Here is a 57,671-nt window from a genome sequence, read left to right on the forward strand (position 1 = left end):
CGCGGCGCGCCCGGCCCCGCCCTTCCCCGCTGTCCGCGGCGGGGGCCGGGGCCCCGGGGGGGGGGCGGGGGCGGGCCCCCCCCCCCCCCCCCCACCCCGCCGATGCCGATGAGGTGGACTGTGCCCAGGTCCTCGGCGGTCAACCCGCCAACCGGCTTCAGCTCCACGGTGCTCACAGCGCCACGCTCCTCAGTGCAGATGAGTTCATCGTCCTGCGACCGCCTGGATCACAAAGTCCAGCAGCGCCTCGTCGCCGTCGCGCCGGCCGTACGCGCTGGCCGAGCGGCCCATCGCGGTAAGCCGCTGTGGGTCGCGGGCGAGCGGGATCACCGTACGCTCGATCCACTCGGGGGTGAGCTCGGCATTGTCCACCAGCAGGCCGCCGCCGGATTCGACGACGGGCAGCGCGTTGCGCTTCTGCTCCTGGTTGCTGTGCGGGTAGGGCACGTAGATCGCCGGCATGCCGATGGCCGTGGTCTCGGCCACCGTGATGGCCCCGCCGCGGCACAGCATCAGGTCCGCGGCGGCGTAGCCGAGTTGCATGTCCGACAGGTACGGCACCACGACGTAGGGCACCGGCAGGTCGGTGGGCACGTCGAACGGGTCGTTGCGCCCGCCCTGCACGTGCAGGACCTGGATGCCGGCGTGCGCCAGCTTCTTGGCCGCCCCGGCGACCGCGAGGTTGATCGTGCGGGCCCCCGAGGAGCCGCCGGAGACGAACAGCACCGGCAGGTCGGGGCGCAGCCCGAAGTGGGCGAGCGCCTGGGGGCGCAGCGCGGCACGGTCCATCCGGGCGATCGCGGTGCGCAGCGGCACACCGACCACCGTGGCCTCGCGCAGCGACTCGGCCGCCTGGGGCTGGCCCGGAAAGCCGACCGCGATGTTCTTGGTGAACCGCATGCCCATCCGGTTGGCCACGCCCGGCGGCACGTTCACCTCGTGGATGACGATGGGCAGCTCACGCCGCCAGGCCGCCAGGTAGGCCGGCACCGACACATACCCGCCGAAGCCCACCACGACGTCGGCCTTGACCTCGTCAATGATCTTGCCGGCGGCGTGCGAGGACTTGTACATGCGGTCCGGGGTGCGCAGCAGGTTGAGGTTGAGCGAGCGCGGCAACTGGAACGCCGGGATCACCCGCAAGTCGTAGCCGGCCGGCGGGATGAGCTCGTTCTCCATGCCCTTGGGGCTGCCCAGGGTGGTGATGCGCACCTCGGGGAAGTGCCGGCGCAGCGCGTCGGCAAAGGCGAGCAGCGGATAGATGTGACCGCCGGTGCCTCCCCCAGCGAGCACGACCGACCGCAGCTGACCCATCACCGTCTCCTTCCGGCCCCCCTGGTAGCGCCCATCTTCTGCGCCGGCGGGCGCAGTGGTCCCGGCCGCCGCACGGGGGGTCGCGGCGGCAGCGGGGCCCAGACTAGCCGGACCCACCGAGCGGGCGGACGGGCGTGCAGGGCCCTGGCGGCGTCCGGTTCCGCCCGCGCGAAGGAGGCGAGAATACCGACTCCGGCCATCGTCACGACGAGGGCACTGCCCCCGGAGGAGATGAACGGCAGCGGCAGGCCCGTGATCGGCAGGATTCCGATGACCCCGCCGATGTTGATGACCGCCTGGGCGACCAGCCAGGTGGTGATCCCGGTGGCGGCGAGCCGGCGGAACGGGTCGTCGACGCGGCGGGCGATCCGGAAGCCGGTGTAGGCCAGTACGGCGAACAGCGCGACGATCACCATGCACCCGACGACGCCCAGTTCCTCGGCCACGACGGCGAAGATGAAGTCGTTGTCGGCGGCGGGCAGCCAGTTCCACTTGAGCGCGCCCTTGCCCAGCCCGACGCCGAACCAGCCGCCCTCGTAGATCGCCGAGCGACCCTGGAGCAACTGGTAGCACAGGTCGGAGCCACACTTGTCCAGCGACTGGAACAGCACAGTGATGCGCGCGAGCCGGTAGTTGGGCTCACCCTCGGCGCCGGAGCCGGCACCGCGTGAGGCGGCCGCGATGAGCAGACCGATGCCGGCCAGGCCGAGCACCCCCAGCGCACCGAAGATCCGCAGCCGGATGCCGGCGGCCCAGAGCAGGCCGATGATCAGCGAGAGCAGCACCAGCATCGTGCCGAGGTCGTTGTAGCCGACCAGCACGAACAGCAGCCCGACGACGGGGAACAGCGGCATGGACAGCTCACGCCAGTAGCCCAGCGAGGCGCCCTTGCGCGCGATGATGTCGGCGCCCCACAGCACCACACCGAGCTTGGCGAACTCGGCGGGCTGCAGGCCGAGCGGGCCGACATAGAGCCAGAGCAGGTCGGCGCGCAGCGGGCCGAGGTAGACGCCCTGCTTGGTCACCGGCAGGACGTGCAAGCTGCCCAGCGCGCCGATCAGGTCGAGCACGCCCAGCAGCACAACTGCGGCGCCGAGAATGTAGACGCCCAGGAAGCGCAGGGTGGTGGCGGGCAGCCGCTGACAGACCCAGAACCCGACCAGGCCGAGGGTGGCGAAGATGAGCTGGTTGCGCACCGCGGTGAAGGCGTTGCCGTCCTCGGCGTACGCCCGGACCGCCGTCGCCGAGAACACCATGGTCAGCCCGATCAGCAGCAGCAGCGCCGAGCTGGCGATCAGCAGGTAGTACGACGACAGCGGGCGCGCGAGCAGCCCGTGCACCGCGGGCAGCATCTGCTGGCTCAGGGTCCTGGGGCGTACCGGCAGCGGCGCGGGCTGCACGGTGGCGGCCGGCGACACGGTCACCGTGGTGCGGGTATCGCTCTTGTCCTCCGCCATGCCCCCATCATGGTGGCGCGACACGCCAGCCCCGGGATGCGAACCTGGCGTGTCGTGAGAGATCTATCCCATGACCGCCAGGAAGTCGGAGTAGAAGAGGCCGAGGCCGATGGCCACGCAGATGCCGGCCACGATCCAGAAGCGGACCACGATGTTGACCTCGCTCCAGCCGGCCAGCTCGAAGTGGTGCTGCAGCGGCGACATCCGGAACACGCGCTTGCCGGTGGTCTTGAACGAGATGATCTGGATGACCACGGACATCGTGATGATGACGAACAGCCCGCCGATGATGATCGACAGCAGCGTGGTGCGGGTCGCCATGGCCAGGCCACCGATCAGGCCGCCCAGACCGAGCGCGCCGGTGTCACCCATGAAGATGCGGGCCGGCGAGGTGTTCCACCACAGGAAGCCGACACATGCCCCGGCCGCGGCCGCCGCGATCAACGCCACTTCCAGCGGGTCACGGACTTCGTAACAGTAGTTGCCGGCGTAGTTGGTGTCACCGCACCAGTGCCGGTACTGCCAGAAGCCGATCAGCGCGTACGCCCCGAGGACCAGGATGGACGCGCCGGTGGCGAGCCCGTCAAGTCCGTCGGTGAGGTTCACGCCGTTGGACATCGACATGATCACGAAAACGAACACGATGACCGAGCCGACCTTGCCGACATCCAGGAAGCTGATGTCCCGGATGAACGAGATGTGCTCGCTCGCCACGGTCTGACCGTTGGTGCTCACGACGTACAGGGCGGCCACGCCGAGTCCGCCGCCGACCACCAGCTGACCGAGCAGCTTGCCCTTCGCGCTCAGGCCCGCGGAGTTGCGTTTGCGCACCTTGAGGAAGTCGTCCAGGAAGCCGACAGCGCCGCAGAACACGAACAACCCGAGCAGCACCAGCGCCGTCATGGTCGGCTTGACCTGGGCGATCTGAGCCTCGGGCAGCGTGGTCAGGGCGACGTGCCCGGCCACATAGGCCAGCACCGTGGCGACGATGAACGCCACCCCGCCCATCGTGGGTGTGCCCTTCTTGCCCTGGTGCGAGGCCGGTCCGACCGAGCGGATCGGCTGGCCGGCCTTCAGCGCGGTGAACACGCGGATCGCGACCGGGGTGCCGAACAACGAGATGATGAACGCGACCGCGGCCGCGACGATAACTGCCCTCACGGGCTGACCTCCCCAGTGGCCACACGCAACGCGTCGGCCACCTCCCACGTCCGGTACCGAGAACCCTTTACCAGCACGACATCTCCCGGGCGCAGATCGCCCGTCACGGCCGCGATCGCCGCTGCCTGGTCGGCGGCGGCAATGGCAGAACCCGTCCATTCCGGTACGTCCGCAGCTCCGTCGAGCACCGCAGCCGCCCCGGCCACCGCGATCAGCCGGTCCACCCCGAGTTCGGCGGCGAGCCGGCCCACCTCGGCGTGCCCGGACACTTCCTGATCGCCCAGCTCGGCCATGTAGCCGAGCACCGCGATCGTGCGTCCCTGCCGGCCCATCGCGGCCAGCGCCCGCAGCGCCGCGGCGGTGGACGACGGGTTCGCGTTGTACGAGTCGTCGATCAGCGTCACCCCGTCGGACCGCTCGACCACGTCCATCCGGCGCTCCGAGCGGATGCCGAGGTCGCCCAGCGCCGCGGCCAGCTCGACGACCGGCAGGCCCGCTTCGAGCGCGACGGCGGCCGCGGCGAGCGTGTTGGACACCTGGTGGCGCCCGGCCACGGCCAGCCGCACCGGGGCGTTGCCGGAGCTGGTGACCAGGGTGAACGCCGGGCGCCCGCGAGAATCCAAGGTCACGTGCTCGGCTCGTACCGTGGCATTGGGATCTTCCCCGAACGTCACCACCCGCGCGCTCGTGCGGGGCGCCATGCCGGCCACCAGCGGGTCATCCGCGTTGAGCACCGCCACACCCTCGGCCGGCAAGCTCTCCACCAGCTCGCCCTTGGCCTGCGCGGTGCCCTGCATGGACCCGAACTCGCCGATGTGCGCGGCACCGATGTTGAGCACCAGAGCAATGCGCGGCGCAGCGATCCCGGCCAGATAAGCGATATGCCCGATCCCCCGCGCCCCCATTTCGAGCACCAGGTAGCGGGTGTCAGCGGTGGCCTTGAGCACCGTGCAGGGAAAGCCCAGCTCGTTGTTGGGCGAGCCGGGCGGCGCCACCGTGTCCCCCAGCCGCGCGAGCAGCTGACCGATGTAGTCCTTGGTGGTGGTCTTGCCGGACGAACCGGTCAAGCCGACCACGGTCAGCTGCGGCAGCCGCTGCACCAGCGCGTGCGCGAGCTTGCCCAGCGCGTCGAGCTGATCCTTGACCACCACGCCCGGCTGACCGGTGTCCCGGGTGCCCAGCACGGCGGCGGCACCGGCGGCGATCGCCTTCGCCGCGTACCCGTGCCCGTCCACCTTCTCGCCCTCGAACGCCACGAACAGCCCGCCGGGCATGGGGGCCCGCGAGTCGTACTCCACCGGGCCGCTCACGATCGTGGTGCCGTCGCCGGCGACGCTGCCGCCGGTGATCGCGGCGATTTCGTCCAGAGTCATCGGAATCATGCGGCACCACCCGGGCGCGCGGCCAGCGCGGCGGCCAGCTCGATCCGGTCGTCGAACGGCAGCACCTCGCCGTTCACCTCCTGGCCCCGCTCGTGTCCCTTGCCGAGGACCGCGACGACGTCGCCGGGGCCGGCCAGTCGTACCGCCTCGTCGATGGCGGCCCGGCGGCCCGCCACTTCCATGATCTTCGCAGGTGCGTTGGCCTGCTCAGCCCCTGCCCGCACGGCGGCGCGTACGGCGGCCGGGTCCTCGGTGCGCGGGTTGTCATCGGTGACCACCACCAGATCGGAACCGCGCGCGGCGGCCGCCCCCATCAGCGGGCGCTTCCCGGTGTCCCGGTCGCCGCCGGCGCCGATGACGCACAGCACCTGCCCGCCGCGAGCCGTGGCCAGATCCCGCAACGCGGTCAGCGCGGCGACGATCGCGTCCGGCTTGTGCGCGTAGTCGACGACGCCGAGCACGTCACCCGGCGCGTCCACCCGCTCCAGGCGGCCCGGAACTCCCTTGCAAGCCGCGATGCCATCCGCGGCCACCTGAGCGTCGATGCCCGCCGCGACCAGGCTCGCCAGGGCCAGCAGCGCGTTCGCCACATTGTGCCGCCCGGGCATCTCCACCCCGGCGGGGATGCTCCGGCCCCGATGATGCGCCTGGAACGTCTGGCCTTCGCCGCTCTCCGCGATCGCGGCGGCGTACCAGGTGGCGCTGCTGTCGCCGTTCGCCGAGTAGCTGATCGTGGCCGGCTTGAACAGCGGCTTGAGCGCGGGCTCATCGGCGTTGAGCACCTCGAACTCGCAGCGGCCGTCGAACAGCCGCGCCTTGGCCGCGAAGTAGTCGTCGACGTCGGCGTGGAAGTCGAGGTGGTCCTGGCCGAAGTTGGTGTAGCCGCCGACGGTGAAGCGCACCCCGCCGACCCGGCCCATCACCAGGGCGTGGCTGGACACCTCCATGACCACGGCGGTGACCCCGCGTTCGAGGGCGGCGGCGAGGATGGCGTGCAGGTCGGTGGCCTCCGGCGTGGTGCGCGCGCTGTGCACCACCAGGTCGCCGATGCGGGTCTCGACCGTGCCGATCAGCCCGGTGGTCAGCCCGGCCGCTCGCAGCCCCGATTCGACCAGGTACGCGGTGGACGTCTTGCCCGCCGTACCGGTGAGGCCGATGACGGTGAGCCGCTCGGAGGGGTTGCCGTAGATCGCCGAGGCGGCCACGCCGAGCACCGCGCGCGGGTCGGGCACGACCAGCACCGGCAGGCCCGAGCCGGCCGCGAGGTCACGCCCGGCCGCATCGGTGAGCACCGCTACGGCACCGGCTTGCGCGGCGGCCGCGGTGAACTCGGCGCCGTGACGCCGGGCACCCGGCAACGCGGCGTAGAGATCACCGGGGCGCACCTCGCCGCTGGCGTGGGTGACCCCGGTGACGCTCGACTCGGAGCCGCTCGTCTCGGCCTCGACCAGCACGGCGAGGTCGGTCAGCCGGTACGGCCGGACGGTCTGGGGACGGGGAATGCCGGACACGGCGTCAGACCCTACCCGGTGCCATCCATACCGCTGGCAACGCCATACGGCGCACTAATCCTTCCAGTCGAACTTCGGCGCCGGGGTACCGGACGGTGGCACATAGTATTGGCGCAGCGCGGAGGCCATCATCTTGCTGAAGGCCGGAGCCGCCACGTCACCACCGGTGCCGTTGGGTACGTCGGCGAACACGCCCACCACGAACCGGGGGTTCTCGGCCGGTGCCATGCCGATGAACGAGCCCGCGTTGTGGGAGGTGTACTGCCCGTCGACCAGCATCTTGCCGGTGCCGGTCTTGCCGGACACCCGGTAGCCCTCCACCTTGGCCTTGGTGCCGGTCGCGCCCTTGGCGTCGACGACCGCTTCCATCATTGTCCGCAGCTCGGTGGCCACCTGCGGGCTGAGCACCCGGTGCGTCTCCGGCGCGGCGGGCGGTGTCGACTTGCCCGTCCTGCCGGAGATCGTGGCCTTGATCAGGTGGGGCTGGATGTACACGCCGTCGTTGGCGATCGCCGCGTAGCCAGCCGCCATCTGCAACAGGGTGGCGTCGACGCTGTGGCCGATCGGGACCGCGCCGTACGCCGAGCCGCTCCACTGCGACGGCTCGAGCAGCTTGCCCGGTGCCTCACCCGGCATCCCCTCGTTCGTGGCCCGGCCCAGCCCGAACTTCTGCTGGTACTCGTACAACTTCTCCTTGCCCAGCTTCTGCGCGATCCGGATCGTGCCGATGTTCGAGGAGTACGCCAGCACCTGCGCGACGGTGAGCTTGGTTCCGTTGGCGAAGCCGTGGGTGTCGCTGAACGGCCGGTCGCCCAGCATCAGCCCCTTGCCCACCGTGACCACGCTGTCCGGCGTGATCACGCCTTCCTGCAGGGCCGCGCCGATCGTGAACGCCTTGTGCGTGGACCCTGGGTCGGTGATGATGCTCGACACCGCGTCGTCCCGCTCGTTCGGCTTGGAATCAAACGCCTTCTGCGCGTTGTACGTCGGGTAGCTCGCCTGCGCCAGCACCTCACCGGTCTTGACGTCCAGCACGATCGCCCCGGCCACCGTTGCGTTCACCTCCTGCATGTACGAGGTCAGGTACTTCTGGACCTCGAACTGCAGGTACGTGTCGATGGTGAGCTCGATCGACGAACCCGGCGCGGCCTTGGTCTCGCGGTTGTAGCCGCCGGGGATCTCCTTGGCGAGGTCGCCCTGGCCGGTCTCGTATACCCGCTTGCCGTCGGTGCCGCGCAGCACGTCGTCGTAGCGTGCCTCAACGCCCTCCAGCCCGGTGCGGTCCTCGCCGGTGAAGCCGATGAGGTTCGCAGCCAGGTCGGCGCCGGGCACATCGCGGCGTTCGTCGCGGCGCGACCCGATGCCCGTGAGGTTCAGCTTCTTGATGGTGTCGGCAGTGGAGGGTTCCACGCCGCGCGCCAGGTATTCGAAGTGCGACTCACCGCCGCCGGGGCGCTTCTTCTTCGCCAGCAGTTGCATGAGGTTGGACTGCGGCACCCCGAGCAGCGGCGACAGTTGCGCCGCGACCTGCTGCGGGTTGTCGACCATCTCGGGGTCGGCGTAGATGTAGCGCGCTTCCACGCTGTGCGCGAGCACGGAGCCGTTGCGGTCCAGGATGCTGCCGCGCGGGGCGGGCAGCACGATCTCGGTGAGCCGCTTGTTGCGCTGCTCCAGCAGGCTCGCCGCCTGCGCAGGTGAGTCCATGACCTGCAGGGCCACCAGCCGTACGCCGATTGTCACGAACAGCGTGAGCGCGAGCACGGTGCCCAGCCGCAGCCGCCGGGTGCTGTTCGCCAGCTTCGGCGCCTCGGGCGGGATGACCGGCCGGCGAACCCGGGTATCGGGCTGCCTGCGGCGCGGATCACGGGCCGGCGCCGCGGTGCGACCTTGCGCTGCCTGACGAGCTGTCACCGGTTGACGAGCCGGCATGGCCTTGCGAACCGGCGCATCCCCGCGGTTTGGCGCCGCGCTGCGACGCGGGTTGGCCGTGGTGCGGATGCGGGCAGCGCCAGCGGTTGCGCGGGTGCGTGCCGGCTCGCGGCGCTCCTCGCTCTTGGCCCGGCGGCCGTCGTCGCTTTTTGCCCGGCGGCCGTCGTCGCGGCGTGCCGTGTCCTCCCGGCTGCGACCGCGGCGGTCGTCGCTCCGGCCGCGCCCGTCGTCGCGTCCCCGGCGCCCGTCGGCCGAACCACGCCGATCGTCGTCGCGTCCTTTGCTGCCGTCACCTGCACGGCGGCGGTCGTCGTCGCGGCCCCGGCGCTGCGGTGGCGGGTCGGAGTCGTCGGCATCGCGGCGGCGATCCTCGTCGCGGTGCAGGTCCTCGTCGCGGCGGCGGTCGCGCACCGGGCGGCCGCCGTCGAGCACCTGCAGGGCCGGGCGGAACGGGTCGCCGGTGCGCCCGGCCCGCGGGGACCGGGTGCGCTGGTCGCTCTCGCGGACCGTGCGCCCACGCGGGGTGTACGCCCGCGCGTCGCCGATCCCGCCGAAACCCCGCTCGCCGCCCCCGGGGTGCTGGTCCTCGAGTGACGCGCCGCGCCGGGGCTCTCCCCGGCGCGGCGGCTCGTCGTTACGCGGCGTCACCGCGTTACTGCCCTGCGGCTTCGCCGGTGCCCGGACCCGCGGTCTTGGCCGCGTCGGCCGCCTTCGCGGCGTCGACGGGGTCCTGCGCCGTGACCGAGGTCTGCCCGCTACCCGGTGCCGGCACCCCGATGATCTTGCCGTCGGGCAGCCGGATGTAGGCCGGCGAGTCCGCCTTGACCAGGCCGAGCGCCCGGGCCGCGGCGTCCAGGTTGCCCGGCATGTTGCGGGCCGCGATCTCGTTCTCCAGCGACTGCTGCCTGGCGTCCAGCGACGCCTGCTCTTTCTGCAGCGTGTCCAGGCGGAACGAGTTCTCGGCCGTCTTGGTGTTCACCAGCAGGATGCCCAGCACCCCGACCACCACGACACCCGAGACCAGCGCGATGAACGGCGCCCGCGGCGCGTTGATCGGTGCCGGCGGCGCGACCCGCAGATGCGGTGCCGCAACGGTGCTGCGCGGGTGATCGGCGCGCGGCTCGGTGTCGGGCTTCAGCGCTGCTGTCCCCCGTACCGGAAAATGCCGCGCAGCGCTGGTGCTCTTGCGGGTGTTGCTCTTGTCCCCCTGGCTCGCGATCCGGCCCCCCGACCGCGCTGCCGTTGTCATGCGCTCGTTCAATGCCCCTCCCCCTTCTTTCGTGCCCCCGGGCGCGTACGCCCTCGTCCCCCCTGGGCCGACAGCCGAGGCCGTTCGCGTTCGGCCTGCCCTGCCTGCCCGTGTACGTCGATCCGTTCTGCCGCCCGCAACTTCACCGATGCCGCCCGCGGGTTGTCGGCCACTTCCTGCTCCGTCGGCGGCTCTGACCCCCGGGTCAGCAGCCGCAGACTCGGACCGGTCCCGGGCAGCTCGACCGGCAGGTCGATCGGCCCGGTGCTGCGCGCCCTCTCGGCCAGGGCGCGCTTGACGATCCGGTCCTCCAATGAGTGGTACGACATGACGACAAGCCGCCCCGTCGGGGCGAGCAAGTCCAAAGCAGACGGCAATGCGGACTCAAGTGCGGCGAGTTCCGCATTTACCTCAATACGTAGCGCTTGAAACGTTCTTTTGGCGGGATTTCCACCCGTTCGGCGCGCGGCGGCCGGAATAGCGTCCCGCACCAGGTCCGCCAGCTTCGCCGACGAGACGATCCGCGCCTTCGCCCGCTCCCGCACGATCGCCGAAACGACCCGGGTGGCGAACTTCTCCTCGCCGTACACCCGCAGGATCCGGACCAGCTCGCCCGGTTCGTAGCCGTTCACCACGTCCTCGGCGGTCACCCCGGCGGACTGGTTCATCCGCATGTCGAGCGGGGCGTCCTTGGAATACGCGAAGCCGCGGTCCGCCTCGTCGAGCTGCAACGAGGACACACCCAGGTCCATCAGTCCACCGTGGAACTGCGCCAGCCCGAGCTCGGCAAGCACCTCCGGCAGCTCGTCGAAGACCGCGTGCACCAGGTGCATGCGCCCCTCGAACCGCTGCAGCCGGTGCCGGGCGTGCGCCAGCGCTTCCGGGTCACGATCAAGGCCCACCAGCGTGATGCCGGGGTTGCGCTCCAGCACCGCCTCGGCGTGACCACCCAGGCCGAGCGTGAAGTCGACGTGCACCGCGCCGGGCCGGTCAAGGGCGGGAGTGAGCAGCTCGAGACAGCGCTCGAGCAGCACTGGCACGTGTGTGCCGCGCAGCTCCCCCATGTCGACCCCCATCGCCCCAGCTTCTCCTTGCGTGCACCACCCGGCAGCCATGCCCGGTTGTCGTCCGATCGTCATCCGTACCGCCAGATCCCCATCCGCTCATGCCCGTTGCCGTTCGGGCTTGCCCTCGGCAGAGGACACACGCCTGGCACCGGGGAAGAGGCGCCAGGAGCGGGAGCGGGTGGAGATCTCGCGTTACGGCGGCGGCGACGCCCGGCCGGTTCCACGGCCGGCGGATGCCACGCCTACAGACCGCCGGGCAGCACCCCCTCCTCGATGTCGGCGAAGTCGTCCTCGCTCGCCGAGAGGTATTGCTCCCAGGACTGCTTGTCCCAGATCTCCACCCGCGTGCTCGCCCCGATCACCACGAGTTCGCGGTCGAGAGCCGCATACTCGCGCAGGTGACCCGGGATCGTGACCCGGCCCTGCTTGTCCGGGATCTCGTCGTGCGCACTGGCGAAGAACACCCGGCTGTAGGCGCGGGCCGCCTTGTTCGTGACCGGCGTATCGCGAAGCTGCCCGGCGATGCGCTGGAACTCCGGCATCGGAAACACGTACAGGCACCGTTCCTGCCCCTTGGTGATCACGACACCTCCCGCCAGCTCGTCCCGGAACTTCGCCGGAAGGATCAACCGGCCCTTGTCGTCCAGGCGCGGGGTGTGAGTGCCGAGGAACATCGGCCCAACCCCCCTGCCCATCGGCGGTTCGCGGTCCGCCTCGTTCGCTCGGGCCAGCAGGTCCGTCCCGGCCTGCCACTGTCCTCCACCTTACTCCACTTCACTCCACTCGCAACCGGAATCGGGCCGTCCGCGAACTTCCTTCGGAGACGAATGCGCACGTCAAACGGGGTGGGGTGGAAGTGGAGGGGTTTACCGCTCCGACCATGGTCCACTTTCCGACAAGGCGCCCAAGCGGGCACGAAACTCCGCGCAAAAAGGGCGTTACCCGCACTGGGTAACGCCTCGGGGAGGGAAGTGGAGGGATTGGTGGAGGGATTTCCGCCCCGCCCTTTTGCCGGCTGGGCGGCTTCACGGCCGGTCTTGCTGGATACGACAGCGGGGCACGACCCGTGCCGGGTCGCGCCCCACTGAACTGTCGCTGGAGTTACCGTCAGGCGGCGAGGCGCCGTACGACGTAGTTGTTGCTCCAGATCTTGTGCTTGCCGACCCGGGCACCCGAGTGGGGCGAGTCGTAGATGTAGCCGCCACCGGCGTAGATGCCGGCGTGGTAGCCGTACGAGCCCGATCGGAAGACGATCAGGTCGCCGACCTTCTTGTTGCTCTTGCTGACCGACTTGCCGTACTTCTGCTGCGAGTTCGCCTTGTGCGGCAGGCTCTTGCCGACCGCCTTCTTGTAGACGTACTTGGTGAAGCCCGAGCAGTCGAAGCGCGAGGGACCCGAGGCGCCGTACTTGTACAGCGCGCCCTTGTGCTTCACGGCCTCGTTCAGGATCTTCGCCCCGGCCGCGACCTTCGGCTTGTTGACCGTGATCTTGATGCCCGCGCTCGTGCCGTAGCCGAATGTGCCCCAGCCCGTGTACTGCGTGCGGAACCAGGTGGTGATGCCCGGCTTGGCGGTGAGCGCCACCGTGCCGTTGGCGGTCACGGACTTGGCCGTCCAGGTGGTCCACTTGCCGTTGCGCAGGGCCTGGAGGCGGACGGACCCCTTGGTGACGACCTTACCGGTCCTGGGGTTGATAACCTTCGCCGTCACCTTCACCGACTTGCCCTTGGTGATGGTGCGGGTGGCCGAGTTGGTGATCTTGGGCGTGACCTTTGCCACTGCCGCCGCCTTGACCACCGGAACGGTGGATGCGGAGGCTGCCGGCGTCGCGATCAGCTGACCGGCGCAGAGGCAGAGACCCAAGGACAGTGCGACTGATCCGGTACCGACGGACATGCGGCGGCCCCGGCTCGAACTGCGTTCGTGCACGGTAGAGATATCCCTCCGGCACGCCTGCGAGGTTAGCTGTCGGGTTCGGGCGGGAAGGTTGCCCGGTCGTCAAACAACGACTTCACCCCGAGGTCCACGGATCTTGCGACCCGCGGGACCAGAAATGGGTCCCCCGTCCCTGCCCCCGTATGCCTTTATGGTCGTTCGCGTTCCTGGTGGTCGTCTCGAACGGAGCGGGGCAGGGCTCGGCGTGATCCGTTCGGTACGAGCGGTGGGCGGACGCTCACCGGCCAGACCTTGCTACCTGAAATTTCGTCCGAGCGCAGCACCGCTCTTCGTGACTCTGCGTATTTGGCACAAAAACCAGTGTCCGGTTTGTTATTGACCGGTGACATTTGCCGCCACTCATTGCAATTGTGCGGCTACAAAGCGTCTAAGGTTACGGGTGAATCAGAACACATAAAAAGCCGGCGTCGAGCCGTTCCCGTACCACCTCGGATCGCTGCATTGCCATTTCAAACGCCCCAACAGGCTGATGTTCGTCAACCTTTCGGCCGACCATCGACAACCGTCTCGCCGTTATTCACAGCGCCCCCCGGCGCCACTCGACGTAGTGTCCGTTTCCGGTACCCTCGTCGCCGTGACGGACGGGAAAATGCCCCTGCGGGCCAAGGTCGCGAGCTCCGTCTCGCGCACGGCAGCCGCGATCTCCCGCGCGGCGGGGCGCGGCGACGGCTCGGTGATCGGCGGCTGGATCGGCCTGAAGATCGACCCTGACCTGCTGCGCAACCTGGCCTCCGGGCGGGCCATCGCGCTGGTGTCGGGCACCAACGGCAAGACAACCACCACGCGCTTCACCGCCGCCGCCCTCGGCGTGCTGGGGCCGGTCGCCACCAACTCCTTCGGCGCCAACATGCCCACGGGGCACACCTCGGCGCTGGCCAAGGCGGGCACCACCCCGTTCGCCGTGCTGGAGGTGGACGAGCACTACCTGCCCCGAGTCATCGACGAGACGACGCCGCGGGTGGTCGCACTGCTCAACCTCTCCCGCGACCAACTCGACCGGGCGAAGGAGGTGTCGATGATGGCCCAGATGTGGCGCACTGCCCTCGCCGGGCACCCCGACGTGCACGTCGTGGCCAACGCCGACGACCCGATGGTGGTCTGGGCCGCGACCGGCTCCGCCCAGGTCAGCTGGTTCAGCGCCGGGCAGCGCTGGACCGACGACTCCTGGGTCTGCCCGGAGTGCGGCTCCCCGATCAACCGGGCCCAGGGCGACTGGTGGTGCACCGGCTGCACGCTGCGCCGCCCGCAGGCCCAGTGGACCGTCGAGGAAGAAGGCGTGCTCGACCCCAAGGGCGACTGGCACCTGGTCAAGCTGCAGCTACCCGGTCAGGTCAACCTCGGCAACGCGGCGACCGCCCTGGCCGTGGCCGCGGAATTCGGCGTACGCCCCATCGAAGCGGTGTCCCGCCTGGCCGGGGTCGCCTCGGTGGCCGGCCGCTACGCCCAGGTCGACCGCGACGGGCGCAACATCCGGCTGCTGCTGGCCAAGAACCCGGCCAGCTGGCTCGAGGCCTTCGACATGGCCGAGCAGGCGCCGACGCTGCTGTCCATCAACGCCCGCGACCCCGACGGCTTCGACACCTCCTGGCTCTACGACGTCGACTTCGCCCCGCTGCGCGGCCGGCCGGTGCTCATCACTGGCGACCGCGCGTACGACCTCGCCGTACGCCTCGAAGTGAACGATGTGGCGTTCCGGCACGTGCTTACCTTCGACGAGGCCGTCCAGCTCACCCCGCCGGGCCGCCTCGAAGTGATTGCCAACTACACGGCGTTCCAGGACATCCGAGCGGAGCTGGACCGTGTCAACTGATCTTCCCCGCAGCGGAAAACCGAGGTCAACCCATGAGTGAGAGCACTCTGCGCATCGTCTGGATCTACCCGGACCTGCTGTCGACCTACGGCGACCGGGGCAACCTGCTCATCCTGGCCCGCCGGGCCGCCCAGCGCGGCATCCCGGTGGAGACCTACTCGGTGCGCTCCGACCAGGCCATGCCCTCGACCGCCGACATCTACCTGATCGGCGGCGGCGAGGACGGCCCCCAGGCCCTCGCGGCCCAGCGGCTGATCACCGACGGCGGCCTGCACCGCGCGGTCAACCAGGGCGCCGCCGTGCTCGCCGTGTGCGCCGGCTACCAGCTCTTCGGCAGCTCGTTCTTCGCCAAGGGCACCCAGTGCCGCGGCCTTGGCCTGCTCGACATCACCTCCGACCGCGGCGAGACCCGCGCCGTGGGTGAGGTCCGGGGCGACGTCGACCCGCGACTGGGCCTGCCCCCGCTGACCGGCTTCGAGAACCACGGCGGGCGCACCCACCTCCGCCCGGGCGTCGCACCGCTGGCCCGGGTCACAGCCGGAATCGGGAATGACGGGCAGACCGAGGGCGCTTGGTTCGGCAAGGTGCTCGGCACCTACGCCCACGGCCCCGCACTGGCTCGCAACCCAGCTATAGCCGATCTGCTACTGCGCTGGGCGATCGGCGCGGATAGTCTTGCACCCCTGGACGACACATGGGCCGAGCGGCTCCGAGGCGAAAGACTCGCAGCAGCAAGCGCCGTATGACCCGGTTCCCCGACCAGAAGGCGGTACGACTGCATGACTGACACCCTGATCGCCCCGCGGGGCATCACCACCCCCGCCACGGACCCTCAGGCCAGCCAGCAGCTCCCCGACCCGGCCCCCGCCACCTCGATGAGCCGGCGCCGCCGGCTCACCCGTTTCGGTGTCCTCGGCCTGATCGTCGCCGCCCTGGGCGTGGCTGCCGCAGTTCTCCCGCTGCAGTCGATCGCCGACTCGATCGTCGCCCTGGGCCCGGTCGCCGCCGTGGCGGTAGCCGTGGTCGGCGGCCTGCTCCTCTCGGTGCTGGTCCCGCGCACGGCCATCACCCTGGCCTGCGGCGCCCTCCTCGGCCCGGCCACCGGAGCGGCAACCGCCCTCGCGGCCGCCGTCATCGCCGCCGTCGCCACCTACTACGCGGGCCGCTGGGCCGGCCGGGGTGCCCTGGGCAGCAAGAACGGCAGCCGCATGGAACGCCTCGACGGCTGGCTCAACCGCCGCGGCCTGTCGGCGGTCCTGCTGGTCCGCTTCCTCCCGCTGGCCCCCTTCGGCCTGATCGGCTACGCCTACGGCACGACCTCGGTGTGCCGCAAGCGCTACCTGCTGGGCACGACGCTCGCCTCGATTCCGTCAGCTGTCTCCTACGCGGTGATCGGCGCGGCAGTGGCGGCGCCGGGCTCGCTCAACCCGGTGACGCTGGCGCCGGCGGCCATCGGCATCGGCCTCACCACGGCGATCGTGCTGCGCTGGCGCATCGCCGCCCGCCGCAACGCTGCCGCCGCTGCCGCGGGCTGAGGTCACGCTGCCTGAAGCCAGGCGCCCGATGGGTGCCTGGCATTTGGCGTTCCCTGCCATCACCTTCGCCGAACCGGTTCCAGGATGGCATCACCGCCGACCGCATCGCCTTCGTCGACGGAGAAGGGCCCGGTCCGAGCGGACCGGGCCCTTCTCGTTGAACAGCTCAGACCACCACGCTGACCAGGCGGCCCTTCACAACGATGACCTTGCGCGGCTCCCGGCCGGCCAGCACCTCGGCCACCGCGTCCAGCGCCGCCGCCCGTACGGCATCCTCAGCGGTATCCGGCGCCACCTCGACCCGGCCGCGAACCTTGCCGTTGATCTGCACCGGATAGGTGATCGACTCGGCGGCCAGCTGGGCCGGGTCGGCCGCCGGGAAGTCCGCGTAGGCCAGCGTGCCGGCGTGGCCCAGCTTGCCCCACAGCTCCTCGGCCAGGTGCGGCGCAAACGGCGACATCATCAGCACCAGCGGCTCGACCGCCTCGCGCGACGCCGTCGGCAGTGGGGTCAGCGTATTCGTCAGCTCGATCAGCTTGGCGATGGCCGTGTTGAAGCGCAGCTCCTCCATGTCAGCGCGCACGCCGTCGATCGCCCGGTGCAACGCGCGGCGCGACTTGGCGTCGAGCGGCTCGTCGGTGACCCGCAGCTCGCCGCTGTCCTCGTTGACCACCAGGCGCCAGACCCGCTGCAGGAAGCGCTGCGAGCCGACCGCCGCCCGGGTCTCCCACGGGCGGGAGGCATCCAGCGGGCCCATCGCCATCTCGTAGACCCGGAACGTGTCGGCGCCGTACTCGTGCGCCATCTCGTCGGGCGTCACCACGTTCTTCAGCGACTTGCCCATCTTGCCGTACTCGCGCACGACCTCCTGCTCGCCCAGGAAGTATCTGCCGTCGCGCTCGACCACGTCGCTGGCCTGCACCGGGAACCCGCGGGCGTCCTTGAACGCGTACGCCTGGATGTAGCCCTGGTTGAACAGCTTGCGGAACGGCTCGAACGAGCTCACGTGACCCAGGTCGAACAGCACCTTGTGCCAGAAGCGCGCGTACAGCAGGTGCAGCACCGCGTGCTCGACGCCGCCGACGTACAGGTCGACGCCGCCCGGGTCGCCGGCGCTGCGCGGGCCCATCCAGTAGGCCTCGTTCTCGGGGTCGACGAACGCCTTGTCGTTGTGCGGGTCCAGGTAGCGCAGCTCGTACCAGCAGGAACCGGCCCACTGCGGCATCGTGTTGGTCTCACGGGTGTACGTCTTCGGCCCGTCGCCCAGGTCCAGCTCGACCTGCACCCAGTCCTTCTTGCGCGACAGCGGCGTCTCGGGTTCGCTGCCGGCGTCGTCGGGGTCGAAGGTGCGCGGGGAAAAGTCGTCGACCTCGGGCAGTTCGACCGGCAGCATCGACTCGGGCAGCGCGACGGGCAGGCCGGTCTCGTCGTACACGATCGGGAACGGCTCACCCCAGTAGCGCTGGCGGCTGAACAGCCAGTCGCGCAGCCGGTACGTGGTGGCCCCGCGGCCGTGGCCCTGCTCCTCCAGCCAGCCGATCATGGAGGTCTTGGCGTCGACCACGCTCAGGCCGTCCAGGAAGCCCGAGTTCACCGCTACGCCATCGCCGGTGTAGACGCCCTCGTGGCCCTCGGGAGCGGTGATCGTACGCAGAATGGGCAGGTCGAAGGTCTGCGCGAAGTCCCAGTCCCGCTCGTCGTGGGCGGGCACCGCCATGATCGCGCCGGTGCCGTAGCCGGCCAGCACGTAGTCGGCGATGAACACCGGTACCTGCTCGCCGTTCACCGGGTTGGTCGCGTACGCGCCGGTGAACACGCCGGTCTTGACCTTGGACTCGGCGGTGCGCTCCTCCTCGGTCTTGGCCGCGGCCTGCGCCCGGTAGGCGGCGACGGCGGCTTCCGGGATGGCATGCCCCCCGGTCCACGCGTCCTTCGTGCCCTCGGGCCAGGCTGCGGGAACGATCGAGGAGACCAGGGCGTGCTCGGGCGCCAGCACCATGTAGGTCGCGCCGAACAGCGTGTCGGGCCGGGTGGTGAACACCTCGATGGTGTCGCCGCCGTCCATCGGGAAGCCCACGTGCGCGCCCCGCGAACGGCCGATCCAGTTGCGCTGCATCAGCTTGACCGGCTCGGGCCAGTCCAGCGCGTCCAGGTCGTCGACCAGCCGGTCGCCGTACTCGGTGATGCGCATCATCCACTGCTTCAGCGAGCGCTGGAACACCGGGAAGTTGCCGCGCTCGCTGCGCCCGTCCGGCGTGACCTCCTCGTTGGCCAGCACCGTGCCCAGCCCCGGGCACCAGTTGACCGGCGCCTCGCTGACGTAGGCCAGCCGGTAGCCGTTGACGACCTCACGCCGCTCGACCGCGTCCAACTCGCCCCACGCCTTGCCGCCGGGCACAGCGCGGGTGCCGGCCTCGAACCCGGCGATCAGGTCGGCGATCGGGCGGGCCTTGCGCTGCTCACGGTCGAACCACGAGTTGAAGACCTGCAGGAAGATCCACTGGGTCCAGCGGTAGTAGTCCGGGTCGGTGGTGGAGAACGAGCGCCTTTCGTCGTACGCCAGACCCAGCTTGCGCAGTTGCAGCCGGTAACGCTCGACGTTCTTGGCGGTCGTGGTGCGCGGGTGCGTGCCGGTCTGGACCGCATACTGCTCGGCGGGCAGGCCGAACGCGTCGAAGCCCATCGGGTGCAGCACGTTGAAGCCGGTCATCCGCTTGTACCGGGTGTAGCAGTCGGTGCCGATGTAGCCGAGCGGGTGCCCGACGTGCAGGCCTTCCCCGGAGGGATAGGGGAACATGTCCTGCACGTGCAGCTTCGGGGCGTTCGCCCGCGGGTGGGCGGGATCGGCCAGCTCACCGGTCGGGTTCGGCGCCTGGAAGGTGCCGTGCTGCGACCAGAATTCCTGCCAGCGCGGCTCGATCTCGTTGGCCATCGCCGCCGTGTAGCGGAACGCCGGGACGTCCGCCGCTGCCTCGGACTCGCTCATCGTCACCATCTCGTCTAGTTCAGGGTGGTCTGGGCACAAAAAAGCCCCCTGCCATGAGGGGGCGCCGCGCTGGTCCTTTGACCGCGCGGCTAGCTAAGAAGCAGGACACAGACCATGCGCAAATGATAGCGGTACGTCCGAAGAACCGGCGACCGGTATCCTGTCCGCCCATTCGTGACCGGACCGATACTCACAGTCCGTTGACCCGGTGTCGTAAGCATGATTCGTGCGGGACTCGGCGACTTGCTGTGATCGGGCTAACCTGTGGAGACGGGCGGCGGCGCCGGAGGCCCACGGACACCCCGGCCGCCCGCGAACCTTCGGTTCCCTTTCGGCGTAGTCACGTAGGAAGGTGCTTGAACGACATGGAGGAGGCCCGTGACAACCCCCACCTGGGACGCGCCCGGCGGAGCATTGCCCAACGATGACTTCCGCGCCGCGACCGACGCGATCATCGGCAACATCGAGCAGGTGATCGAGGGCAAGAGCGCAACCGTGCGGCTGGCGCTGGCCGTCCTGCTCGCCGAGGGTCACCTGCTGATCGAGGACGTGCCCGGCGTCGGCAAGACCAAACTTGCCAAGGCCCTAGCGCGCTCGATCGACTGCTCCGTGCGCCGCATCCAGTTCACGCCCGACCTGCTGCCCAGCGATGTGACCGGCGTCAGCGTCTACAACCAGGAGACGCGCGACTTCGAGTTCAAGCCCGGCGCGGTGTTCGCCAACCTGGTGGTCGGCGACGAGATCAACCGAGCCTCGCCGAAGACCCAGTCGGCGCTGCTGGAGTGCATGGAAGAGCGTCAAGTCACCGTCGACGGCACCACGTACGAGCTGCAGTCGCCCTTCATGGTCATCGCGACCCAGAACCCCATCGAGATGGAGGGGACCTATCCGCTGCCCGAGGCGCAGCGCGACCGGTTCACCGCGCGCATCGCGATGGGCTACCCGGACCCCCGCGCCGAGCTGGCGATGCTCAACGGCCACGGCGCCATCGACCCGCTGGCCAGCTTGCGGGCGGTCGCCGACGCCGCGCTCGTACGCCGGCTGATCGCCACGGTCCGCGAGGTGCACGCCGCCGACGCCGTCCAGCAGTATGCAATCGCGCTGGTCAACGCCACCCGCGAGGCCCCCGAGATCCGCCTCGGCGCCTCGCCCCGCTCCACGCTGCAGTTGCTGCGCACCGCGAAAGCGATCGCCGCGCTGGAGGGCCGCGACTATGTGCTGCCCGACGACCTGCAGGCGCTCGCCGTACCGGTGATGGCCCACCGGATCATCCCGACCGCTGACGCGCAGCTCAACCGGCGCACCACCGACACCATCATCTCGGAGATCGTGCACCGGCTCCCGCTGCCGCACGACCGCGCCCGCAACCCCTATGACACCCGCGCCAACGGCGACGGCCGGGCGCAATACGAGTCGCGAGGCCGCTGACATGCGCGAGGCTCTGCGGGGGCTGACCACCCGGGGCCGGTCCTTCCTGGCCGCCGCGATGGCCGCCGCCCTGTCGGCGTTCATCCTCGGCGAGAAGGACCTGCTGCGCGTCGCCATCCTGCTGGCGGCGCTACCCCTGCTGGCCGCCGCGTACGTCGGGCGCAGCCGGTACAAGCTGGCCTGCACCCGCTCGCTGGAGCCGGGCCGCGCCCCGGTCGGCTCCAGCGCCCGGGTCATCCTGCGCCTGCAGAACATGTCCCGGCTGCCCACCGGCACCCTGCTGCTCGAGGACCGGTTGCCGTACGCGCTGGGCAGCCGGCCGCGCGTGGTGCTGGAGCGGCTGGGCGCGCACATGGCCAGCTCGGTGGCGTACACCGTGCGCGCCGACGTGCGCGGCCGTTATCCGGTAGGTCCGCTGGTCATCCGGCTGACCGACCCGTTCGGGCTGTGCGAGCTGACCCGGTCCTTCCCCAGCGTCGACAGCCTCACGGTCATCCCGCAGGTCGTCGCGCTGCCGGCGGTCCGGCTCGCCGGGGAGTACGCGGGCACCGGGGACAGCCGGGCGCGATCGGTGGCCGTGCATGGCGAGGACGACGCGGCGACCCGCGAATACCGGCGCGGCGACGACCTGCGCCGGGTGCACTGGCGCTCCACGGCTCGCACGGGTGAGCTGATGGTCCGGCGCGAGGAGCAGCCTTGGGAATCGCGCGCTACGGTCGTCCTCGATACTCGCCTCTACGCCCATCAGGGTGAGGGGCCGACAGCAAGCTTCGAATGGGCGGTCTCCGCGGCGGCGAGCATCGCGGTCCATCTGCGGCAGGCCGGCTACAAGCTGCGGCTGGTCACGGGCACGGGCATCGACCTCGACGCCATCGAAGCCGGCGGGGAGGGCACCGTGCTCGACACCCTCGCGGACGTCAAGCTGACCCAGACCGGCGACATCTCGACGCTGGTTGACAGCGTGCGCCGCCGCTCCGACGGCGGCCTGGTGATCGGGTTGTTCGGCTCGCTCACGGTGGCTGAGGCAGAGGTGCTGACCGGGCTGCGCAGCAACGGCGCTACCTGCATCGGCTTGCCCATCAACAGCTCGACCTGGGTGAACCTGACGCCCGCGGACCGTCAGGAAGCCGACCGGCAGCACGCGGCGACGTCGCTGGCCCTGGTGCGCAGCGGCTGGCGGTCTCTGCCGGTGGCCCACGGCGACTCGCTGGCTGCGCTGTGGCCGGCGGCCGCCCGGGGATCGCAGGGTTTCGCCTACCGCGCGGCCATGGCCGAGACCGTGGCAGGCATGTGAACATGACGGGAGTTTCGCTGTGACGGGCCGACGACGACTGGGGCTGGTGGCTGCGGCCGCCACGCTGCTGGCTGCGGCACCGCTGTCGGCCATCTTCAGCACCTGGACCTGGCTGCTGCAGTGCATCCTGACCGTGGGCCTGGTGGCGGGTGCGGCCGTGATCGCGCGCACGTTGCGGTTCCCGACCTGGGCGCAGGCCACTGGCATGGTGGTCGTGCTGCTGCTCACGCTGACCTGGATGTTCCCCAGCCACTCGGAACTGCTGGGCCTGATCCCGACTCCCGACACGTTCGGCCACTTCGCCGAGCTGTTCACCCAGGCCGGCACCGACACCCGCTCGTACGGCGTGCCGGTGCCCGACCGCGACGGCCTGCTGTTCATCGCCGCGCTGGGCATCGGCGCGGTTGCCATCGCGGTGGACCTGCTCACCGTGGTGGCCCGCCGCCCGGCCCTTGCCGGTCTGCCCATGCTGGCCATCTACTCGGTGCCGGTGGCGGTCTACATCGACAGCGTCCCGGTTCTGCCGTTCATCATCGGCGCGACCGGCTTCCTCTGGCTGCTGGTCGCCGACAACGTCGACCGGGTGCGCCGCTTCGGCCGCCGCTTCACCGGCGACGGCCGCGACGTCGATGTCTGGGAGCCCTCCCCGCTGGCTGCCGCCGGTCGCCGGCTGGCCGTCATCGGCGTGGCCGCGGCCGTGGTGCTGCCGCTGATCGTGCCCGGGCTCAACACCGGCCTGCTCAACCAGCTCACCCAGGGTGGCAGCGGCGTGGGCGGCGGCGGCGCAGGCGGCGGCGGCAACGGGCGCATCAACCTGTTCGCCGCGCTCTCCGGCCAGCTCACCCAGACCACGACCAAGAACTACCTCAAGGTCAGCACCAACGAGCCCGACCCGTTCTACCTGCGCTTCGGCATCGCCGACGTGCTCACCACCGACGGCTTCGCCAACCGCACGCCGACCGGCAGCCCGGTGTCACGTGGCTTGGACGACCCGCGCCAGAACCCCTCGTCGTTCGGCGGGCAGTACCAGCAGTACCACGCCGAGGTCGAAGTCACCGATGACTATGCGCAGTCGCTGGCTCCGGTCTACACGTCGACCATCAAGATGGACGGGCTCGACGGGGCGTGGTCGTACGACCGCAACGCCCAGGCGGTGTTCTCCACCCGCACCACCACCCGCGGGCAGAAGTACTCCTTCGATTACGTGCGCGCCAAGTTCACCCCGGCCGAGCTGCGCGAGGCCCAGCAACTGCCCGCCGACGACCCGTACGTCACCCAGTTCACCTCGGTGCCGCGCGACCGCAACGTCGAGCAGCTGGTCACCAAGCTGACCCAGGACAAGGACACGCCGTACGACAAGATGATGGCCCTGTACCGCTACTTCTCCAAAGAGAACGGCTTCCAGTACAGCGTCACCACCACCAGCACGGACAGCAGCGCCTCGGCCGTCGCGGCCTTCCTGGAGAACAAGCGCGGCTACTGCCAGCAGTACGCCGGCGCGCTCGCCTGGATGGCCCGCACCGCCGGTCTGCCGGCCCGGGTGGCGTTCGGCTTCACCCGGGGCAACACCCGCGACGGCAACGCGTACGTGCTGACCAACCGCAACGCCCACGCCTGGACCGAGGTCTACTTCGACGGCTACGGCTGGATCCCGTTCGACGCCACCCCGGCCGCCGACGTGGTCGGCTCGTCCCGCTCGGCGTGGGCCCCGGACAACGATCGCGCCGAGGAACCCACCGCCAGCTCATCGGCGACGGCGGCCCCCGGCGCCGCCAGCTCCACCGACCCCAGCGCCGCCGCCCGCCCCGACCGCGACGTCAACTCGGGCCTGAGCGACTCGGCCACCACCACGGCCGACTCGGGCTCGTCGTCCACGGCGCTGCTGATCGCCGCCTTCGTGGCCCTGTTCCTCGCCCTGCTGCTGGTCCCGGCCCTGCGCCGGGTCCTGGTCCGCAAGCGCCGGCACTCCGCCTCGATGCCGGTCACGGCCACCCGTCCGGCCTCACCGCCGGGGTCACCCGAGGTCACCGTGACCACCGAGTCGACCCAGGCCCGCGAGGACGCCCACGCCGCCTGGGACGAGCTGGTCGACACCATGCTCGACTACCGGGTCCCGATCGACCCGACCGAAACACCCCGCCACACCGCCCTGCGCCTGATCCGTGAGGCCGACCTGACCGCCGGCTCGGCCACCAGCGCCACTCTGCTGGGCCACGCCGAGGAACGCGCCCGCTACGCCCGCCAGCCTCTGCGCGGCGACGGCCTGCCGGAGGCCCTCACCCAGGTCCGCAAGGGCCTCTCGGCCACGGCCACCCGCCGCACCCGCCTGGAAGCGCTGCTCCTGCCGCCCTCGGTGATGCTGCGCTGGCGCCTGGCGCTGGGCGAAACCTCCACCCGCTGGATGAGCACCATGAGCCGCGTGCGCGACTCGCTGGTGCGGTTCAGCCCCCGGCGCCTGCTGGCCAACCGGGCCCGCTGACCGATCGGGGTGCCCGCCGCCGGTGGGCGCCCCGATGCTCGGTTGATGGAGCCTGCCGCCGGATGGCAAGATCGTGCCCCGTGATCGTTGATGGGGACGCTGTGATTGATCCGGATCTCGGGACTCGCTCGTGAGGGCGGTCATCGTGGCGGCGGCGGTCGCGTTCGTCGTCTCGCTGTTCGGCACTCCGGTGGCGATCCGGGTGTTCACCGCGCTCAAGGCCGGGCAGCCGATCCGTTCTCTGGGGCTCGCCTCGAACGAGGGCAAGAGGGGCACCCCGGCGATGGGCGGCGTCGTGTTCATCGTGGCGACGCTGGTCGCCTACGTCGCCGGACACCTCGCGCTGACCACGCTGCCCGAGCGGCAGATCGCGCAGGAACAGCCGACCATGACAGCCCTCGTCCTGCTCGGTCTGTTCGTCTTATGCGGTGCGGTCGGCTTCATCGACGATTTCATCAAGGTCCGCCGGCGCAACTCCGACGGCCTGTCCGCCAAGGGCAAACTGCTCGGCCAGACGATCATCGGCATCGGGATCGGCATCACCGCCCTCTACCTGGCAAGCTCCAACGGGCAGACCGTGGCCAGCGAGCACATCTCGTTCATCCGCGACATCAGCTGGCTGAACGTCGGCAAAATCGGCTCGGTGATGGTGTTCGTCTTCGTGATCACGGCGATGTCGAACGGCGTGAACCTCACCGACGGCCTCGACGGCCTGGCCACCGGCGCATCGACCCTGGTGCTCGGCGCCTACGCGCTGATCGGCTACTGGCAGTACCGGCACTGGTGCGCCGACGACACGTACGCCCGCGCGAACGACTACTGCTATCAGGTCCGCGATCCCCTCGAAATCGCCATGATCGCGGCCGCGGCGGCCGCCGCGTGTGTGGGCTTCCTGTGGTGGAACACGTCCCCGGCGCGGATCTTCATGGGCGACGTGGGCGCGCTGGGGCTCGGCGCGTTGATCGGCGGGCTCGCGGTGGCAACCCGCACCACGCTGTTGTCGATCGTGATCGGCGGGCTTTTCTTCATCATCACCGTGACCTGGGTGATCCAGATCGTCTCGTTCCGGACCACGGGCAAACGGGTCTTCCGGATGGTGCCGTTGCACCACCACTTCGAGCTGGCCGGGTGGAGCGAGGTCAACATCGTCATCAGGTTCTGGATGGTGGCCGGCGTCTGCGTCGTGGCCGGCCTGGGCCTGTTCTACTCAGATTTCCTGGCAGCCGTCGGCTAGCACGACATGACGCGCCGGGCTGAGCCGAGCCGAGCCGCGAGGCGCCACGCAGGGCCGCGACGTAACGTGACGGGCCGGACCGCGACGTAACGTGACGCGCAGGGCCGGGCTGCAACGCGCAGGGCCGCGACGTGGCGCGGGAAGCGGGCCGTCGGGCCGGCAGCCGGAAAAGCCGCCGGGGCACGCCGGCAGCCGGATATGGCGAAGGCGGCCGGTGGCCGCCAGTTCGTCAGGGGTGGAGCGTCAAGCTGCGCGCGACCGTGAGCCGCGCGCCGCCAGATCTAACGGTGGCCCTCGGGGCGCTGGCGCCAGCGGTCCTCGAGCCGGTCGACCAGTCCACCGCGGCGGGCCTGGCGGGTGCGGCGGGAGGCGGTGCCGCCGACCACGTGCAGGTCGGGGGCCTGGCCCTTGCGGCGGCTTTGCAGGCCGAGGGCGCAGGCGGCCAGCATGACCACGAAGCCGGCCACGCCGAGCAGCGTATTCTGGCTCACCGCGCCGAAGATCATCACCGCGAGCCCCAGGATGCCCACGAAGGCCGCGACGACGAGGCGGCGGCGGGCATGGAATCGCGGATCACTGTTGCGCACAGCCGAGGCGAACTTGGGGTCCTCGGCAAGCGACTGCTCGATCTGATCGAACAGCCGCTGTTCGTGCTCCGAGAGCGGCACGGCATTCCTCCCCGGGCGCATGTCCGGCCCCCCGGCGGTGGTGCCGGGCGAGCCGATGGTGCGAGGCAACCGACCGGCTGCCTTGCCGACAAGTCTACGAGGGGGCAGGCGGGTCGGAAAGCGGGACGACCGTCGAGTGCGGGTGATTTTCGGTTCCATCTGAGGCGCTTTGTCGCAAAAGACGGAAGGACCCCTCCCGCGAGCAGCCGAAGAGGCCCCAACCCGCAGCACCCGCGCAGCCAAGGACGCCCCGCAATCTCGCAGACCACAGCAGCCAGGGCGCTCCTCGATCTCCAAAACCCAAGCGCCTACCGCGACGCAATCGAAGGCCCAGCAGACCCGGAAGAACCAGAACCCCCGGACTCCCCGGCCGGCCCAGGCCGCAACAAGCTGGCCGGCCCAACAATGGCCCGCCCGAACCGCGCCGCCACCGCATCCGCGGCAGCCTCAGCCTCGCGCCATCCCCGCTCCGGCTCCCCCAACGTCAGTTGCCGCGGCGCGTTCTCCGCCGACCCGAGGTTCTCCACCCGGACACCGACCAGCCGGATCGGCTCGCCCGGTGCGAGGGCCTGGAACAGCGCCCACGACGTCTCGAAGATCTCCCGGGCCACATCGGTGGTTGTCGGCATCGTGCGGGAGCGGCTGACCGTGCGGAAGTCGGCCATCCGCACCTTGATCGACACCGTGCGGCCGACCACGCCGGCCGCGCGCAGCCGGGCTCCTGCCTTGTCGGCGAGGGCGAGCAGGCTGCGCCGGATGGTGGCCGGGTCGGTGACGTCGGTTTCATAGGTCATCTCGGCGCCGATCGACTTCTCCTCGCGTTCGGGCACCACCCGGCGCGGGTCGCGACCCCAGGACAGCTCGTGCAGGTGCGCGGCAGCAGCCTCACCCAGCGACGCCCGCAGCATCCGCACCGGCGCGCGGGCCAGGTCGCCGACGGTGGCCAGGCCGAGCCGGTGCAGGTGCTGGGCGGCCTTCTCCCCCACGCCCCACAGCGCGTCGACCGGCAGCGGGTGCAGGAAGTCAAGCACCTGATCGGCCGGCACCACGATCATGCCGTCGGGTTTGGCGCGGGTGGAACCCAGCTTGGCCACGAACTTGGTCGACGCAACGCCCACCGAGCAGGTCAGCCGCTGGTTCTCATAGACCCGTTCGCGGATCGTGCGGGCGATCACCGCGGGCCGGCCGAGCAGCCGCTGCGCACCGGCCACGTCGAGGAAGGCCTCGTCCAATGACAGCGGCTCGACCAGCGGGGTCATGTCGCGGAAGATTCCCATGACCGCCCGGGAAGCCGCCGAATACTCGGAGAAGTCGGGCGGCAGGAAAACGGCGTGCGGGCACAACGCGCGGGCTCGGCTGGAGGGCATCGCGCTGCGGACGCCGTACCGTCGCGCCTCGTAACTGGCCGAACTCACCACCCCGCGCGGGCCCACTCCGCCGACCACGACGGGTTTGCCCCTCAGCTCCGGGCGCCGGCGCACCTCCACGGAGGCGAAGAATGCGTCCATGTCGACGTGCAGGATCGTGCATCCCGCGTCGTCGGCCTCCGGCCCGAACCGCGGGTCGAACCCCCGCCCAATCGCCTGACTTCGTCCCACGCCGGGAACACTAGTTCGAGGGTCTGACAAAACTGAGCAGCGGAACCGTCATTTCGACAGCGGTCAGCGAACCGTGATAGGCCACCAGCCGTCCCGCGCTCGCCGGTTCGCAGGCCGAGGCCAGCACGACGGTGTGGTCCAGGCAGGCCACTACGACATCGCCGATGCGCGAGCGGTGCGCGTCGGCAACCTGGCCGTACAGCCCCTCTTCGATCGCTTGGTCACGGCCGAGGACCAAGGCCGAGGAGCCCAATTTCTCCCGGTACGTACTCAGCACATCGTCCACCGCCCCCGCCTCGGTGTACAGGTACCGCACCCGCGGCTCGCCGGCCACCCCGATGAGCCCGGCGGACAACTCCGCGTCGAGCGACAGGTCCAGCCGCCCCTCGGCGGGGGTGTTGAGCTGCCCGTGATCGGCGGTGACCAGCAGCGCGGCCCGTGGTGGCAGCCCGTTGACAAGCCGGTCGAGCAGCGTGCCAACCGTCGTGGCGGCCGCTTCCCAGTCCGGCGAGCCGACTCCGGTGCCGTGCCCATGGTGGTCGAGATCGGCGAAGTATCCGTACACGATGCCGGGGCCCTTCAGCGCCGTCAGCATGCCCTCGGCCAGTGCGCCGGGATCAGCCGCGCCGACGAAGGACGCACCGCGGTAGCAGGCCACGGTCAGCCCGCTGCCCTGGAACGACGGCTGAGTGACCTGGGTGGCCGGCACCCCGGCGGCCACGGCGGTTTCGAACCGGGTCGGCATGGGCTGCCACAGCGCCGGGTCCGGGTCCTTGCCCCAGTGGATGTGGTTGAGCACGCCGCCGCCGGGCTTGCGCACGGTGAAGCCGAGAATGCCGTGCTGCCCGGGCGGCCGGCCGGTGCCCAGCGTGGCCAGGCTGACCGGCGTCGTTGAGGGAAAACCCGAGGTCAAGGTCCGTGCGTCGAGTTCCGCCACGATCGGCGCAAGCCGGGCGACTGCCTCCTTCTGGTACACCCCCAGCCCGTCGATCAGCAGCACCGCGACCCGGTCCACATCGCCCAGCGTGGCCCCCAGGGCAAGCACGTCCTCGGCCCCGGGCACGCCGAGCACCGCCGACACGCTCGGCATCAGGTCGGCCAGGCTGTTCTCGCCGTACGCGGGCCGGACGATGTCGAGGTAGCCGCTCACGGGTGCCGCGCGAACAGGTGCAACTGGGAGGCAATGTCGCGGAACGGCGGCCGGGCGGCCAGCGCGAGCTCCAGCTCCAGCATGGCCCGCGCGTCGCCCTCGACCACCGCGGCGGGCAGCAGATCGGCCAGCACGCGTACGCCGTGGATCTCCTCGACGGTGAACCCGGCCGTGCCGAGCAGCGCCGCCGCGGTGTCCGCGTCGTAGCGCCGGCGCAGGGTGTCTCGCTGACCGGCGCGCCCGTCAGCATCATTGAGCAGCGCGGACGCGGCGCCGAGGTGGCCGTTGAACGCGCGTCCCAGCACCGCCGCAGCACGGCTGGCCACGAGCAGGCTGATCGCTCCCCCGGGCCGCAGCGCGGTGCCGATCGCGGCGACCACCTCGGCCGGGTCGTCGACGACTTCGAGAACGGCGTGGCACAGCACGATGTCGGCGGTGCCCGGCTCGACCAGGCCGGCGAGCGCGTCGCCGTCGCCCTGCACGGCCCGGATCCGGTCGGCGACCCCGGCGTCGGCGGCGCGGCGGGTCAGCGCGGCGAGCGCGTCCGGGCTGGCGTCGACCACGGTGACGGTGTGGCCGAGTTCGGCCAGCGGCACGGCGAACCCGCCGGTGCCACCGCCGACGTCCAGCACGGTCAGCTCGGTGCCGGGGTGCCGGTCGAGTTCGCGGCGCAGCACCGCCCAGACGGCGGCCGTGCGCACGGTGACGGGCGGTCGGGGGGTACGCGTCGATGCGGTGTCCACAACCGCAGCGTATCGGCCGTGCACACGCGAGGGGCGGGGAGCCGGAGCTCCCCGCCCGTCAGCGGTATTCCATGATCGAAAAATTCGGGTTACTTGATGGCGTACGCCCGGATGGCCGTCTCGGTGACCGAGCCGGCAGCCGTGCCGGCCGTGGCCCGCAGCGACACGAACCCCGCCTTGGCCGGGTGCCGGATGACCACGCTGCGGTCGGCGCCCGAGCCCCGGACCGGCACCCGCGTCCACGTGGCGCCGTCGTCGAACGACACCTCGGCGCGCACCGACCGGATGCGCGCGGCTCCACCCTGCTGGTCCACGTGCACCGGCACGGTGAGGCTGCGCCCGGCCCGAGCCGCGTTGTGCTCGTCCAGCGCCGGGTCGAACCGGACCGTGCTCAGCGTCAGCAGCGTCGGCTTCTCCTCGCCGGTGTGCCCGGAACGGAACGTCCAGGTGCCGCTGACCTCGGTCGACAGCGTGTGCGGGGCGCCCCGCGAGGCGCTCAGCTCGACGCGGTAGCCGGCCGCTTCGGCCGGCACCGTGAACGAGCCACCCTCGGCATCCTGCTCGCCGACCAGGGTGCCGTTGCGGTAGAGCGCCACGTGCGCCTTGTCCAGCGTCGAGTAGCCCTCCCGGCCGGGTCCCTCACCGTGCGTCGCCACCCCGAAGAACAGCTCGTCGCCCTGACGGAAGCCGAACCCGTACGGTTCCTGCACATCGGCCACGCTGGGGGCGAACACCGCTTTGTTCCACGTTTGACGGTACGTGCGCCGGGCGCGGAACGTGGCCGGGGCCTCGTACGACACGCTCAGCACGGTCGGCCAGCCGTCCTCGTCGGGCTCCCCGTTCTGCTGGAACTCCGAGCTGAACTGCGCGCCGCCGTCGGTGTTGACGTACTCGGTGCGCTGGAACGGCAGGTCGAACGGGATGAACGAGGACCAGTAGCCGCTGTCGCCGTGCCGCGCCGAGTTGGCCTTGGCTCCCAGGGCGCCGCTGGCCTCGGTGTTGTACCGGGCTCGGATGGTGGCCAGGTTGCGCGCCCTCACCGACTTCTGCAGACCGGTGAACATGGTCCGGTCGAAGAACCAGCCGAGGTCGTACACGTAGGGGCTGTTGCGGAATTGATTTTCGGCATTGCGCTGGGCGAACTGGACACTGAGCCCGCTGGAGAACAGCGGCGAACCGGCGCGGTCACCGATCTGGGCCGTGTAGATCCCGGCCGGGCCGTCGCTGATCAAGCCCGAGACGTAGCTGAAGTTGTCGCCCACCCAGCCCCCGTCGACGGCCAGGAACGTGCTCGCCGCACCGGCCGTCGGCACGGTGACCGAAATCGGCTTGGCCACGCGGGCGTCGAACCGGATCGTGCGGGCGCTGTCGAGCACCACCTGCGGATCGATGAGCTGGGTGGCCTCGTTCTGCTGGCCGAAGACGGTGGCGAAGATGCCGTACTCAGCCTTGGGTACGCGCTGCTTGCCGGTCAGCCCGCTGAGGTCGATGCTCTCTCCGGTGGCCAGGTTGACCAGGGAGGCAAAGCCGTCGGTGGCCGGGCTGCCGTCGCGGTTGACGGCCTCGAAGCTGATGTCATAGCTCTCCGGCTCGCGGACCACCGCAACCGGCGTCTCCACCTTCAAGCCGCCGGGGCCGGTAGCCGTGAGGTAGCCCCCGAGGTGACCGTCCGCAACGTTCGCGCTGGTGTCGGAGGTGACGGTGGTGGTCGCGGTGCCGTTGGCGGGCACGGTCAGCGTGGTGGCGGCGACGCTGAAGACCGCGGCGGGTGCGGAGAGGCTGAGCGTCAGCGTGACCGCCTCGGGCCCGTTGTTGCGGTAGGTCACCGTCTTGGTCTCAGGCTGGTCGTCGCCGTGCGGCCACAACCCGCCCTCGAAGCTGAGGGTGCCCTCGTCCACCGCGACCTGCTGGTTGATCGCGCGGGCCACGTCGACCCGGCCGGCCCCCTGGGAGTAGACGTCGAGGCCCTCGGTGGGCTTCGCCGCTCCCATGAGGACGGTCTTACGCTGCCGGGCCGTCCAGCCCGGGTGTTCCTGAGCGAGGATCGCCGCCGCGCCGGCCACATGCGGGGTAGCCATGGACGTACCGGAAAGAGTGGAGTAACCCGGCAGCGGAGCCGGATCGCCGATCACGTCATGAGCGGCCTTGGCCGCGACGATCTCCACGCCCGGCGCGGTGATCTCGGGCTTGATGGCGTTGTCGCCGACGCGCGGGCCCCGGCTGGAGAACTCGGCGAGCTGGTCCTCGCGGTCGACCGCGCCCACGGCCAGCGCGGCGTCGGCGGTGGCCGGCGAGCTGACCGGCGCGAACGTGCCGTCGTTGCCGGCCGCGATGACGAACAGGGTGCCGTACTGCGCGGTGAGCTCGTTGACGGCGGCCTCGAGCGGGTCGATGCCCTCGGAGTCCATGCCGCCCAGGCTCAGGTTGACCACCGAGGCGCGCTGAGCGGCCCAGGCCATGCCGGCCAGAATGGCGGAATCATCACAGAACTCGGTGCCGCACACCTTGCCGATGACAAGCTTCGCGCCGGGCGCCACACCGCGGTAGCGACCGCCGGAGGCAGCGCCGGTGCCGGCGATGGTGGACGCGACGTGCGTACCGTGCCCGACCACGTCGTCCGTGGATGCGGTGCCGGTGAAGTTCTGCGACTCGGCGATCTGCCCGGCCAGATCCGGGTGGGTGGCGTCGATGCCGGTGTCGAGCACGGCAACCTTGACGCCGGTGCCGTCGAACCCGGCCGCCCACGCCGCCGGAGCACCGATCTGCGGAACGCTCTTGTCGAGGCTGACCTTACGCTTGCCGTCGAGCCAGATCTTGTCGGCGGTGGCGTTCGTCAGCGACTGCCACAGCGCCGAGCGACCCTGCTCATCCGCCCGGACCGCCCGGCCTTTGATGACCGGCAGCTCGCGCGTGACACTCACGCCCGGCGCGGCCTGACGGCTGTTCTTCCGGTACGAGACCAGCAGCGGCAAACTTGCTGTGTAACCATCCTTGACCAGCGAACCCACGTCAAAAAGCCGCTTGTCGAGCCGCCCGGCCCGCAGCAACGGCAACGCGTCGGCCGGAATGACAGTCTGGCCCCGCCGCGTCTTCTGGGTGATGAACCGCATGCCGGCCCGCCCCGGTCCGGTCTGGACGGACGTGCCACCGTCGCTGCGCAGCGTGACCCGGTCACCGGTGATGAGGGTGATCTGCTTGCCCGCGGCTTGGCCCGTGGCGTTTTGGTGTGTGGCGCTGCGGCTGGCTGCGTTCGGCTCGCTCGGCACCGCGGCGGCCGCGCCGGCCGGGATTCCGACCGCGGCGGCGGCCGCGACCGTGACGATTCCCCGAAGTATTCGCATGCGTCCTCCCCGTGGCCAGGTCGATCCTGACCGCAAAGATAGACGCTTGCGATTCTGTAAGGTTTCCGCCCTACTTCTGACGGAGATCCGACATTTAGATCATTCTCTAAAACCATCGGTACCCCCGTGCCGGCGCGCATCAAGCAGGCCCTGCCGTACGTCTGTGACCAGGCAATCTTCGTGCCCTGCCAGCGCCCCTCACCAGCGTCTGACACGCCGTCACCAATTGGCACTTGTCCGAACTATATGACCAGCTAGCGGAAGTCGCGGGAAGCCGGAGTAACCGGTGCGGTGAGAGTCTCCAGCCGATCGGCCACCAGGTTGAGCACCCCCTCGGCAGAATTTTCCAGTCTGCCCCGCACGAGCAGAGCCGAGCTGGTCCGCGCCACCCGCCGATACCGCTGCCACAGCCCCGGTGAGCAGGTGACGTTGAGCATCCCGGTCTCGTCCTCGAGGTTGACGAACGTGACCCCGCCAGCGGTCGCCGGACGCTGCCGGTGGGTGACGATGCCGCCCACGTAGATGCGGGTGCCCGCTGCCACCCGTCCGAGCCGGTTGATCGGCAGGGCACCCCGGCGGTCCAGGTCCGCGCGCAGGAACTGAGCCGGGTGCGCGTCCGGCGAGAGCCCGGTCGCCCACACGTCTGCGACCAGTTTGTCCACTTCGCCCAGGCCAGGCAGTGCCGGTGCGTTCGTACCGGTAATGGTGCCCGGCAGCCGGCCCGGTTTGTCCTGCGCCGCCGCGCCTGCCGCCCACAGCGCTTCGCGGCGGGTGAGCCCGAAACCCGCGAACGCATCGGCGGTGGCGAGCGCCTCCAGGTGCGCGGTCGAGCATCCGGCGCGCCGGGCCAGATCGGCCATGTCCCGGTACGGCCCGTGCTCGCGGCGCTCCTGCTCGATCGTCGTAGCCAGGTCCTCGCCGAGGGTGCGCACGCTGGCCAGCCCCATCCGGACCGCCGGACCGCCCAGCCCCCATGCGTGCGGCGGCTCGCCCGGCGCCGAGCCCCACCGGGTCGTCGGCGTGGATTCGAGCACCGCCGCCGCGTCGCTGAGGTTGATGTCCGGGCGGCGTACCTCCACCCCGTGCCGGCGCGCGTCGTCGACCAGCGATTGCGGCGAGTAGAAACCCATTGGCTGCGCGTTGAGCAGAGCCGCGCAGAACGGTGCCGGGTGGTAGCGCTTGAGCCACGCGCTCGCGTACACCAGATAGGCGAAACTCATGGCGTGGCTTTCCGGAAAGCCGTAGTTGGCGAACGCTGACAACTTCTGGAAAAGCTCGTCGGCCAACTCGCCGGTGATGCCGCGTTCGGCCATTCCCTCGTACAACCGGCTTCTGATCCGGTCCATTTTCTCGGCAGATCTTTTGGAACCCATGGCCCGGCGCAGCTGGTCGGCCTCGGCCGGGTCGAAACCGGCGACGTCGATGGCGAGCTGCATGAGCTGTTCCTGGAACAATGGCACGCCAAGCGTTTTGGCCAGCGCGTTCGCCATCAGCGGATGTGGCACCGTGGGTTCTTCGAGACCGTTCTTGCGCCGGATGTACGGGTGCACCGAACCGCCCTGAATGGGTCCGGGACGGATCAGCGCCACCTCGACGACCAGGTCGTAGAACTTGTCTGGTTTCAGGCGCGGCAGCGTAGCCATTTGCGCGCGGCTCTCCACCTGGAAAACGCCAACGGAATCGGCGCGGCGCAACATGGCATAGACCTCGTCGTCGTCCAGGCGCATGGTGCCGATATCAAGATCCAGTTCGATCATGTCGTACGCGTAATGCAGCGCCGACAGCATCCCGAGCCCCAGCAGGTCGAATTTCACCAGCTCGATAGCGGCGCAATCGTCCTTGTCCCACTGCAGCACCGTGCGCCCGGCCATGCGTCCCCATTCGACCGGGCAGACCTCGATGATCGGCCGGTCGCAGATCACCATGCCGCCGGAATGGATGCCCAGGTGCCGGGGAAAGCCCTGCACCTGGTTGGCGAACTCGACAACGTGCTCGGGGATGTCCTCCACGTCCAGGGTGGCGATGCTGCCCCACCGGTCGATCTGTTTGCTCCAGGCGTCCTGCTGCCCGGGCGAGAACCCGAAAGCCTTGGCCATGTCGCGCACCGCCGAGCGAGGCCGGTACGAGATGACGTTGGCCACCTGCGCGGCGTGCTCCCGGCCGTGCTTCTCGTAGACGTATTGAATGACTTCCTCGCGCCGATCCGATTCGATGTCCACGTCGATGTCGGGCGGCCCGTCCCGCTCGGGGGCCAGGAACCGCTCGAACAGCAGGTCGTATTCGACGGCGTCCACATTGGTGATGTGCAGCGAGTAGCAAACCGCCGAATTGGCCGCCGAGCCCCGCCCCTGGCAGTAGATCTTCTTCTGCCTGCAGAAGCGCACGATGTCGTAGACCACGAGGAAGTACCCGGGAAAGTCAAGCTCCTCGATCATACGCAATTCGTGCTCGATCTGCTCGTACGCCTTCGGATGCGCCTGCGGCGGCCCGTACCTTTCCTGCGCGCCGCGCATCGTCAGTTCCCGCAGCCAGCTCATCTCGGTGTGCCCCGGTTCGGGAATGGGGAAATCGGGCAACCGCGGTGCCACCAGGTTGAGGTCGAACGCCAGGTCGTCACCGAACATCGCGGCGTTCTCCACCGCCCCGGGATACGCGGCGAACAACCGTTTCATCTCGGCCCCGCTGCGCAGGTGAGCCGTGCCGGCCGCGGGCAGCCAGCCATCCATGTCGTCCAGCCCGCGCCGGGCCCGCACAGCGGCGAGCGCAGTGGCCAACCGGCGCCGCCCCGGGGTCGCATAGTGCACGTTGCCGGTGGCCACCACTTCGAGACGCCGGCTGCGGGCGAGTTCGTGGAGCACATCGTTGCGATCGTCGTCGCAGGGATCGCCATGCGCGGTCAACTCGACAACCACGTTGCCCCGCCCGAACAACGCCACCAGCCGGTCCAGTTCCCGCGCCGCCCCGATCACGCCCTCGCCGGCCAGCGCCGCCGGCACGCTGCCCTTGCGGCAACCCGTGAGAACCAGAACGTGGTCGCGCAGAACGTCGGCGATTTCCTCCAGGTCCCCGTACACCGGCTTGCCTTTTTCCTTGCCGTCCAACTGCCCGCGCGAAATCGTCCGGGCCAACCGGGCATACCCTTCGGGCCCGTGTGCGAGCGCAAGCAAATGGCGGCCCTCGGGGTCGGCCGTCCCGTTCTGCGGTTTGGCGAGATCCAAGGAGAGCTCGGCGCCGAAAATGGTGGGCAGCGACAACTCCTGGGCGGCCTGGGAGAACCGGACCACCCCGTAGAACCCGTCATGATCGGTCACGGCGAGCGCGGTCAACCCCAGCCGGGCTGCCTCCTCGGCCAATTCCTCGGGGTGGCTGGCACCGTCGAGAAAGCTGAAGTTGCTGTGACAGTGCAGTTCGGCGTACCGGTCGGTGCTGGTCCGGCGAATCAAAGCCGGAGCCGCATATCGTTCCCGCTTGCGACTCCACGCCGGCGCATCCCCGCCATCCCCCGCCAGCGGATCGACAACCTGAAGATGCTGTCGCGTCTTGCCGGTCAGCGCATTTTCCAGCTCACCCCACGAGACCTTCGGATTGTGAAAGCTCACTGGTAGCCGTCCTCAGTCATAGATCGCCTCAACCGACCAATGCCCGCCGGCCAGAGCGAGGAGAAAGGCCCGCCCATCGGCCACAGCCATCTGAGACCGCGCCCGCCGCCGCGCTTCCCCGGGCGCCCACCACCGTTCATCAACCGGCCAGGGCCCCGCCCAGCCCACAATGTCCAAAGGCTCCTCGAACAACAGAACCGAGGGTTTCCCACTCAATTCGAGCCGAGCGCTGACCCCCACCGGCTGCCCCGCACCATCAAGCACCACAGCCGCCTCAGCCCGCGGCAAAACCAAAGCCGGCGCCGGCGCCGGCTTTGGTTTTGCCGCGGGCTGAGGCGGCTGTGGTGCTTGATGGTGCGGGGCAGCCGGTGGGGGTCAGCGCTCGGCTCGAATTGAGTGGGAAACCCTCGGTTCTGTTGTTCGAGGAGCCTTTGGACATTGTGGGCTGGGCGGGGCCCTGGCCGGTTGATGAACGGTGGTGGGCGCCCGGGGAAGCGCGGCGGCGGGCGCGGTCGCAGATGGCTGTGGCCGATGGGCGGGCCTTTCTCCTCGCTCTGGCCGGCGGGCATTGGTCGGTTGAGGCGATCTATGACTGAGGACGGCTACCAGTGAGCTTTCACAATCCGAAGGTCTCGTGGGGTGAGCTGGAAAATGCGCTGACCGGCAAGACGCGACAGCATCTTCAGGTTGTCGATCCGCTGGCGGGGGATGGCGGGGATGCGCCGGCGTGGAGTCGCAAGCGGGAACGATATGCGGCTCCGGCTTTGATTCGCCGGACCAGCACCGACCGGTACGCCGAACTGCACTGTCACAGCAACTTCAGCTTTCTCGACGGTGCCAGCCACCCCGAGGAATTGGCCGAGGAGGCAGCCCGGCTGGGGTTGACCGCGCTCGCCGTGACCGATCATGACGGGTTCTACGGGGTGGTCCGGTTCTCCCAGGCCGCCCAGGAGTTGTCGCTGCCCACCATTTTCGGCGCCGAGCTCTCCTTGGATCTCGCCAAACCGCAGAACGGGACGGCCGACCCCGAGGGCCGCCATTTGCTTGCGCTCGCACACGGGCCCGAAGGGTATGCCCGGTTGGCCCGGACGATTTCGCGCGGGCAGTTGGACGGCAAGGAAAAAGGCAAGCCGGTGTACGGGGACCTGGAGGAAATCGCCGACGTTCTGCGCGACCACGTTCTGGTTCTCACGGGTTGCCGCAAGGGCAGCGTGCCGGCGGCGCTGGCCGGCGAGGGCGTGATCGGGGCGGCGCGGGAACTGGACCGGCTGGTGGCGTTGTTCGGGCGGGGCAACGTGGTTGTCGAGTTGACCGCGCATGGCGATCCCTGCGACGACGATCGCAACGATGTGCTCCACGAACTCGCCCGCAGCCGGCGTCTCGAAGTGGTGGCCACCGGCAACGTGCACTATGCGACCCCGGGGCGGCGCCGGTTGGCCACTGCGCTCGCCGCTGTGCGGGCCCGGCGCGGGCTGGACGACATGGATGGCTGGCTGCCCGCGGCCGGCACGGCTCACCTGCGCAGCGGGGCCGAGATGAAACGGTTGTTCGCCGCGTATCCCGGGGCGGTGGAGAACGCCGCGATGTTCGGTGACGACCTGGCGTTCGACCTCAACCTGGTGGCACCGCGGTTGCCCGATTTCCCCATTCCCGAACCGGGGCACACCGAGATGAGCTGGCTGCGGGAACTGACGATGCGCGGCGCGCAGGAAAGGTACGGGCCGCCGCAGGCGCATCCGAAGGCGTACGAGCAGATCGAGCACGAATTGCGTATGATCGAGGAGCTTGACTTTCCCGGGTACTTCCTCGTGGTCTACGACATCGTGCGCTTCTGCAGGCAGAAGAAGATCTACTGCCAGGGGCGGGGCTCGGCGGCCAATTCGGCGGTTTGCTACTCGCTGCACATCACCAATGTGGACGCCGTCGAATACGACCTGCTGTTCGAGCGGTTCCTGGCCCCCGAGCGGGACGGGCCGCCCGACATCGACGTGGACATCGAATCGGATCGGCGCGAGGAAGTCATTCAATACGTCTACGAGAAGCACGGCCGGGAGCACGCCGCGCAGGTGGCCAACGTCATCTCGTACCGGCCTCGCTCGGCGGTGCGCGACATGGCCAAGGCTTTCGGGTTCTCGCCCGGGCAGCAGGACGCCTGGAGCAAACAGATCGACCGGTGGGGCAGCATCGCCACCCTGGACGTGGAGGACATCCCCGAGCACGTTGTCGAGTTCGCCAACCAGGTGCAGGGCTTTCCCCGGCACCTGGGCATCCATTCCGGCGGCATGGTGATCTGCGACCGGCCGATCATCGAGGTCTGCCCGGTCGAATGGGGACGCATGGCCGGGCGCACGGTGCTGCAGTGGGACAAGGACGATTGCGCCGCTATCGAGCTGGTGAAATTCGACCTGCTGGGGCTCGGGATGCTGTCGGCGCTGCATTACGCGTACGACATGATCGAACTGGATCTTGATATCGGCACCATGCGCCTGGACGACGACGAGGTCTATGCCATGTTGCGCCGCGCCGATTCCGTTGGCGTTTTCCAGGTGGAGAGCCGCGCGCAAATGGCTACGCTGCCGCGCCTGAAACCAGACAAGTTCTACGACCTGGTCGTCGAGGTGGCGCTGATCCGTCCCGGACCCATTCAGGGCGGTTCGGTGCACCCGTACATCCGGCGCAAGAACGGTCTCGAAGAACCCACGGTGCCACATCCGCTGATGGCGAACGCGCTGGCCAAAACGCTTGGCGTGCCATTGTTCCAGGAACAGCTCATGCAGCTCGCCATCGACGTCGCCGGTTTCGACCCGGCCGAGGCCGACCAGCTGCGCCGGGCCATGGGTTCCAAAAGATCTGCCGAGAAAATGGACCGGATCAGAAGCCGGTTGTACGAGGGAATGGCCGAACGCGGCATCACCGGCGAGTTGGCCGACGAGCTTTTCCAGAAGTTGTCAGCGTTCGCCAACTACGGCTTTCCGGAAAGCCACGCCATGAGTTTCGCCTATCTGGTGTACGCGAGCGCGTGGCTCAAGCGCTACCACCCGGCACCGTTCTGCGCGGCTCTGCTCAACGCGCAGCCAATGGGTTTCTACTCGCCGCAATCGCTGGTCGACGACGCGCGCCGGCACGGGGTGGAGGTACGCCGCCCGGACATCAACCTCAGCGACGCGGCGGCGGTGCTCGAATCCACGCCGACGACCCGGTGGGGCTCGGCGCCGGGCGAGCCGCCGCACGCATGGGGGCTGGGCGGTCCGGCGGTCCGGATGGGGCTGGCCAGCGTGCGCACCCTCGGCGAGGACCTGGCTACGACGATCGAGCAGGAGCGCCGCGAGCACGGGCCGTACCGGGACATGGCCGATCTGGCCCGGCGCGCCGGATGCTCGACCGCGCACCTGGAGGCGCTCGCCACCGCCGATGCGTTCGCGGGTTTCGGGCTCACCCGCCGCGAAGCGCTGTGGGCGGCAGGCGCGGCGGCGCAGGACAAACCGGGCCGGCTGCCGGGCACCATTACCGGTACGAACGCACCGGCACTGCCTGGCCTGGGCGAAGTGGACAAACTGGTCGCAGACGTGTGGGCGACCGGGCTCTCGCCGGACGCGCACCCGGCTCAGTTCCTGCGCGCGGACCTGGACCGCCGGGGTGCCCTGCCGATCAACCGGCTCGGACGGGTGGCAGCGGGCACCCGCATCTACGTGGGCGGCATCGTCACCCACCGGCAGCGTCCGGCGACCGCTGGCGGGGTCACGTTCGTCAACCTCGAGGACGAGACCGGGATGCTCAACGTCACCTGCTCACCGGGGCTGTGGCAGCGGTATCGGCGGGTGGCGCGGACCAGCTCGGCTCTGCTCGTGCGGGGCAGACTGGAAAATTCTGCCGAGGGGGTGCTCAACCTGGTGGCCGATCGGCTGGAGACTCTCACCGCACCGGTTACTCCGGCTTCCCGCGACTTCCGCTAGCTGGTCATATAGTTCGGACAAGTGCCAATTGGTGACGGCGTGTCAGACGCTGGTGAGGGGCGCTGGCAGGGCACGAAGATTGCCTGGTCACAGACGTACGGCAGGGCCTGCTTGATGCGCGCCGGCACGGGGGTACCGATGGTTTTAGAGAATGATCTAAATGTCGGATCTCCGTCAGAAGTAGGGCGGAAACCTTACAGAATCGCAAGCGTCTATCTTTGCGGTCAGGATCGACCTGGCCACGGGGAGGACGCATGCGAATACTTCGGGGAATCGTCACGGTCGCGGCCGCCGCCGCGGTCGGAATCCCGGCCGGCGCGGCCGCCGCGGTGCCGAGCGAGCCGAACGCAGCCAGCCGCAGCGCCACACACCAAAACGCCACGGGCCAAGCCGCGGGCAAGCAGATCACCCTCATCACCGGTGACCGGGTCACGCTGCGCAGCGACGGTGGCACGTCCGTCCAGACCGGACCGGGGCGGGCCGGCATGCGGTTCATCACCCAGAAGACGCGGCGGGGCCAGACTGTCATTCCGGCCGACGCGTTGCCGTTGCTGCGGGCCGGGCGGCTCGACAAGCGGCTTTTTGACGTGGGTTCGCTGGTCAAGGATGGTTACACAGCAAGTTTGCCGCTGCTGGTCTCGTACCGGAAGAACAGCCGTCAGGCCGCGCCGGGCGTGAGTGTCACGCGCGAGCTGCCGGTCATCAAAGGCCGGGCGGTCCGGGCGGATGAGCAGGGTCGCTCGGCGCTGTGGCAGTCGCTGACGAACGCCACCGCCGACAAGATCTGGCTCGACGGCAAGCGTAAGGTCAGCCTCGACAAGAGCGTTCCGCAGATCGGTGCTCCGGCGGCGTGGGCGGCCGGGTTCGACGGCACCGGCGTCAAGGTTGCCGTGCTCGACACCGGCATCGACGCCACCCACCCGGATCTGGCCGGGCAGATCGCCGAGTCGCAGAACTTCACCGGCACCGCATCCACGGACGACGTGGTCGGGCACGGTACGCACGTCGCGTCCACCATCGCCGGCACCGGCGCTGCCTCCGGCGGTCGCTACCGCGGTGTGGCGCCCGGCGCGAAGCTTGTCATCGGCAAGGTGTGCGGCACCGAGTTCTGTGATGATTCCGCCATTCTGGCCGGCATGGCCTGGGCCGCTCAGCGCGCCTCGGTGGTCAACCTGAGCCTGGGCGGCATGGACTCCGAGGGCATCGACCCGCTCGAGGCCGCCGTCAACGAGCTCACCGCGCAGTACGGCACCCTGTTCGTCATCGCGGCCGGCAACGACGGCACGTTCGCGCCGGTCAGCTCGCCGGCCACCGCCGACGCCGCGCTGGCCGTGGGCGCGGTCGACCGCGAGGACCAGCTCGCCGAGTTCTCCAGCCGGGGCCCGCGCGTCGGCGACAACGCCATCAAGCCCGAGATCACCGCGCCGGGCGTGGAGATCGTCGCGGCCAAGGCCGCTCATGACGTGATCGGCGATCCGGCTCCGCTGCCGGGTTACTCCACTCTTTCCGGTACGTCCATGGCTACCCCGCATGTGGCCGGCGCGGCGGCGATCCTCGCTCAGGAACACCCGGGCTGGACGGCCCGGCAGCGTAAGACCGTCCTCATGGGAGCGGCGAAGCCCACCGAGGGCCTCGACGTCTACTCCCAGGGGGCCGGCCGGGTCGACGTGGCCCGCGCGATCAACCAGCAGGTCGCGGTGGACGAGGGCACCCTCAGCTTCGAGGGCGGGTTGTGGCCGCACGGCGACGACCAGCCTGAGACCAAGACGGTGACCTACCGCAACAACGGGCCCGAGGCGGTCACGCTGACGCTCAGCCTCTCCGCACCCGCCGCGGTCTTCAGCGTCGCCGCCACCACGCTGACCGTGCCCGCCAACGGCACCGCGACCACCACCGTCACCTCCGACACCAGCGCGAACGTTGCGGACGGTCACCTCGGGGGCTACCTCACGGCTACCGGCCCCGGCGGCTTGAAGGTGGAGACGCCGGTTGCGGTGGTCCGCGAGCCGGAGAGCTATGACATCAGCTTCGAGGCCGTCAACCGCGACGGCAGCCCGGCCACCGACGGCTTTGCCTCCCTGGTCAACCTGGCCACCGGAGAGAGCATCGACCTCAGCGGGCTGACCGGCAAGCAGCGCGTACCCAAGGCTGAGTACGGCATCTTCGCCACCGTCTTCGGCCAGCAGAACGAGGCCACCCAGCTCATCGATCCGCAGGTGGTGCTCGACAGCGCCCGCACGATCCGGTTCGACGCCCGCGTGGCCAAGCCGATTTCGGTCACCGTGCCGACGGCCGGTGCGGCGAGCACGTTCCTGGCCGTCGACGGGGGCTGGGTGGGCGACAACTTCAGCTACGTCTCGGGCTTGATCAGCGACGGCCCGGCCGGGATCTACACGGCCCAGATCGGTGACCGCGCCGGTTCGCCGCTGTTCTCCAGCGGGCTCAGTGTCCAGTTCGCCCAGCGCAATGCCGAAAATCAATTCCGCAACAGCCCCTACGTGTACGACCTCGGCTGGTTCTTCGACCGGACCATGTTCACCGGTCTGCAGAAGTCGGTGAGGGCGCGCAACCTGGCCACCATCCGAGCCCGGTACAACACCGAGGCCAGCGGCGCCCTGGGAGCCAAGGCCAACTCGGCGCGGCACGGCGACAGCGGCTACTGGTCCTCGTTCATCCCGTTCGACCTGCCGTTCCAGCGCACCGAGTACGTCAACACCGACGGCGGCGCGCAGTTCAGCTCGGAGTTCCAGCAGAACGGGGAGCCCGACGAGGACGGCTGGCCGACCGTGCTGAGCGTGTCGTACGAGGCCCCGGCCACGTTCCGCGCCCGGCGCACGTACCGTCAAACGTGGAACAAAGCGGTGTTCGCCCCCAGCGTGGCCGATGTGCAGGAACCGTACGGGTTCGGCTTCCGTCAGGGCGACGAGCTGTTCTTCGGGGTGGCGACGCACGGTGAGGGACCCGGCCGGGAGGGCTACTCGACGCTGGACAAGGCGCACGTGGCGCTCTACCGCAACGGCACCCTGGTCGGCGAGCAGGATGCCGAGGGTGGCTCGTTCACGGTGCCGGCCGAAGCGGCCGGCTACCGCGTCGAGCTGAGCGCCTCGCGGGGCGCCCCGCACACGCTGTCGACCGAGGTCAGCGGCACCTGGACGTTCCGTTCCGGGCACACCGGCGAGGAGAAGCCGACGCTGCTGACGCTGAGCACGGTCCGGTTCGACCCGGCGCTGGACGAGCACAACGCGGCTCGGGCCGGGCGCAGCCTCACCGTGCCGGTGCACGTGGACCAGCAGGGTGGAGCCGCGCGCATCCGGTCGGTGCGCGCCGAGGTGTCGTTCGACGACGGCGCCACGTGGACGCGGGTGCCGGTCCGGGGCTCGGGCGCCGACCGCAGCGTGGTCATCCGGCACCCGGCCAAGGCGGGGTTCGTGTCGCTGCGGGCCACGGCCGGCACGGCTGCCGGCTCGGTCACCGAGACGGCCATCCGGGCGTACGCCATCAAGTAACCCGAATTTTTCGATCATGGAATACCGCTGACGGGCGGGGAGCTCCGGCTCCCCGCCCCTCGCGTGTGCACGGCCGATACGCTGCGGTTGTGGACACCGCATCGACGCGTACCCCCCGACCGCCCGTCACCGTGCGCACGGCCGCCGTCTGGGCGGTGCTGCGCCGCGAACTCGACCGGCACCCCGGCACCGAGCTGACCGTGCTGGACGTCGGCGGTGGCACCGGCGGGGTCGCCGTGCCGCTGGCCGAACTCGGCCACACCGTCACCGTGGTCGACGCCAGCCCGGACGCGCTCGCCGCGCTGACCCGCCGCGCCGCCGACGCCGGGGTCGCCGACCGGATCCGGGCCGTGCAGGGCGACGGCGACGCGCTCGCCGGCCTGGTCGAGCCGGGCACCGCCGACATCGTGCTGTGCCACGCCGTTCTCGAAGTCGTCGACGACCCGGCCGAGGTGGTCGCCGCGATCGGCACCGCGCTGCGGCCCGGGGGAGCGATCAGCCTGCTCGTGGCCAGCCGTGCTGCGGCGGTGCTGGGACGCGCGTTCAACGGCCACCTCGGCGCCGCGTCCGCGCTGCTCAATGATGCTGACGGGCGCGCCGGTCAGCGAGACACCCTGCGCCGGCGCTACGACGCGGACACCGCGGCGGCGCTGCTCGGCACGGCCGGGTTCACCGTCGAGGAGATCCACGGCGTACGCGTGCTGGCCGATCTGCTGCCCGCCGCGGTGGTCGAGGGCGACGCGCGGGCCATGCTGGAGCTGGAGCTCGCGCTGGCCGCCCGGCCGCCGTTCCGCGACATTGCCTCCCAGTTGCACCTGTTCGCGCGGCACCCGTGAGCGGCTACCTCGACATCGTCCGGCCCGCGTACGGCGAGAACAGCCTGGCCGACCTGATGCCGAGCGTGTCGGCGGTGCTCGGCGTGCCCGGGGCCGAGGACGTGCTTGCCCTGGGGGCCACGCTGGGCGATGTGGACCGGGTCGCGGTGCTGCTGATCGACGGGCTGGGGGTGTACCAGAAGGAGGCAGTCGCCCGGCTTGCGCCGATCGTGGCGGAACTCGACGCACGGACCTTGACCTCGGGTTTTCCCTCAACGACGCCGGTCAGCCTGGCCACGCTGGGCACCGGCCGGCCGCCCGGGCAGCACGGCATTCTCGGCTTCACCGTGCGCAAGCCCGGCGGCGGCGTGCTCAACCACATCCACTGGGGCAAGGACCCGGACCCGGCGCTGTGGCAGCCCATGCCGACCCGGTTCGAAACCGCCGTGGCCGCCGGGGTGCCGGCCACCCAGGTCACTCAGCCGTCGTTCCAGGGCAGCGGGCTGACCGTGGCCTGCTACCGCGGTGCGTCCTTCGTCGGCGCGGCTGATCCCGGCGCACTGGCCGAGGGCATGCTGACGGCGCTGAAGGGCCCCGGCATCGTGTACGGATACTTCGCCGATCTCGACCACCATGGGCACGGCACCGGAGTCGGCTCGCCGGACTGGGAAGCGGCCGCCACGACGGTTGGCACGCTGCTCGACCGGCTTGTCAACGGGCTGCCACCACGGGCCGCGCTGCTGGTCACCGCCGATCACGGGCAGCTCAACATCCCCGCCGAGGGGCGGCTGGACCTGTCGCTCGACGCGGAGTTGTCCGCCGGGCTCATCGGGGTGGCCGGCGAGCCGCGGGTGCGGTACCTGTACACCGAGGCGGGGGCGGTGGACGATGTGCTGAGTACGTACCGGGAGAAATTGGGCTCCTCGGCCTTGGTCCTCGGCCGTGACCAAGCGATCGAAGAGGGGCTGTACGGCCAGGTTGCCGACGCGCACCGCTCGCGCATCGGCGATGTCGTAGTGGCCTGCCTGGACCACACCGTCGTGCTGGCCTCGGCCTGCGAACCGGCGAGCGCGGGACGGCTGGTGGCCTATCACGGTTCGCTGACCGCTGTCGAAATGACGGTTCCGCTGCTCAGTTTTGTCAGACCCTCGAACTAGTGTTCCCGGCGTGGGACGAAGTCAGGCGATTGGGCGGGGGTTCGACCCGCGGTTCGGGCCGGAGGCCGACGACGCGGGATGCACGATCCTGCACGTCGACATGGACGCATTCTTCGCCTCCGTGGAGGTGCGCCGGCGCCCGGAGCTGAGGGGCAAACCCGTCGTGGTCGGCGGAGTGGGCCCGCGCGGGGTGGTGAGTTCGGCCAGTTACGAGGCGCGACGGTACGGCGTCCGCAGCGCGATGCCCTCCAGCCGAGCCCGCGCGTTGTGCCCGCACGCCGTTTTCCTGCCGCCCGACTTCTCCGAGTATTCGGCGGCTTCCCGGGCGGTCATGGGAATCTTCCGCGACATGACCCCGCTGGTCGAGCCGCTGTCATTGGACGAGGCCTTCCTCGACGTGGCCGGTGCGCAGCGGCTGCTCGGCCGGCCCGCGGTGATCGCCCGCACGATCCGCGAACGGGTCTATGAGAACCAGCGGCTGACCTGCTCGGTGGGCGTTGCGTCGACCAAGTTCGTGGCCAAGCTGGGTTCCACCCGCGCCAAACCCGACGGCATGATCGTGGTGCCGGCCGATCAGGTGCTTGACTTCCTGCACCCGCTGCCGGTCGACGCGCTGTGGGGCGTGGGGGAGAAGGCCGCCCAGCACCTGCACCGGCTCGGCCTGGCCACCGTCGGCGACCTGGCCCGCGCGCCGGTGCGGATGCTGCGGGCGTCGCTGGGTGAGGCTGCTGCCGCGCACCTGCACGAGCTGTCCTGGGGTCGCGACCCGCGCCGGGTGGTGCCCGAACGCGAGGAGAAGTCGATCGGCGCCGAGATGACCTATGAAACCGACGTCACCGACCCGGCCACCATCCGGCGCAGCCTGCTCGCCCTCGCCGACAAGGCAGGAGCCCGGCTGCGCGCGGCCGGCGTGGTCGGCCGCACGGTGTCGATCAAGGTGCGGATGGCCGACTTCCGCACGGTCAGCCGCTCCCGCACGATGCCGACAACCACCGATGTGGCCCGGGAGATCTTCGAGACGTCGTGGGCGCTGTTCCAGGCCCTCGCACCGGGCGAGCCGATCCGGCTGGTCGGTGTCCGGGTGGAGAACCTCGGGTCGGCGGAGAACGCGCCGCGGCAACTGACGTTGGGGGAGCCGGAGCGGGGATGGCGCGAGGCTGAGGCTGCCGCGGATGCGGTGGCGGCGCGGTTCGGGCGGGCCATTGTTGGGCCGGCCAGCTTGTTGCGGCCTGGGCCGGCCGGGGAGTCCGGGGGTTCTGGTTCTTCCGGGTCTGCTGGGCCTTCGATTGCGTCGCGGTAGGCGCTTGGGTTTTGGAGATCGAGGAGCGCCCTGGCTGCTGTGGTCTGCGAGATTGCGGGGCGTCCTTGGCTGCGCGGGTGCTGCGGGTTGGGGCCTCTTCGGCTGCTCGCGGGAGGGGTCCTTCCGTCTTTTGCGACAAAGCGCCTCAGATGGAACCGAAAATCACCCGCACTCGACGGTCGTCCCGCTTTCCGACCCGCCTGCCCCCTCGTAGACTTGTCGGCAAGGCAGCCGGTCGGTTGCCTCGCACCATCGGCTCGCCCGGCACCACCGCCGGGGGGCCGGACATGCGCCCGGGGAGGAATGCCGTGCCGCTCTCGGAGCACGAACAGCGGCTGTTCGATCAGATCGAGCAGTCGCTTGCCGAGGACCCCAAGTTCGCCTCGGCTGTGCGCAACAGTGATCCGCGATTCCATGCCCGCCGCCGCCTCGTCGTCGCGGCCTTCGTGGGCATCCTGGGGCTCGCGGTGATGATCTTCGGCGCGGTGAGCCAGAATACGCTGCTCGGCGTGGCCGGCTTCGTGGTCATGCTGGCCGCCTGCGCCCTCGGCCTGCAAAGCCGCCGCAAGGGCCAGGCCCCCGACCTGCACGTGGTCGGCGGCACCGCCTCCCGCCGCACCCGCCAGGCCCGCCGCGGTGGACTGGTCGACCGGCTCGAGGACCGCTGGCGCCAGCGCCCCGAGGGCCACCGTTAGATCTGGCGGCGCGCGGCTCACGGTCGCGCGCAGCTTGACGCTCCACCCCTGACGAACTGGCGGCCACCGGCCGCCTTCGCCATATCCGGCTGCCGGCGTGCCCCGGCGGCTTTTCCGGCTGCCGGCCCGACGGCCCGCTTCCCGCGCCACGTCGCGGCCCTGCGCGTTGCAGCCCGGCCCTGCGCGTCACGTTACGTCGCGGTCCGGCCCGTCACGTTACGTCGCGGCCCTGCGTGGCGCCTCGCGGCTCGGCTCGGCTCAGCCCGGCGCGTCATGTCGTGCTAGCCGACGGCTGCCAGGAAATCTGAGTAGAACAGGCCCAGGCCGGCCACGACGCAGACGCCGGCCACCATCCAGAACCTGATGACGATGTTGACCTCGCTCCACCCGGCCAGCTCGAAGTGGTGGTGCAACGGCACCATCCGGAAGACCCGTTTGCCCGTGGTCCGGAACGAGACGATCTGGATCACCCAGGTCACGGTGATGATGAAGAAAAGCCCGCCGATCACGATCGACAACAGCGTGGTGCGGGTTGCCACCGCGAGCCCGCCGATCAACGCGCCGAGCCCCAGCGCGCCCACGTCGCCCATGAAGATCCGCGCCGGGGACGTGTTCCACCACAGGAAGCCCACACACGCGGCGGCCGCCGCGGCCGCGATCATGGCGATTTCGAGGGGATCGCGGACCTGATAGCAGTAGTCGTTCGCGCGGGCGTACGTGTCGTCGGCGCACCAGTGCCGGTACTGCCAGTAGCCGATCAGCGCGTAGGCGCCGAGCACCAGGGTCGATGCGCCGGTGGCCAGGCCGTCGAGGCCGTCGGTGAGGTTCACGCCGTTCGACATCGCCGTGATCACGAAGACGAACACCATCACCGAGCCGATTTTGCCGACGTTCAGCCAGCTGATGTCGCGGATGAACGAGATGTGCTCGCTGGCCACGGTCTGCCCGTTGGAGCTTGCCAGGTAGAGGGCGGTGATGCCGATCCCGATGCCGATGATCGTCTGGCCGAGCAGTTTGCCCTTGGCGGACAGGCCGTCGGAGTTGCGCCGGCGGACCTTGATGAAATCGTCGATGAAGCCGACCGCACCGCATAAGACGAACAGACCGAGCAGGACGAGGGCTGTCATGGTCGGCTGTTCCTGCGCGATCTGCCGCTCGGGCAGCGTGGTCAGCGCGAGGTGTCCGGCGACGTAGGCGACCAGCGTCGCCACGATGAACACGACGCCGCCCATCGCCGGGGTGCCCCTCTTGCCCTCGTTCGAGGCGAGCCCCAGAGAACGGATCGGCTGCCCGGCCTTGAGCGCGGTGAACACCCGGATCGCCACCGGAGTGCCGAACAGCGAGACGACGAACGCGACCGCCGCCGCCACGATGACCGCCCTCACGAGCGAGTCCCGAGATCCGGATCAATCACAGCGTCCCCATCAACGATCACGGGGCACGATCTTGCCATCCGGCGGCAGGCTCCATCAACCGAGCATCGGGGCGCCCACCGGCGGCGGGCACCCCGATCGGTCAGCGGGCCCGGTTGGCCAGCAGGCGCCGGGGGCTGAACCGCACCAGCGAGTCGCGCACGCGGCTCATGGTGCTCATCCAGCGGGTGGAGGTTTCGCCCAGCGCCAGGCGCCAGCGCAGCATCACCGAGGGCGGCAGGAGCAGCGCTTCCAGGCGGGTGCGGCGGGTGGCCGTGGCCGAGAGGCCCTTGCGGACCTGGGTGAGGGCCTCCGGCAGGCCGTCGCCGCGCAGAGGCTGGCGGGCGTAGCGGGCGCGTTCCTCGGCGTGGCCCAGCAGAGTGGCGCTGGTGGCCGAGCCGGCGGTCAGGTCGGCCTCACGGATCAGGCGCAGGGCGGTGTGGCGGGGTGTTTCGGTCGGGTCGATCGGGACCCGGTAGTCGAGCATGGTGTCGACCAGCTCGTCCCAGGCGGCGTGGGCGTCCTCGCGGGCCTGGGTCGACTCGGTGGTCACGGTGACCTCGGGTGACCCCGGCGGTGAGGCCGGACGGGTGGCCGTGACCGGCATCGAGGCGGAGTGCCGGCGCTTGCGGACCAGGACCCGGCGCAGGGCCGGGACCAGCAGCAGGGCGAGGAACAGGGCCACGAAGGCGGCGATCAGCAGCGCCGTGGACGACGAGCCCGAGTCGGCCGTGGTGGTGGCCGAGTCGCTCAGGCCCGAGTTGACGTCGCGGTCGGGGCGGGCGGCGGCGCTGGGGTCGGTGGAGCTGGCGGCGCCGGGGGCCGCCGTCGCCGATGAGCTGGCGGTGGGTTCCTCGGCGCGATCGTTGTCCGGGGCCCACGCCGAGCGGGACGAGCCGACCACGTCGGCGGCCGGGGTGGCGTCGAACGGGATCCAGCCGTAGCCGTCGAAGTAGACCTCGGTCCAGGCGTGGGCGTTGCGGTTGGTCAGCACGTACGCGTTGCCGTCGCGGGTGTTGCCCCGGGTGAAGCCGAACGCCACCCGGGCCGGCAGACCGGCGGTGCGGGCCATCCAGGCGAGCGCGCCGGCGTACTGCTGGCAGTAGCCGCGCTTGTTCTCCAGGAAGGCCGCGACGGCCGAGGCGCTGCTGTCCGTGCTGGTGGTGGTGACGCTGTACTGGAAGCCGTTCTCTTTGGAGAAGTAGCGGTACAGGGCCATCATCTTGTCGTACGGCGTGTCCTTGTCCTGGGTCAGCTTGGTGACCAGCTGCTCGACGTTGCGGTCGCGCGGCACCGAGGTGAACTGGGTGACGTACGGGTCGTCGGCGGGCAGTTGCTGGGCCTCGCGCAGCTCGGCCGGGGTGAACTTGGCGCGCACGTAATCGAAGGAGTACTTCTGCCCGCGGGTGGTGGTGCGGGTGGAGAACACCGCCTGGGCGTTGCGGTCGTACGACCACGCCCCGTCGAGCCCGTCCATCTTGATGGTCGACGTGTAGACCGGAGCCAGCGACTGCGCATAGTCATCGGTGACTTCGACCTCGGCGTGGTACTGCTGGTACTGCCCGCCGAACGACGAGGGGTTCTGGCGCGGGTCGTCCAAGCCACGTGACACCGGGCTGCCGGTCGGCGTGCGGTTGGCGAAGCCGTCGGTGGTGAGCACGTCGGCGATGCCGAAGCGCAGGTAGAACGGGTCGGGCTCGTTGGTGCTGACCTTGAGGTAGTTCTTGGTCGTGGTCTGGGTGAGCTGGCCGGAGAGCGCGGCGAACAGGTTGATGCGCCCGTTGCCGCCGCCGCCTGCGCCGCCGCCGCCCACGCCGCTGCCACCCTGGGTGAGCTGGTTGAGCAGGCCGGTGTTGAGCCCGGGCACGATCAGCGGCAGCACCACGGCCGCGGCCACGCCGATGACGGCCAGCCGGCGACCGGCGGCAGCCAGCGGGGAGGGCTCCCAGACATCGACGTCGCGGCCGTCGCCGGTGAAGCGGCGGCCGAAGCGGCGCACCCGGTCGACGTTGTCGGCGACCAGCAGCCAGAGGAAGCCGGTCGCGCCGATGATGAACGGCAGAACCGGGACGCTGTCGATGTAGACCGCCACCGGCACCGAGTAGATGGCCAGCATGGGCAGACCGGCAAGGGCCGGGCGGCGGGCCACCACGGTGAGCAGGTCCACCGCGATGGCAACCGCGCCGATGCCCAGCGCGGCGATGAACAGCAGGCCGTCGCGGTCGGGCACCGGCACGCCGTACGAGCGGGTGTCGGTGCCGGCCTGGGTGAACAGCTCGGCGAAGTGGCCGAACGTGTCGGGAGTCGGGATCAGGCCCAGCAGTTCCGAGTGGCTGGGGAACATCCAGGTCAGCGTGAGCAGCAGCACGACCACCATGCCAGTGGCCTGCGCCCAGGTCGGGAACCGCAACGTGCGCGCGATCACGGCCGCACCCGCCACCAGGCCCACGGTCAGGATGCACTGCAGCAGCCAGGTCCAGGTGCTGAAGATGGCCGACAGCGGTGCCGCAGCCAGCAGCGTGGCGGCCGCAGCCACCAGCCCCAGTCGTCGTCGGCCCGTCACAGCGAAACTCCCGTCATGTTCACATGCCTGCCACGGTCTCGGCCATGGCCGCGCGGTAGGCGAAACCCTGCGATCCCCGGGCGGCCGCCGGCCACAGCGCAGCCAGCGAGTCGCCGTGGGCCACCGGCAGAGACCGCCAGCCGCTGCGCACCAGGGCCAGCGACGTCGCCGCGTGCTGCCGGTCGGCTTCCTGACGGTCCGCGGGCGTCAGGTTCACCCAGGTCGAGCTGTTGATGGGCAAGCCGATGCAGGTAGCGCCGTTGCTGCGCAGCCCGGTCAGCACCTCTGCCTCAGCCACCGTGAGCGAGCCGAACAACCCGATCACCAGGCCGCCGTCGGAGCGGCGGCGCACGCTGTCAACCAGCGTCGAGATGTCGCCGGTCTGGGTCAGCTTGACGTCCGCGAGGGTGTCGAGCACGGTGCCCTCCCCGCCGGCTTCGATGGCGTCGAGGTCGATGCCCGTGCCCGTGACCAGCCGCAGCTTGTAGCCGGCCTGCCGCAGATGGACCGCGATGCTCGCCGCCGCGGAGACCGCCCATTCGAAGCTTGCTGTCGGCCCCTCACCCTGATGGGCGTAGAGGCGAGTATCGAGGACGACCGTAGCGCGCGATTCCCAAGGCTGCTCCTCGCGCCGGACCATCAGCTCACCCGTGCGAGCCGTGGAGCGCCAGTGCACCCGGCGCAGGTCGTCGCCGCGCCGGTATTCGCGGGTCGCCGCGTCGTCCTCGCCATGCACGGCCACCGATCGCGCCCGGCTGTCCCCGGTGCCCGCGTACTCCCCGGCGAGCCGGACCGCCGGCAGCGCGACGACCTGCGGGATGACCGTGAGGCTGTCGACGCTGGGGAAGGACCGGGTCAGCTCGCACAGCCCGAACGGGTCGGTCAGCCGGATGACCAGCGGACCTACCGGATAACGGCCGCGCACGTCGGCGCGCACGGTGTACGCCACCGAGCTGGCCATGTGCGCGCCCAGCCGCTCCAGCACCACGCGCGGCCGGCTGCCCAGCGCGTACGGCAACCGGTCCTCGAGCAGCAGGGTGCCGGTGGGCAGCCGGGACATGTTCTGCAGGCGCAGGATGACCCGGGCGCTGGAGCCGACCGGGGCGCGGCCCGGCTCCAGCGAGCGGGTGCAGGCCAGCTTGTACCGGCTGCGCCCGACGTACGCGGCGGCCAGCAGGGGTAGCGCCGCCAGCAGGATGGCGACGCGCAGCAGGTCCTTCTCGCCGAGGATGAACGCCGACAGGGCGGCGGCCATCGCGGCGGCCAGGAAGGACCGGCCCCGGGTGGTCAGCCCCCGCAGAGCCTCGCGCATGTCAGCGGCCTCGCGACTCGTATTGCGCCCGGCCGTCGCCGTTGGCGCGGGTGTCATAGGGGTTGCGGGCGCGGTCGTGCGGCAGCGGGAGCCGGTGCACGATCTCCGAGATGATGGTGTCGGTGGTGCGCCGGTTGAGCTGCGCGTCAGCGGTCGGGATGATCCGGTGGGCCATCACCGGTACGGCGAGCGCCTGCAGGTCGTCGGGCAGCACATAGTCGCGGCCCTCCAGCGCGGCGATCGCTTTCGCGGTGCGCAGCAACTGCAGCGTGGAGCGGGGCGAGGCGCCGAGGCGGATCTCGGGGGCCTCGCGGGTGGCGTTGACCAGCGCGATTGCATACTGCTGGACGGCGTCGGCGGCGTGCACCTCGCGGACCGTGGCGATCAGCCGGCGTACGAGCGCGGCGTCGGCGACCGCCCGCAAGCTGGCCAGCGGGTCGATGGCGCCGTGGCCGTTGAGCATCGCCAGCTCGGCGCGGGGGTCCGGGTAGCCCATCGCGATGCGCGCGGTGAACCGGTCGCGCTGCGCCTCGGGCAGCGGATAGGTCCCCTCCATCTCGATGGGGTTCTGGGTCGCGATGACCATGAAGGGCGACTGCAGCTCGTACGTGGTGCCGTCGACGGTGACTTGACGCTCTTCCATGCACTCCAGCAGCGCCGACTGGGTCTTCGGCGAGGCTCGGTTGATCTCGTCGCCGACCACCAGGTTGGCGAACACCGCGCCGGGCTTGAACTCGAAGTCGCGCGTCTCCTGGTTGTAGACGCTGACGCCGGTCACATCGCTGGGCAGCAGGTCGGGCGTGAACTGGATGCGGCGCACGGAGCAGTCGATCGAGCGCGCTAGGGCCTTGGCAAGTTTGGTCTTGCCGACGCCGGGCACGTCCTCGATCAGCAGGTGACCCTCGGCGAGCAGGACGGCCAGCGCCAGCCGCACGGTTGCGCTCTTGCCCTCGATCACCTGCTCGATGTTGCCGATGATCGCGTCGGTCGCGGCGCGGAAGTCATCGTTGGGCAATGCTCCGCCGGGCGCGTCCCAGGTGGGGGTTGTCACGGGCCTCCTCCATGTCGTTCAAGCACCTTCCTACGTGACTACGCCGAAAGGGAACCGAAGGTTCGCGGGCGGCCGGGGTGTCCGTGGGCCTCCGGCGCCGCCGCCCGTCTCCACAGGTTAGCCCGATCACAGCAAGTCGCCGAGTCCCGCACGAATCATGCTTACGACACCGGGTCAACGGACTGTGAGTATCGGTCCGGTCACGAATGGGCGGACAGGATACCGGTCGCCGGTTCTTCGGACGTACCGCTATCATTTGCGCATGGTCTGTGTCCTGCTTCTTAGCTAGCCGCGCGGTCAAAGGACCAGCGCGGCGCCCCCTCATGGCAGGGGGCTTTTTTGTGCCCAGACCACCCTGAACTAGACGAGATGGTGACGATGAGCGAGTCCGAGGCAGCGGCGGACGTCCCGGCGTTCCGCTACACGGCGGCGATGGCCAACGAGATCGAGCCGCGCTGGCAGGAATTCTGGTCGCAGCACGGCACCTTCCAGGCGCCGAACCCGACCGGTGAGCTGGCCGATCCCGCCCACCCGCGGGCGAACGCCCCGAAGCTGCACGTGCAGGACATGTTCCCCTATCCCTCCGGGGAAGGCCTGCACGTCGGGCACCCGCTCGGCTACATCGGCACCGACTGCTACACCCGGTACAAGCGGATGACCGGCTTCAACGTGCTGCACCCGATGGGCTTCGACGCGTTCGGCCTGCCCGCCGAGCAGTATGCGGTCCAGACCGGCACGCACCCGCGCACCACGACCGCCAAGAACGTCGAGCGTTACCGGCTGCAACTGCGCAAGCTGGGTCTGGCGTACGACGAAAGGCGCTCGTTCTCCACCACCGACCCGGACTACTACCGCTGGACCCAGTGGATCTTCCTGCAGGTCTTCAACTCGTGGTTCGACCGTGAGCAGCGCAAGGCCCGCCCGATCGCCGACCTGATCGCCGGGTTCGAGGCCGGCACCCGCGCTGTGCCCGGCGGCAAGGCGTGGGGCGAGTTGGACGCGGTCGAGCGGCGTGAGGTCGTCAACGGCTACCGGCTGGCCTACGTCAGCGAGGCGCCGGTCAACTGGTGCCCGGGGCTGGGCACGGTGCTGGCCAACGAGGAGGTCACGCCGGACGGGCGCAGCGAGCGCGGCAACTTCCCGGTGTTCCAGCGCTCGCTGAAGCAGTGGATGATGCGCATCACCGAGTACGGCGACCGGCTGGTCGACGACCTGGACGCGCTGGACTGGCCCGAGCCGGTCAAGCTGATGCAGCGCAACTGGATCGGCCGTTCGCGGGGCGCGCACGTGGGCTTCCCGATGGACGGCGGCGACACCATCGAGGTGTTCACCACCCGGCCCGACACGCTGTTCGGCGCGACCTACATGGTGCTGGCGCCCGAGCACGCCCTGGTCTCCTCGATCGTTCCCGCAGCCTGGCCCGAGGGCACGAAGGACGCGTGGACCGGGGGGCATGCCATCCCGGAAGCCGCCGTCGCCGCCTACCGGGCGCAGGCCGCGGCCAAGACCGAGGAGGAGCGCACCGCCGAGTCCAAGGTCAAGACCGGCGTGTTCACCGGCGCGTACGCGACCAACCCGGTGAACGGCGAGCAGGTACCGGTGTTCATCGCCGACTACGTGCTGGCCGGCTACGGCACCGGCGCGATCATGGCGGTGCCCGCCCACGACGAGCGGGACTGGGACTTCGCGCAGACCTTCGACCTGCCCATTCTGCGTACGATCACCGCTCCCGAGGGCCACGAGGGCGTCTACACCGGCGATGGCGTAGCGGTGAACTCGGGCTTCCTGGACGGCCTGAGCGTGGTCGACGCCAAGACCTCCATGATCGGCTGGCTGGAGGAGCAGGGCCACGGCCGCGGGGCCACCACGTACCGGCTGCGCGACTGGCTGTTCAGCCGCCAGCGCTACTGGGGTGAGCCGTTCCCGATCGTGTACGACGAGACCGGCCTGCCCGTCGCGCTGCCCGAGTCGATGCTGCCGGTCGAACTGCCCGAGGTCGACGACTTTTCCCCGCGCACCTTCGACCCCGACGACGCCGGCAGCGAACCCGAGACGCCGCTGTCGCGCAAGAAGGACTGGGTGCAGGTCGAGCTGGACCTGGGCGACGGGCCGAAGACGTACACCCGTGAGACCAACACGATGCCGCAGTGGGCCGGTTCCTGCTGGTACGAGCTGCGCTACCTGGACCCGCACAACGACAAGGCGTTCGTCGACCCCGAGAACGAGGCCTACTGGATGGGCCCGCGCAGCGCCGGCGACCCGGGCGGCGTCGACCTGTACGTCGGCGGCGTCGAGCACGCGGTGCTGCACCTGCTGTACGCGCGCTTCTGGCACAAGGTGCTGTTCGACCTGGGTCACGTGAGCTCGTTCGAGCCGTTCCGCAAGCTGTTCAACCAGGGCTACATCCAGGCGTACGCGTTCAAGGACGCCCGCGGGTTCCCGGTGCAGGCCAGCGACGTGGTCGAGCGCGACGGCAGATACTTCCTGGGCGAGCAGGAGGTCGTGCGCGAGTACGGCAAGATGGGCAAGTCGCTGAAGAACGTGGTGACGCCCGACGAGATGGCGCACGAGTACGGCGCCGACACGTTCCGGGTCTACGAGATGGCGATGGGCCCGCTGGATGCCTCCCGCCCGTGGGAGACCCGGGCGGCGGTCGGCTCGCAGCGCTTCCTGCAGCGGGTCTGGCGCCTGGTGGTCAACGAGGACAGCGGCGAGCTGCGGGTCACCGACGAGCCGCTCGACGCCAAGTCGCGCCGCGCGTTGCACCGGGCGATCGACGGCGTGCGCGCTGACATGGAGGAGCTGCGCTTCAACACGGCCATCGCCAAGCTGATCGAGCTGACGAATACGCTGACCCCACTGCCGACGGCGTCGCGCGAGGCGGTCGAGCCGCTGGTGCTGATGATGTCGCCGTTTGCGCCGCACCTGGCCGAGGAGCTGTGGGGCAAGCTGGGCCACGCCGGCACGCTGGCCTACGCGGACTTCCCGGCGGCCGACCCGGCCCAGCTGGCCGCCG

At 70.2% G+C, this 57,671-nt stretch carries 35 protein-coding genes and 1 riboswitch (1 of these 36 running past the window's edge); of the genes, 14 read left to right on the top strand and 21 right to left on the bottom strand.

Annotated elements, in window-relative coordinates:
• Window positions 1-204: 204 nt before the first annotated feature.
• The 10 genes from murG to TFC3_RS33950 all read right to left on the bottom strand — a co-directional run bounded on the left by murG (window position 205) and on the right by TFC3_RS33950 (window position 12,966).
• Window positions 205-1,314 carry an undecaprenyldiphospho-muramoylpentapeptide beta-N-acetylglucosaminyltransferase gene (murG, locus tag TFC3_RS33995; RefSeq protein ID WP_067510314.1) on the bottom strand — a complete coding sequence of 370 codons (1,110 nt, stop codon included), beginning with the start codon at window positions 1,312-1,314 and terminating at the stop codon, window positions 205-207.
• Window positions 1,314-2,666: an FtsW/RodA/SpoVE family cell cycle protein gene (locus TFC3_RS33990; protein WP_067510357.1), complete on the bottom strand. Its 1,353-nt coding sequence runs from the start codon at window positions 2,664-2,666 to the stop codon at window positions 1,314-1,316. The genes murG and TFC3_RS33990 overlap by 1 nt, the downstream gene beginning before the upstream one ends.
• Before the next feature lie 168 nt (window positions 2,667-2,834).
• Window positions 2,835-3,932 (bottom strand): phospho-N-acetylmuramoyl-pentapeptide-transferase, encoded by a 1,098-nt coding sequence (gene mraY, locus TFC3_RS33985; protein WP_067510316.1) that lies wholly within the window; start codon window positions 3,930-3,932, stop codon window positions 2,835-2,837.
• Window positions 3,929-5,314: a UDP-N-acetylmuramoyl-tripeptide--D-alanyl-D-alanine ligase gene (gene murF, locus TFC3_RS33980; RefSeq protein WP_067510318.1), complete on the bottom strand. Its 1,386-nt coding sequence runs from the start codon at window positions 5,312-5,314 to the stop codon at window positions 3,929-3,931. Before murF ends, mraY (TFC3_RS33985) begins: the two co-directional genes overlap by 4 nt.
• Complete coding sequence (locus TFC3_RS33975; RefSeq protein ID WP_067510320.1) at window positions 5,311-6,825, bottom strand: UDP-N-acetylmuramoyl-L-alanyl-D-glutamate--2,6-diaminopimelate ligase; 1,515 nt, start codon at window positions 6,823-6,825, stop codon at window positions 5,311-5,313. The genes murF and TFC3_RS33975 overlap by 4 nt, the downstream gene beginning before the upstream one ends.
• A 54-nt stretch (window positions 6,826-6,879) precedes the next feature.
• Complete coding sequence (locus TFC3_RS33970) at window positions 6,880-9,402, bottom strand: penicillin-binding protein 2 (protein WP_082772753.1); 2,523 nt, start codon at window positions 9,400-9,402, stop codon at window positions 6,880-6,882.
• 4 nt (window positions 9,403-9,406) lie between these two features.
• The gene (locus tag TFC3_RS33965; protein ID WP_067510322.1) at window positions 9,407-10,003 is read right to left on the bottom strand and encodes a hypothetical protein; all 597 of its coding nucleotides are present in this window, start codon (window positions 10,001-10,003) and stop codon (window positions 9,407-9,409) included.
• A gap of 8 nt (window positions 10,004-10,011) precedes the next feature.
• Window positions 10,012-11,079 carry a 16S rRNA (cytosine(1402)-N(4))-methyltransferase RsmH gene (gene rsmH / locus TFC3_RS33960; RefSeq protein WP_067510324.1) on the bottom strand — a complete coding sequence of 356 codons (1,068 nt, stop codon included), beginning with the start codon at window positions 11,077-11,079 and terminating at the stop codon, window positions 10,012-10,014.
• A 233-nt stretch (window positions 11,080-11,312) separates the two neighbouring features.
• Window positions 11,313-11,744: a division/cell wall cluster transcriptional repressor MraZ gene (mraZ, locus tag TFC3_RS33955; protein WP_067510326.1), complete on the bottom strand. Its 432-nt coding sequence runs from the start codon at window positions 11,742-11,744 to the stop codon at window positions 11,313-11,315.
• Between the two features lie 433 nt (window positions 11,745-12,177).
• Entirely contained in the window at window positions 12,178-12,966 is a 789-nt protein-coding gene (locus TFC3_RS33950; RefSeq protein ID WP_067510328.1) for a C40 family peptidase, read from the bottom strand.
• 39 nt (window positions 12,967-13,005) lie between these two features.
• Window positions 13,006-13,179: riboswitch (cyclic di-AMP (ydaO/yuaA leader) on the bottom strand.
• A 436-nt stretch (window positions 13,180-13,615) separates the two neighbouring features.
• On the opposite strand from TFC3_RS33950, the gene TFC3_RS33945 reads away from it, so the two are divergent.
• The 3 genes from TFC3_RS33945 to TFC3_RS33935 are packed head-to-tail and all read left to right on the top strand — an operon-like array spanning window position 13,616 to window position 16,371.
• Window positions 13,616-14,836, top strand: coding sequence for a MurT ligase domain-containing protein (locus TFC3_RS33945; protein WP_067510330.1), 1,221 nt, complete (start codon window positions 13,616-13,618; stop codon window positions 14,834-14,836).
• 32 nt (window positions 14,837-14,868) lie between these two features.
• Window positions 14,869-15,582 (top strand): type 1 glutamine amidotransferase, encoded by a 714-nt coding sequence (locus tag TFC3_RS33940; protein WP_067510332.1) that lies wholly within the window; start codon window positions 14,869-14,871, stop codon window positions 15,580-15,582.
• Window positions 15,583-15,615: 33 nt separating this feature from the next.
• Window positions 15,616-16,371: a TVP38/TMEM64 family protein gene (locus TFC3_RS33935; protein ID WP_067510334.1), complete on the top strand. Its 756-nt coding sequence runs from the start codon at window positions 15,616-15,618 to the stop codon at window positions 16,369-16,371.
• A 166-nt stretch (window positions 16,372-16,537) separates the two neighbouring features.
• On the opposite strand, the gene leuS (TFC3_RS33930) is transcribed toward TFC3_RS33935, so the two are convergent.
• Window positions 16,538-19,357 carry a leucine--tRNA ligase gene (leuS, locus tag TFC3_RS33930; protein WP_067510361.1) on the bottom strand — a complete coding sequence of 940 codons (2,820 nt, stop codon included), beginning with the start codon at window positions 19,355-19,357 and terminating at the stop codon, window positions 16,538-16,540.
• Between the two features lie 378 nt (window positions 19,358-19,735).
• Here leuS (TFC3_RS33930) and TFC3_RS33925 point away from each other — a divergent pair, with 378 nt between their 5' ends.
• The 4 genes from TFC3_RS33925 to mraY (TFC3_RS33910) all read left to right on the top strand — a co-directional run bounded on the left by TFC3_RS33925 (window position 19,736) and on the right by mraY (TFC3_RS33910) (window position 25,792).
• The gene (locus TFC3_RS33925; RefSeq protein ID WP_067510336.1) at window positions 19,736-20,785 is read left to right on the top strand and encodes a MoxR family ATPase; all 1,050 of its coding nucleotides are present in this window, start codon (window positions 19,736-19,738) and stop codon (window positions 20,783-20,785) included.
• Window position 20,786: 1 nt separating this feature from the next.
• Entirely contained in the window at window positions 20,787-22,079 is a 1,293-nt protein-coding gene (locus TFC3_RS33920; RefSeq protein WP_067510337.1) for a DUF58 domain-containing protein, read from the top strand.
• Window positions 22,080-22,098: 19 nt separating this feature from the next.
• Window positions 22,099-24,558 (top strand): DUF3488 and transglutaminase-like domain-containing protein, encoded by a 2,460-nt coding sequence (locus tag TFC3_RS33915; protein WP_067510339.1) that lies wholly within the window; start codon window positions 22,099-22,101, stop codon window positions 24,556-24,558.
• A gap of 130 nt (window positions 24,559-24,688) precedes the next feature.
• Window positions 24,689-25,792, top strand: a complete 1,104-nt coding sequence (gene mraY / locus TFC3_RS33910) for a phospho-N-acetylmuramoyl-pentapeptide-transferase (RefSeq protein ID WP_067510341.1) — start codon at window positions 24,689-24,691, stop codon at window positions 25,790-25,792.
• Window positions 25,793-26,073: 281 nt separating this feature from the next.
• On the opposite strand, the gene TFC3_RS33905 is transcribed toward mraY (TFC3_RS33910), so the two are convergent.
• The 6 genes from TFC3_RS33905 to TFC3_RS33880 form a co-directional block, all read right to left on the bottom strand.
• The gene (locus tag TFC3_RS33905; RefSeq protein ID WP_067510343.1) at window positions 26,074-26,460 is read right to left on the bottom strand and encodes a DUF3040 domain-containing protein; all 387 of its coding nucleotides are present in this window, start codon (window positions 26,458-26,460) and stop codon (window positions 26,074-26,076) included.
• A gap of 308 nt (window positions 26,461-26,768) precedes the next feature.
• On the bottom strand, window positions 26,769-28,058 hold the full coding sequence (locus TFC3_RS33900; RefSeq protein WP_082772755.1) for a DNA polymerase IV: 1,290 nt from the start codon (window positions 28,056-28,058) through the stop codon (window positions 26,769-26,771).
• A gap of 10 nt (window positions 28,059-28,068) precedes the next feature.
• Window positions 28,069-29,208, bottom strand: a complete 1,140-nt coding sequence (locus TFC3_RS33895; protein WP_067510345.1) for an alkaline phosphatase family protein — start codon at window positions 29,206-29,208, stop codon at window positions 28,069-28,071.
• Window positions 29,205-29,951, bottom strand: a complete 747-nt coding sequence (locus TFC3_RS33890; protein WP_067510363.1) for a methyltransferase domain-containing protein — start codon at window positions 29,949-29,951, stop codon at window positions 29,205-29,207. Before TFC3_RS33890 ends, TFC3_RS33895 begins: the two co-directional genes overlap by 4 nt.
• A gap of 89 nt (window positions 29,952-30,040) precedes the next feature.
• Entirely contained in the window at window positions 30,041-33,292 is a 3,252-nt protein-coding gene (locus TFC3_RS33885; RefSeq protein ID WP_067510346.1) for a S8 family serine peptidase, read from the bottom strand.
• 254 nt (window positions 33,293-33,546) lie between these two features.
• Window positions 33,547-36,891: an error-prone DNA polymerase gene (locus TFC3_RS33880; RefSeq protein ID WP_067510347.1), complete on the bottom strand. Its 3,345-nt coding sequence runs from the start codon at window positions 36,889-36,891 to the stop codon at window positions 33,547-33,549.
• A 608-nt stretch (window positions 36,892-37,499) separates the two neighbouring features.
• Here TFC3_RS33880 and TFC3_RS33865 point away from each other — a divergent pair.
• From TFC3_RS33865 to TFC3_RS33840, 6 genes are all read left to right on the top strand, one after another.
• Complete coding sequence (locus TFC3_RS33865) at window positions 37,500-40,844, top strand: error-prone DNA polymerase (RefSeq protein WP_067510347.1); 3,345 nt, start codon at window positions 37,500-37,502, stop codon at window positions 40,842-40,844.
• Between the two features lie 254 nt (window positions 40,845-41,098).
• On the top strand, window positions 41,099-44,350 hold the full coding sequence (locus TFC3_RS33860) for a S8 family serine peptidase (protein ID WP_067510346.1): 3,252 nt from the start codon (window positions 41,099-41,101) through the stop codon (window positions 44,348-44,350).
• 89 nt (window positions 44,351-44,439) lie between these two features.
• Complete coding sequence (locus TFC3_RS33855) at window positions 44,440-45,186, top strand: methyltransferase domain-containing protein (RefSeq protein WP_067510365.1); 747 nt, start codon at window positions 44,440-44,442, stop codon at window positions 45,184-45,186.
• Window positions 45,183-46,322, top strand: a complete 1,140-nt coding sequence (locus tag TFC3_RS33850) for an alkaline phosphatase family protein (protein WP_067510355.1) — start codon at window positions 45,183-45,185, stop codon at window positions 46,320-46,322. The genes TFC3_RS33855 and TFC3_RS33850 overlap by 4 nt, the downstream gene beginning before the upstream one ends.
• Window positions 46,323-46,332: 10 nt before the next feature.
• A complete protein-coding gene (locus tag TFC3_RS33845; protein WP_082772755.1) occupies window positions 46,333-47,622 on the top strand; it encodes a DNA polymerase IV in 1,290 nt (429 codons plus the stop codon).
• A 308-nt stretch (window positions 47,623-47,930) separates the two neighbouring features.
• Window positions 47,931-48,317: a DUF3040 domain-containing protein gene (locus tag TFC3_RS33840; protein ID WP_067510343.1), complete on the top strand. Its 387-nt coding sequence runs from the start codon at window positions 47,931-47,933 to the stop codon at window positions 48,315-48,317.
• Between the two features lie 281 nt (window positions 48,318-48,598).
• On the opposite strand, the gene mraY (TFC3_RS33835) is transcribed toward TFC3_RS33840, so the two are convergent.
• From mraY (TFC3_RS33835) to TFC3_RS33820, 4 genes are all read right to left on the bottom strand, one after another.
• Complete coding sequence (mraY, locus tag TFC3_RS33835) at window positions 48,599-49,702, bottom strand: phospho-N-acetylmuramoyl-pentapeptide-transferase (RefSeq protein WP_067510341.1); 1,104 nt, start codon at window positions 49,700-49,702, stop codon at window positions 48,599-48,601.
• Between the two features lie 130 nt (window positions 49,703-49,832).
• Window positions 49,833-52,292 carry a DUF3488 and transglutaminase-like domain-containing protein gene (locus TFC3_RS33830; protein WP_067510339.1) on the bottom strand — a complete coding sequence of 820 codons (2,460 nt, stop codon included), beginning with the start codon at window positions 52,290-52,292 and terminating at the stop codon, window positions 49,833-49,835.
• Between the two features lie 19 nt (window positions 52,293-52,311).
• Entirely contained in the window at window positions 52,312-53,604 is a 1,293-nt protein-coding gene (locus tag TFC3_RS33825) for a DUF58 domain-containing protein (RefSeq protein ID WP_067510337.1), read from the bottom strand.
• A gap of 1 nt (window position 53,605) precedes the next feature.
• Window positions 53,606-54,655: a MoxR family ATPase gene (locus tag TFC3_RS33820; RefSeq protein ID WP_067510336.1), complete on the bottom strand. Its 1,050-nt coding sequence runs from the start codon at window positions 54,653-54,655 to the stop codon at window positions 53,606-53,608.
• A gap of 378 nt (window positions 54,656-55,033) precedes the next feature.
• Between TFC3_RS33820 and leuS (TFC3_RS33815) the strand changes: the two genes are divergently transcribed.
• On the top strand, window positions 55,034-57,671 hold the 5' portion of the coding sequence (gene leuS, locus TFC3_RS33815; RefSeq protein ID WP_067510361.1) for a leucine--tRNA ligase. Its footprint extends 182 nt past the window's final position; the window shows 2,638 of its 2,820 coding nt (coding positions 1-2,638); it begins with the start codon at window positions 55,034-55,036; its stop codon lies off the right edge, out of view.

This window comes from Actinoplanes sp. TFC3 (assembly GCF_001553785.1).
Taxonomy (GTDB): Bacteria; Actinomycetota; Actinomycetes; order Mycobacteriales; family Micromonosporaceae; genus Actinoplanes.

What these genes read in the sequence shown, in the direction of transcription:
- TFC3_RS33825 (WP_067510337.1), bottom strand. Translation starts at nt 53,604, where the DNA reads ATGCGCGAGGCTCTGCGGGGGCTGACCACCCGGGGCCGGTCCTTCCTG.
- TFC3_RS33885 (WP_067510346.1), bottom strand. Translation starts at nt 33,292, where the DNA reads ATGCGAATACTTCGGGGAATCGTCACGGTCGCGGCCGCCGCCGCGGTC.
- murF (WP_067510318.1), bottom strand. Translation starts at nt 5,314, where the DNA reads ATGATTCCGATGACTCTGGACGAAATCGCCGCGATCACCGGCGGCAGC.
- TFC3_RS33935 (WP_067510334.1), top strand. Translation starts at nt 15,616, where the DNA reads ATGACTGACACCCTGATCGCCCCGCGGGGCATCACCACCCCCGCCACG.
- murG (WP_067510314.1), bottom strand. Translation starts at nt 1,314, where the DNA reads ATGGGTCAGCTGCGGTCGGTCGTGCTCGCTGGGGGAGGCACCGGCGGT.
- TFC3_RS33860 (WP_067510346.1), top strand. Translation starts at nt 41,099, where the DNA reads ATGCGAATACTTCGGGGAATCGTCACGGTCGCGGCCGCCGCCGCGGTC.
- leuS (WP_067510361.1), bottom strand. Translation starts at nt 19,357, where the DNA reads ATGAGCGAGTCCGAGGCAGCGGCGGACGTCCCGGCGTTCCGCTACACG.
- rsmH (WP_067510324.1), bottom strand. Translation starts at nt 11,079, where the DNA reads ATGGGGGTCGACATGGGGGAGCTGCGCGGCACACACGTGCCAGTGCTG.
- mraZ (WP_067510326.1), bottom strand. Translation starts at nt 11,744, where the DNA reads ATGTTCCTCGGCACTCACACCCCGCGCCTGGACGACAAGGGCCGGTTG.
- TFC3_RS33945 (WP_067510330.1), top strand. Translation starts at nt 13,616, where the DNA reads ATGCCCCTGCGGGCCAAGGTCGCGAGCTCCGTCTCGCGCACGGCAGCC.
- TFC3_RS33950 (WP_067510328.1), bottom strand. Translation starts at nt 12,966, where the DNA reads ATGTCCGTCGGTACCGGATCAGTCGCACTGTCCTTGGGTCTCTGCCTC.
- TFC3_RS33965 (WP_067510322.1), bottom strand. Translation starts at nt 10,003, where the DNA reads ATGACAACGGCAGCGCGGTCGGGGGGCCGGATCGCGAGCCAGGGGGAC.
- TFC3_RS33990 (WP_067510357.1), bottom strand. Translation starts at nt 2,666, where the DNA reads ATGCTGCCCGCGGTGCACGGGCTGCTCGCGCGCCCGCTGTCGTCGTAC.
- TFC3_RS33940 (WP_067510332.1), top strand. Translation starts at nt 14,869, where the DNA reads ATGAGTGAGAGCACTCTGCGCATCGTCTGGATCTACCCGGACCTGCTG.
- TFC3_RS33920 (WP_067510337.1), top strand. Translation starts at nt 20,787, where the DNA reads ATGCGCGAGGCTCTGCGGGGGCTGACCACCCGGGGCCGGTCCTTCCTG.